Source organism: Pseudomonas extremaustralis, from assembly GCF_900102035.1.
Classification (GTDB): Bacteria; Pseudomonadota; Gammaproteobacteria; order Pseudomonadales; family Pseudomonadaceae; genus Aquipseudomonas; species Aquipseudomonas extremaustralis.
Genome location: NZ_LT629689.1, coordinates 2,212,722 through 2,270,392 on the forward strand (window position 1 = coordinate 2,212,722; position 57,671 = coordinate 2,270,392).

47 protein-coding genes (2 of these 47 cut by a window edge) are annotated in these 57,671 nt (G+C 62.6%); 16 read left to right on the forward strand and 31 right to left on the reverse strand.

Annotation, left to right across the window (positions count from 1 at the left end):
• The 4 genes from BLR63_RS10115 to BLR63_RS10130 all read right to left on the reverse strand — a co-directional run.
• Window positions 1-932 carry the 5' portion of an Nramp family divalent metal transporter gene (locus tag BLR63_RS10115; RefSeq protein WP_010564269.1) on the reverse strand. The gene continues 388 nt to the left of window position 1, outside the view, so 932 of the gene's 1,320 nt are visible here — the first part of the coding sequence; it begins with the start codon at window positions 930-932; the stop codon falls past the left edge of the window.
• Window positions 933-973: 41 nt separating this feature from the next.
• Window positions 974-2,527, reverse strand: a complete 1,554-nt coding sequence (locus BLR63_RS10120) for a DUF726 domain-containing protein (RefSeq protein ID WP_010564268.1) — start codon at window positions 2,525-2,527, stop codon at window positions 974-976.
• 143 nt (window positions 2,528-2,670) lie between these two features.
• Window positions 2,671-2,976, reverse strand: coding sequence for an XRE family transcriptional regulator (locus BLR63_RS10125; RefSeq protein ID WP_010564267.1), 306 nt, complete (start codon window positions 2,974-2,976; stop codon window positions 2,671-2,673).
• Window positions 2,969-3,334 carry a type II toxin-antitoxin system RelE/ParE family toxin gene (locus tag BLR63_RS10130; protein ID WP_010564266.1) on the reverse strand — a complete coding sequence of 122 codons (366 nt, stop codon included), beginning with the start codon at window positions 3,332-3,334 and terminating at the stop codon, window positions 2,969-2,971. The genes BLR63_RS10125 and BLR63_RS10130 overlap by 8 nt, the downstream gene beginning before the upstream one ends.
• A gap of 247 nt (window positions 3,335-3,581) precedes the next feature.
• On the opposite strand from BLR63_RS10130, the gene BLR63_RS10135 reads away from it, so the two are divergent.
• Together BLR63_RS10135 and BLR63_RS10140 are read left to right on the forward strand one after the other, a co-directional pair.
• The gene (locus BLR63_RS10135; protein WP_010564265.1) at window positions 3,582-5,390 is read left to right on the forward strand and encodes a monovalent cation:proton antiporter-2 (CPA2) family protein; all 1,809 of its coding nucleotides are present in this window, start codon (window positions 3,582-3,584) and stop codon (window positions 5,388-5,390) included.
• 72 nt (window positions 5,391-5,462) lie between these two features.
• A complete protein-coding gene (locus tag BLR63_RS10140) occupies window positions 5,463-6,017 on the forward strand; it encodes a DcrB/PsbP domain-containing protein (protein ID WP_010564264.1) in 555 nt (184 codons plus the stop codon).
• Window positions 6,018-6,096: 79 nt separating this feature from the next.
• Here BLR63_RS10140 and BLR63_RS10145 read toward each other — a convergent pair whose 3' ends face one another.
• From BLR63_RS10145 to gspG, 23 genes are all read right to left on the reverse strand, one after another.
• Window positions 6,097-6,816, reverse strand: a complete 720-nt coding sequence (locus BLR63_RS10145) for an alpha/beta hydrolase (protein WP_010564263.1) — start codon at window positions 6,814-6,816, stop codon at window positions 6,097-6,099.
• An 11-nt stretch (window positions 6,817-6,827) separates the two neighbouring features.
• Entirely contained in the window at window positions 6,828-7,583 is a 756-nt protein-coding gene (gene cobF, locus BLR63_RS10150; protein WP_010564262.1) for a precorrin-6A synthase (deacetylating), read from the reverse strand.
• 45 nt (window positions 7,584-7,628) lie between these two features.
• A complete protein-coding gene (locus tag BLR63_RS10155; RefSeq protein ID WP_010564261.1) occupies window positions 7,629-8,183 on the reverse strand; it encodes a histidine phosphatase family protein in 555 nt (184 codons plus the stop codon).
• A gap of 97 nt (window positions 8,184-8,280) precedes the next feature.
• Window positions 8,281-9,258, reverse strand: coding sequence for a LysR family transcriptional regulator (locus tag BLR63_RS10160; protein ID WP_010564260.1), 978 nt, complete (start codon window positions 9,256-9,258; stop codon window positions 8,281-8,283).
• Window positions 9,259-9,309: 51 nt separating this feature from the next.
• Entirely contained in the window at window positions 9,310-10,257 is a 948-nt protein-coding gene (locus BLR63_RS10165) for a peptidylprolyl isomerase (protein WP_042946625.1), read from the reverse strand.
• Entirely contained in the window at window positions 10,254-10,724 is a 471-nt protein-coding gene (locus tag BLR63_RS10170; protein WP_010564258.1) for a YbjN domain-containing protein, read from the reverse strand. The genes BLR63_RS10165 and BLR63_RS10170 overlap by 4 nt, the downstream gene beginning before the upstream one ends.
• Window positions 10,725-10,744: 20 nt before the next feature.
• Entirely contained in the window at window positions 10,745-11,371 is a 627-nt protein-coding gene (locus BLR63_RS10175; RefSeq protein ID WP_010564257.1) for a hypothetical protein, read from the reverse strand.
• An 18-nt stretch (window positions 11,372-11,389) separates the two neighbouring features.
• The gene (locus tag BLR63_RS10180) at window positions 11,390-13,090 is read right to left on the reverse strand and encodes a putative porin (RefSeq protein WP_010564256.1); all 1,701 of its coding nucleotides are present in this window, start codon (window positions 13,088-13,090) and stop codon (window positions 11,390-11,392) included.
• Window positions 13,091-13,134: 44 nt separating this feature from the next.
• On the reverse strand, window positions 13,135-13,839 hold the full coding sequence (locus tag BLR63_RS10185) for an energy transducer TonB family protein (RefSeq protein ID WP_010564255.1): 705 nt from the start codon (window positions 13,837-13,839) through the stop codon (window positions 13,135-13,137).
• Between the two features lie 3 nt (window positions 13,840-13,842).
• Window positions 13,843-14,268, reverse strand: a complete 426-nt coding sequence (locus tag BLR63_RS10190) for an ExbD/TolR family protein (protein ID WP_010564254.1) — start codon at window positions 14,266-14,268, stop codon at window positions 13,843-13,845.
• An 11-nt stretch (window positions 14,269-14,279) separates the two neighbouring features.
• On the reverse strand, window positions 14,280-16,079 hold the full coding sequence (locus BLR63_RS10195; protein ID WP_010564253.1) for a DUF2341 domain-containing protein: 1,800 nt from the start codon (window positions 16,077-16,079) through the stop codon (window positions 14,280-14,282).
• A 24-nt stretch (window positions 16,080-16,103) separates the two neighbouring features.
• On the reverse strand, window positions 16,104-17,690 hold the full coding sequence (locus BLR63_RS10200; RefSeq protein ID WP_010564252.1) for a ShlB/FhaC/HecB family hemolysin secretion/activation protein: 1,587 nt from the start codon (window positions 17,688-17,690) through the stop codon (window positions 16,104-16,106).
• 59 nt (window positions 17,691-17,749) lie between these two features.
• Entirely contained in the window at window positions 17,750-18,343 is a 594-nt protein-coding gene (locus tag BLR63_RS10205) for a transposase (protein WP_010564251.1), read from the reverse strand.
• A 274-nt stretch (window positions 18,344-18,617) separates the two neighbouring features.
• Window positions 18,618-19,262, reverse strand: coding sequence for a filamentous hemagglutinin family protein (locus BLR63_RS32555; RefSeq protein WP_456239019.1), 645 nt, complete (start codon window positions 19,260-19,262; stop codon window positions 18,618-18,620).
• 67 nt (window positions 19,263-19,329) lie between these two features.
• Window positions 19,330-31,152, reverse strand: coding sequence for a two-partner secretion domain-containing protein (locus BLR63_RS10210; RefSeq protein WP_456239020.1), 11,823 nt, complete (start codon window positions 31,150-31,152; stop codon window positions 19,330-19,332).
• 327 nt (window positions 31,153-31,479) lie between these two features.
• Complete coding sequence (locus tag BLR63_RS10215) at window positions 31,480-32,661, reverse strand: substrate-binding domain-containing protein (protein WP_010564249.1); 1,182 nt, start codon at window positions 32,659-32,661, stop codon at window positions 31,480-31,482.
• A gap of 398 nt (window positions 32,662-33,059) precedes the next feature.
• Entirely contained in the window at window positions 33,060-34,271 is a 1,212-nt protein-coding gene (gspF, locus tag BLR63_RS10220) for a type II secretion system inner membrane protein GspF (protein WP_010564248.1), read from the reverse strand.
• Complete coding sequence (gspE, locus tag BLR63_RS10225; protein ID WP_010564247.1) at window positions 34,271-35,689, reverse strand: type II secretion system ATPase GspE; 1,419 nt, start codon at window positions 35,687-35,689, stop codon at window positions 34,271-34,273. Before gspE ends, gspF begins: the two co-directional genes overlap by 1 nt.
• A gap of 139 nt (window positions 35,690-35,828) precedes the next feature.
• The gene (gene gspD, locus BLR63_RS10230; RefSeq protein WP_010564246.1) at window positions 35,829-38,144 is read right to left on the reverse strand and encodes a type II secretion system secretin GspD; all 2,316 of its coding nucleotides are present in this window, start codon (window positions 38,142-38,144) and stop codon (window positions 35,829-35,831) included.
• Window positions 38,141-38,653 carry a type II secretion system protein GspM gene (gene gspM / locus BLR63_RS10235; RefSeq protein ID WP_010564245.1) on the reverse strand — a complete coding sequence of 171 codons (513 nt, stop codon included), beginning with the start codon at window positions 38,651-38,653 and terminating at the stop codon, window positions 38,141-38,143. The genes gspD and gspM overlap by 4 nt, the downstream gene beginning before the upstream one ends.
• Window positions 38,646-39,716: a type II secretion system protein GspL gene (gspL, locus tag BLR63_RS10240; RefSeq protein WP_010564244.1), complete on the reverse strand. Its 1,071-nt coding sequence runs from the start codon at window positions 39,714-39,716 to the stop codon at window positions 38,646-38,648. Before gspL ends, gspM begins: the two co-directional genes overlap by 8 nt.
• Window positions 39,713-40,591, reverse strand: a complete 879-nt coding sequence (gene gspK, locus BLR63_RS10245; RefSeq protein WP_156791901.1) for a type II secretion system minor pseudopilin GspK — start codon at window positions 40,589-40,591, stop codon at window positions 39,713-39,715. Before gspK ends, gspL begins: the two co-directional genes overlap by 4 nt.
• 8 nt (window positions 40,592-40,599) lie before the next feature.
• Window positions 40,600-41,049: a type II secretion system major pseudopilin GspG gene (gene gspG, locus BLR63_RS10250; RefSeq protein ID WP_010564242.1), complete on the reverse strand. Its 450-nt coding sequence runs from the start codon at window positions 41,047-41,049 to the stop codon at window positions 40,600-40,602.
• Window positions 41,050-41,197: 148 nt separating this feature from the next.
• Between gspG and gspI the strand changes: the two genes are divergently transcribed.
• Window positions 41,198-41,563 (forward strand): type II secretion system minor pseudopilin GspI, encoded by a 366-nt coding sequence (gspI, locus tag BLR63_RS10255; protein ID WP_010564241.1) that lies wholly within the window; start codon window positions 41,198-41,200, stop codon window positions 41,561-41,563.
• On the opposite strand, the gene BLR63_RS10260 is transcribed toward gspI, so the two are convergent.
• Window positions 41,550-41,981, reverse strand: coding sequence for a type II secretion system protein N (locus tag BLR63_RS10260; RefSeq protein WP_010564240.1), 432 nt, complete (start codon window positions 41,979-41,981; stop codon window positions 41,550-41,552). The genes gspI and BLR63_RS10260 overlap by 14 nt on opposite strands.
• 93 nt (window positions 41,982-42,074) lie before the next feature.
• Here BLR63_RS10260 and gspH point away from each other — a divergent pair, with 93 nt between their 5' ends.
• From gspH to BLR63_RS10290, 6 genes are all read left to right on the forward strand, one after another.
• The gene (gene gspH / locus BLR63_RS10265; protein WP_010564239.1) at window positions 42,075-42,527 is read left to right on the forward strand and encodes a type II secretion system minor pseudopilin GspH; all 453 of its coding nucleotides are present in this window, start codon (window positions 42,075-42,077) and stop codon (window positions 42,525-42,527) included.
• Window positions 42,524-43,123: a type II secretion system minor pseudopilin GspJ gene (gene gspJ / locus BLR63_RS10270; protein ID WP_010564238.1), complete on the forward strand. Its 600-nt coding sequence runs from the start codon at window positions 42,524-42,526 to the stop codon at window positions 43,121-43,123. Before gspH ends, gspJ begins: the two co-directional genes overlap by 4 nt.
• A gap of 347 nt (window positions 43,124-43,470) precedes the next feature.
• The gene (locus BLR63_RS10275; protein WP_010564237.1) at window positions 43,471-45,501 is read left to right on the forward strand and encodes a type VI secretion system Vgr family protein; all 2,031 of its coding nucleotides are present in this window, start codon (window positions 43,471-43,473) and stop codon (window positions 45,499-45,501) included.
• A 10-nt stretch (window positions 45,502-45,511) separates the two neighbouring features.
• Window positions 45,512-45,982 carry a hypothetical protein gene (locus BLR63_RS10280; RefSeq protein ID WP_083365945.1) on the forward strand — a complete coding sequence of 157 codons (471 nt, stop codon included), beginning with the start codon at window positions 45,512-45,514 and terminating at the stop codon, window positions 45,980-45,982.
• 5 nt (window positions 45,983-45,987) lie between these two features.
• Window positions 45,988-49,020, forward strand: coding sequence for a peptidoglycan DD-metalloendopeptidase family protein (locus BLR63_RS10285; RefSeq protein WP_081480354.1), 3,033 nt, complete (start codon window positions 45,988-45,990; stop codon window positions 49,018-49,020).
• Window positions 49,010-49,513, forward strand: a complete 504-nt coding sequence (locus BLR63_RS10290; RefSeq protein ID WP_010564235.1) for a hypothetical protein — start codon at window positions 49,010-49,012, stop codon at window positions 49,511-49,513. Before BLR63_RS10285 ends, BLR63_RS10290 begins: the two co-directional genes overlap by 11 nt.
• Window positions 49,514-49,719: 206 nt before the next feature.
• On the opposite strand, the gene BLR63_RS10295 is transcribed toward BLR63_RS10290, so the two are convergent.
• The 3 genes from BLR63_RS10295 to BLR63_RS10305 are packed head-to-tail and all read right to left on the reverse strand — an operon-like array spanning window position 49,720 to window position 51,870.
• The gene (locus BLR63_RS10295; RefSeq protein WP_010564234.1) at window positions 49,720-50,646 is read right to left on the reverse strand and encodes a FecR family protein; all 927 of its coding nucleotides are present in this window, start codon (window positions 50,644-50,646) and stop codon (window positions 49,720-49,722) included.
• 37 nt (window positions 50,647-50,683) lie between these two features.
• A complete protein-coding gene (locus tag BLR63_RS10300) occupies window positions 50,684-51,229 on the reverse strand; it encodes an RNA polymerase sigma factor (protein ID WP_010564233.1) in 546 nt (181 codons plus the stop codon).
• Window positions 51,226-51,870: a secretin and TonB N-terminal domain-containing protein gene (locus BLR63_RS10305; protein WP_042946654.1), complete on the reverse strand. Its 645-nt coding sequence runs from the start codon at window positions 51,868-51,870 to the stop codon at window positions 51,226-51,228. Before BLR63_RS10305 ends, BLR63_RS10300 begins: the two co-directional genes overlap by 4 nt.
• A gap of 217 nt (window positions 51,871-52,087) precedes the next feature.
• On the opposite strand from BLR63_RS10305, the gene BLR63_RS10310 reads away from it, so the two are divergent.
• From BLR63_RS10310 to BLR63_RS10340, 7 genes are all read left to right on the forward strand, one after another.
• The gene (locus tag BLR63_RS10310; RefSeq protein WP_010564231.1) at window positions 52,088-52,387 is read left to right on the forward strand and encodes a hypothetical protein; all 300 of its coding nucleotides are present in this window, start codon (window positions 52,088-52,090) and stop codon (window positions 52,385-52,387) included.
• A 159-nt stretch (window positions 52,388-52,546) separates the two neighbouring features.
• The gene (locus tag BLR63_RS10315) at window positions 52,547-53,356 is read left to right on the forward strand and encodes a response regulator transcription factor (RefSeq protein WP_010564230.1); all 810 of its coding nucleotides are present in this window, start codon (window positions 52,547-52,549) and stop codon (window positions 53,354-53,356) included.
• Window positions 53,357-53,456: 100 nt separating this feature from the next.
• Window positions 53,457-54,569 carry an ABC transporter ATP-binding protein gene (locus BLR63_RS10320; protein WP_010564229.1) on the forward strand — a complete coding sequence of 371 codons (1,113 nt, stop codon included), beginning with the start codon at window positions 53,457-53,459 and terminating at the stop codon, window positions 54,567-54,569.
• Between the two features lie 32 nt (window positions 54,570-54,601).
• Window positions 54,602-55,744 (forward strand): ABC transporter substrate-binding protein, encoded by a 1,143-nt coding sequence (locus tag BLR63_RS10325; RefSeq protein ID WP_010564228.1) that lies wholly within the window; start codon window positions 54,602-54,604, stop codon window positions 55,742-55,744.
• Window positions 55,745-55,775: 31 nt separating this feature from the next.
• Window positions 55,776-56,684, forward strand: coding sequence for an ABC transporter permease (locus BLR63_RS10330; protein WP_010564227.1), 909 nt, complete (start codon window positions 55,776-55,778; stop codon window positions 56,682-56,684).
• A 1-nt stretch (window position 56,685) separates the two neighbouring features.
• The gene (locus BLR63_RS10335; RefSeq protein WP_042946652.1) at window positions 56,686-57,507 is read left to right on the forward strand and encodes an ABC transporter permease; all 822 of its coding nucleotides are present in this window, start codon (window positions 56,686-56,688) and stop codon (window positions 57,505-57,507) included.
• Window positions 57,500-57,671: the beginning of an aldehyde dehydrogenase family protein gene (locus BLR63_RS10340; RefSeq protein WP_010564225.1), read on the forward strand. 1,301 nt of this gene lie beyond the right edge of the window; only the first 172 of its 1,473 coding nucleotides appear in the window; it begins with the start codon at window positions 57,500-57,502; the stop codon falls past the right edge of the window. The genes BLR63_RS10335 and BLR63_RS10340 overlap by 8 nt, the downstream gene beginning before the upstream one ends.

The following is a 57,671-nucleotide window of genomic DNA, read 5'->3' on the forward strand; positions in this document are numbered from 1 at the left end:
CTGGCAAACGCGCCGCCCACCAGCGGGTCGAGCAGGTGGTAGGCGTCCTGGATATCGACCACATCGCTGTGGCCGGTGTTGTGGAAGGCGGCGGCGGCAAGTATCAGGATCGCAGCGTTGACCAGCAGCGCCAGGGCCAGGGAGCCGATGGTGTCGATACGGGCCAGCTTGACCGCGTCCTGCTTGCTGGCGAGGTCCTTGCCGATCAGCCGGGTTTGCACGATCGAGCTGTGCAGGTAAAGGTTATGGGGCATCACCGTCGCGCCAAGGATGCCGATGGCCAGGTACAGCGGTGCGGCATCGCTGATGGCCGACAGCGACGGCGTGAAGCCGCTGAATACGTCCGGCCAGTAAGGTTTGATCAGCACCAGTTCGATGAAGAAACACACGCCGATGGTTGCCACCAGCGCCAGCATGATCGCTTCAAGACGCCGGAAACCCCGGTTTTGCAGGGCCAGCACCAACAGGGTATCGAAGGCGGTGATGACAATGCCGGTGGTCAGCGAGACCCCCAGCAGCAAATGAAACGCCAGGGCGCAACCGAGCACTTCGGCCAGGTCAGTGGCAATGATGGAGATTTCCGCCAGTGCCCACTGGGTACGTGCGGAGCGCAGGCTGTAGCGCTCGCGACACAGTTGCGCCAAGTCCTTGCCGGTGGCGATGCCCAGCCGCGAGCACAGGCACTGCACCACCATCCCCGCCAGACTGGCCAGCAACACCACGAACAACAAGCTGTAGCCGTAGCGTGACCCGGCCTCAATGGCCGTGGCCCAGTTGCCGGGGTCCATGTAGCCGATGGAAATCAGCAGGCCGGGGCCGGCGAACATCAGAATGCGTTTGAAGAACGACGCCTTGGGATCAACGACGACGGAACCGGCCACTTCCGGCGGGCAAAATGGAGCGGTAGGAATTTTTGGCAGGCTGAATTTCACGCGGGATACCAGGCAAACACACAAGACAGGCCCGCAGCTTATCAGTCGGACGCGACCGTGCGCATCACCGTGTCCCGAGGCAGGTCAAACGCTTGCGCTACTTGCACCACCAGGTCCATCTCCTGGTTCTGGGCTTCGCGTTCCATGCGCTGGCGAATCAGCCCGACCACCAACACCGCCAGCGTAGTGATCGAGTATGCCGGCCCGGAAAACGCCCGCACCCCGGTCACCAACAGCATTGCGGCGGCCAACGCCTGGCCGACCACCGGAATCGCCGTGGCCGCGCCACGGCGCAGGACAAACCCGGTCAACCCCGCCAGCGCGGTGCCGCTCAGCGCAGCCGTGGCGGATCGGCCGACATCGAAGCGACTGAGCACACGTTGCTCTTTTTGCGCGGCCGCCTTGAGTTCAGCATCGAATACCTGGCGATCGGCGCAACTGAGCTTGTCCTTGTACTGCTCGATGAGTTTTTCCGCGACCTGGGTTTCAAGCTCGGCCAGCGCCACGTCTTCAAGGGGCTGGTCAAACTTGATCCCTAGCCGCTGCGCCACCTCTTCGGCGATCTGGCGATAACTCACGCCGTGCCCACGGGCCAGGTTCATGAAGCTGTCGCCGCCCATGCGCTGCAACTCGATGGCCAGCTTGAGCGGCTCGCGCACCGTGGCGTCAATCGAGGCACTGCGCTTTTGCGCCATCAATTCGGCAAGGAACTTCAACTCCTCGGGTCGCGCCTGCACCAGGGCCGGGAACAGGTCCGCGTCGTCTTCGGCAAAGCGCACCTCGCTGCTGCGCTGGTCGGCGCGGATCATGCCGCGCCGCTCGTGCAACAGGTCGGTGTACTGCACCACCGTCTGCAACTGCGGCCAATAGGCGGCGTGATCGAAGGTGGCCAGGTGCACATTGCTGACCTTGGCCTTGAGCGCCGGCGTCACCGGGATCGCATACCGGCCGATGCAACGCTCGGTGTCCGGCTTCAGGGCCAGGGCCCAGTCCTTGCTCGAGTGGCAGTTGATCACCCGCCCCTTGAGCGGCGCCGACACCTCATCCCACGGGCTCGACGTACAGATCGCGCCGCCCATCAACAGCAGGTTGTCCAACGGCAGCTCGCGAGCGGTCTCGGGGCTGGCCAGCAAGCTCTTGACCAGAATCCGCGCGCCCAGGGAGTGCCCGATCAGGTTGATACGCCGTACCTCAAGGGACTCACCGCGCAGGTAGCCGGCCAGTTCCGGCAGCAGGCTCTTGGCGACCTCGTCCACCCGCGCCTCGACGCTTTTGTAGTGATCGAGGAAATAGGCGATCGCCTTGCCCACCCCCACGGTCGCCGCACCGAGGCCACCACCGCCGAGCATCGACGCGATGACATCCTTGAACGGCGCAAACAGGTTTTCCAGGAAGTGCCCCGCCGGCCAGAACAGCATCAGGTTGGTCGAGCCTTCGATAGCGGCCAACTGTTGCTTGAAGTTGCCCAGTTGCTGCCGGTTAAAGAACGCCGAATAACCGTGCACATAGAGATTGAGCACATCGCCCTGGGGCTCGCCGCACAGTATGAACGTGGGCTTGCGGGTGCGGTGCATTTCATCCCACTGGTGCTGCATGGGGCGGTGACTCCTAGTGACGAGGGACGGCGATAGTAACAAAGGGTGAGCGACAGGAAGGTGAATCCTGACCGGCGTGGCGGGTGCGAAGGTCGCCCAGGCAGAAAAACGCCCGGCAACCAGGCCGAGCGCGGGCAAACCCCTCAAACAGCGAAATTGTCGATCTTGACCTGGCCATCGGGAAACGTCGCGATGATTTCCAGCTCGCCCCCCATTGCACGGATGTAGTCGCGCAACGTGCTGATGTACATGTCGGTGCGCCGCTCCATCTTGGAGACCGCCGCCTGGTTGATATTCAACCGTTTGGCCAGATTCTCCTGGCTCAGTTGCTGCGCCTTGCGCAGCTCATGCAGCGGCATTTCCTTCAGGTGTTGCTGGAGCAACTGCCCGGCTTCGGCGCGCGCCTTTGGTGTCATGCGCGCTTGAAGTTCAGCGAATTTCTTAGCCATGGGTACGGCCCTCTTTACGCAATGTCTGCAAATGTATGTCGTATAGTTTTTCTGCCACTGGCACATATTCCTCATACCATCGGCGCTGTCCGGTTTTATCAGCACCGATCAGCAATAACGCGCATCGTCGTGGATCAAATGCATACAGCACCCGGAAAGGACGCCCCGCGTGCTGTATGCGCAGTTCCCTCAGTTGACCGTGCCGCGCGCCCTTGATGTCACTGGTGTGGGGAAAGCGCAGGCCCGGCCCGAAAAGGCCCAGGAGATCAACACTGGCAGACACCGAAACCTGCTCATTTTCGTCCAATTGCTCCCACCAGGCGCCGAATTCATCCGTGTACTCAATTTCCCAATTCATGCAAATATGCCATCCGTGGAATATAAACTCAAGAGCATAAAACCTAGCTGACGGAGGTCGTGATCTGCCACCTGCCACCGCCGGAAAATTGTTTGCTCATCCTTCCACCAGCACCGCAAAAACCTGTAGCCCGTAACAGGCAATGCCCTTCACGCGTGAACCACGCTGCAAAAACACAATTATCGACCGGTAAAAAGCGCTCTAATACCCGCCTGTTGATTGGCTTTAAAGATTCTGGAGTTCGCAAATGCCCCATGAAGGCAACTTGTTACAAGCAGCCGTGGTGTTCCTGCTCGCCGCGGTGTTGACCGTGCCCCTGGCCAAGCGCCTGCAATTGGGCGCGGTGCTCGGCTATCTGTTCGCCGGCGTGATCATCGGCCCGTCGGTATTGGGCCTGATCGGTAATCCGCAAAGCGTGGCGCAGTTCTCCGAGCTGGGCGTGGTGCTGCTGCTGTTCATCATCGGCCTGGAGCTGTCGCCCAAACGTTTATGGGTGATGCGCAAGGCAGTATTTGGCGTCGGCCTGGCCCAGGTGCTGCTCACCGGGTTGATCATCGGCGTGGTGGCGCTATGGCTGTTTGGCCAGTCGTGGAACAGTGCCATCGTGTTGGGCCTGGGCCTGGCGCTGTCGTCCACCGCGTTTGGCCTGCAAAGCCTGGCCGAGCGCAAGGAGCTGAACCAGCCCCACGGGCGCCTGGCGTTTGCGATCCTGCTGTTCCAGGACATCGCGGCGATCCCGCTGATTGCCATGGTGCCGTTGCTGGCCGGCAGCGATCACCCCACCAATGAAGCCCAGGGCCTGCAGCATGTGTTGCAGATCCTCGGCAGCATCGCCGTGGTGATCATCGGCGGGCGCTACATGTTGCGGCCGGTGTTTCGTGTGGTCGCCAAGACCGGCCTGCGCGAAGTGTCCACCGCCACCGCCTTGCTGGTGGTGATCGGCACCGCCTGGCTGATGGAGCTGGTGGGCGTGTCCATGGCCCTCGGCGCGTTCCTCGCCGGCCTGCTGCTGGCGGACTCGGAGTACCGCCACGAACTGGAATCCCAGATCGAGCCGTTCAAGGGCCTGTTGCTGGGGCTGTTTTTCATCAGCGTGGGCATGGGCGCCAACCTCGGCCTGCTGCTCAGCTCGCCGCTGATCGTGATCGGCCTGACCCTGCTGTTGATCGGCTTGAAGCTGCCGTTGCTGTACGCGGTCGGTCGATGGGTGAGTGACCTCAATCGCGAAAGCGCCCTGCGCCTGGGCGTGGTACTGGCGGCCGGCGGTGAGTTCGCGTTTGTAGTGTTCAAGATCGGCCGCGATCAGGGCCTGTTCGAACCCCATCTCTATGATGTGCTGGTGCTGACCATCACCCTGTCCATGGCCCTCACCCCGCTGCTGCTGTTGGTGTGCCCGAAGCTGTTCAAGCCAAAGGTCAAAACCGTGGAAGTGCCGGAGGAATACCGCACCTTCGAGAGCGATGCACCGCGCGTGGTGATCGCCGGCATGGGCCGTATGGGCCAGATCGTGGCGCGGATCCTGCGCGCGCAAAACATCTCGTTCATCGCCCTGGACACCTCGGTGGAAACCATCGAACTGACCCGTAGCTTCGGCGGCATGCCGGTGTTCTACGGCGACCCGCAACGTCCGGAGATCCTCCACGCGGCCAAGGTCGACCGGGCGGAATTCTTCGTCATCGCCATGGACGACCCGGAGATCAACATCAAGACCGCCGAGTTGGTGCGCAACCTCTACCCGCATATGCAGATCATCGCCCGCGCGCGCAACCGCCAGCACGTACACCGCCTGGTGGACCTGGATGCCTCACCGGTTCGCGAAACCTTCTACTCCAGCCTGGAAATGAGCCGCCGCACCCTGGTGGGCCTGGGGTTGAGCCAGGCCCAGGCCGACGCCCGCATCACCCGCTTCAAGAACCACGACCTACAACTGCTCGCCGCCCAACACGCGGTGTACGACGACGCGGCCAAGGTCATGCAGACCGCCCAGGAAGCCCGTGCGGAATTGGCACGGCTGTTTGAGATGGATCGACTTGAGGAAGAGTCCGACAAGGTGTAATGCCGTGGATGAACGATATTGCGATTTTTCTGACAGAATACGCCGCAATTTCGTTCATCCCTGGAGCGCTTCATGGCCACTTTCACCAAGACCGCAGTCCTGTTGGCCCTTGCGCTCGCCGCCGGCAGCGTGTTCGCCGCCGCCAAGCCGAGCACGCAAACCATCTCCACCTTGGGCGGCAAGTTCACCTTCAGTCTGCCCAAGGCCTACACCGCCGACACCTTGCCAGCAGGCAAGGCTGAAGATGGCACCGCCGACACCCAAGGCACGATGTATGCGAACCAGACCACGAAAAGTGTGGTGATCGTCGCCGAAACCGTGCGTAACGACGGGGTCACGATCAAGGACAACGACGCACAGTTCCTCGATGGCGCCGTGGCCGGTTTCATCAAGGACCAGAGCGCCGCCCTGCCCGACTTCAAAAAACAGGGCGAGAAAAAACTGACGTTCAAGGGACTGGGCCTGCGCCAAGTAGACAGCACCGCCACCCAGGGCGGAGGCAAGACGCTGAACTCCACCTTCCTCGGCGGCTCGGGCAATCACCTGCTGGTGATCCAGGCGATCTCGCGGGCCGATGATGTGAAGGGGCATGCCGAGCTGGTCAAGCAGATTACCGGCGGCCAATAACCCGGTTCATTGATGAGCGGGTGAGTTGGCTGAATTACCGTTATCGGGAGCAAGCCCCCTCCCACATGGGCATGGGGGGTTATCTCAGATGGGTTTGCAGCCAGGTGTTGAGGTCTCGTATTTCCAGTTCGCTGATGGTGTGGGTCATGCCTGGATAGGTATGAAACGTCGGCTTCAATCCCAACCCCACGAGCACCTCGTTCGCCTGCGTCGCCGAGGCATACGGCAGCGCTTGGTCGAGGGTGCCGTGGCCGATAAAAATCGCCAGCTTGTCCAGGCGCGGGTCCGGTTTTAGCTCGGCCTTGAGCACCGGCAACACGCTGCCACTCAACGCGGCAATCCCCCGCACCAATTGCGGCTGACGCAGCGCCACTTCGTAGGACATGATCGCGCCCTGGCTGAACCCCACCAGGAACACCCGGTCGCTACGGGTGTGGTACTTGGCGGTGGCCTGGGTCACGAAGTCTTCGATCAACCTCGCGCTGCTCTGCAAATCGGCGCTCACCCCGTCGTAATCACCGTCGCCGGGGGTCTTGGTAAACCAGCGATAACCCTGGGAGTCCACCGCCATCGGCGCGCGGGCCGACAGGTACGTCCAGTTGGAGGGCAGCGCGTCCTTGATGCCGAACAGGTCTTGCTCATTGCTGCCAAACCCGTGCAGGAAAATCACCAGCGGCTGGTTGCGCGCATCGCCCTGGGTCTGTTCCAGGTACGACAACGGCAAGTCAGTGTGCAAGGTGGCATCGGCCTGGGCCGCGCCGGCCACCAGGGTCAGCATCAGGGCAAACAGTTTGAGCATGGGACGTGACCTCAAGGTTTGCGCAATAAATAGGTGTCCATGATCCAGCCATTCTCCAGGCGCGCGGCCTTGCGCACCCGTTCGATCTGTTCGGCCACCTCGCTGACCTTGCCGCTGATGAGGATTTCATCCGGCGTGCCCAGGTAGGCCCCCCAGTAAATATCCAGATCCCGGTCGGCCACATTGCGGTAGGAATCTTCGGCGTCGAGCATCACCACCAGGGTATCGGCATCACTCGCCTGCCCCGCCGCCAGGCGGCGTCCGGTGGTGATTTCGATGGACTTGCCGATACGGTTCAGCGCCACCTTATGCTGGGCCGCCAGGGCCTGCACGCTGGTGATGCCGGGGATTACCTCGAACTCGAAGACGCAGCGGCCACTGGCCAGGATCGCCTGCAGGATACGAATGGTGCTGTCATACAGCGCAGGGTCGCCCCAGGCCAGGAAAGCGCCCACTTCACCGTCGGCCATTTCCTCGTTGATCATGCGCTCGAAGGTCTGCTGCTTGTCGCGGTTGAGGTCTTGCACCGCAGTGGTGTAGTCGATATCGCCGCGCACGCGCTCAGGGCAATCGGCCTCGACGAAGCGATAACCGGGCTCGGTGATGTAGGTTTCGCAGATCTGGCGGCGCAGGTCGATCAGCTTGTCCTTGCTCTGGCCCTTGTCCATCAGGAAAAACACGTCGGTGCGGTTCAGCGCTTTCACGGCCTGCATCGTGATGTAGTCAGGGTTGCCGGCGCCAATGCCGATGATCAGGATGCGTTTCATGGGGTGCTCTCATTGCGGGGCGTGGATTTTGCCATGTTCGGGCGCTCAGGCGTGAGTTTCCAGGCGCAGGCGCCATACGCGGTTGAAGCGCAGCTCGGTGGCGGACAGGGGCTCGACGTCGATGCGGTAGAACATCGAGAGCGGGAACTGCATGACGTACAGCAACGCAGCGCGAATCACAAAGGGGTGGGTGATGGCCACGATGTGCCCCGGTTGGGTCTCGAGGGTTTTCATCCACTGCGCCACCCGCGCGCACATCTGGTCGACCGACTCGCCGCCGTGGGGCGCACTGGCGCTATCCGTGAGCCAGGTATGCAACTCATCGCTATCGAGGCGACCGATGTCCACGCCTTTCCAATGCCCGAAATCGCCGTCGCGCAGGGCCTCTTCAATTTCCGCTTCCCCCGCGTACAAAGCCGCCGTCTGCCGCGCCCGCGCCTCCGGCGCGCACAACAGACGCGGCTGTTTCGGGTAGCGATCGGCCAGGGATAACGCCGCGTTTTGCCAGTCCATGGCCACCGATTCGTCATCGGGAAAACGCCCCTGTTTTTGCAGGGGCGTAACGGCATGGCAGATAAGGGTCAAACGGGTGGCTTGCATCGTGGGTCGCAGCTACGCAGAGGTCGAGGCCACCAAGACTGGCGCAGTTGGCCTCATGACGCAACGCCCTCGCCCATCCGGCGAGCACGCGGGCGTATCAATCAAACCACTCCCGCCGCTCCTCGAACGTACCGACGATCAGCTCGACAATCATCTGCACCGCGTCGGCATGCTCGACCTGGGCATTGACCGCCAGCCAGACCTGGCGCTGCATGCTGTCGGCCAGCAATCCCGGCAAGGCCACCAAGCCTCGGTCGAAGCTGCTCATGTAGTGCGGCAGCAGGCCGATGCAGGCGCCGCAGCGGATCATCTCCAGCATCAGCGAATAGGCCTGCACCTGCACCACTGCGGCCAGGCGTTGTTCCACGACCCGGTTCCAGGGCTGCAAGGCGTTGACCTGGGCGTCGGGTTGCCATTGCACCAACATGTAGTCATCCAGGTCGTCCACGCTGTCCGGGCGGGTGGTCAGCCGCGAATAGCGCTTGGCGATGTGTGGCAAGTAGCACAGGCGGGCCAGGGGGCGCGGGGCTTCGGTGATAAAGCTCGGTCCGGGCGTGGGGCCTTCGGCGTCCGACAGCCACAGCACCACATCGACGTCCACCGCTTGCAGGGACAGCTGGCCGTCGAGGGAAATGATCTCCAGGCGCACGCTGGCGTTGCGACGCAGCAAGGCGATCAGGTCGCGGCCGAGGATGTCATGCAAGATCGGCTCGGCCACGGCCAGGCGGATCAGCGGTTGTTCCAATACGGGCAGGCGCCGCTCATGGGCCAGGGCGATCAGTTGGGCCTGCAAGTGCTGGCCGTCGCGACTGAGCACCAAGCCGCTGCCCTGGTAACTGAACAGCACATGGCGCACTTGCTGCTCCAACTGCGCCAGGCGCTTGCGCAGCAAGGTCGCCTTGATATTCAGGCTGCGCGCGGCCTGCATGAAACAGCCGCAGCGCGCACTCACGAGGAAATAGTGCGCCACCTCCGGGTCGATCTCATGGGCCAGGGCCGACCATGAACGGCGCGACTCGGAAGGTGCGCGGTAGGCAGCGGGGCCCTGTGGGCCGGACGGTTCCAGTAATGCCATGTGGGACTCCCTGTCTTATCGTTGTGTGCATCCAATGCGGTTCGGCGCGTATCACTCCAGCACTTTGTTCAGCTCCGCGCCGTCGATGCTCAAGGTCGCGGTGTTGAGCATGCCTTCCAGATAGGCCTTGGCGATCTGCTCCTGACGCTGGGCGCGCAGGGCCTGGGTCAAGCGTTCGCGCAGTTCGTCGAGGGTGGCGGTACGCGCCGGTTGCTGGGCGGTGAGCTTGAGCACATGGAAGCCGGCCGCGCTTTGCACCGCGTCCGAGACCGCGCCGACCTTGAGCCGAGAAACCGCGCCGCGCACCTCCGGCACCAGTTGCTGCAACGGCTGCAACCCCGAATCGCCACCTCGGGCGGCGGTGTCCGGGTCCTGGGAAAACTGCGTGGCCAACGCGGCGAAATCCCCCGGCGCGGCCTGGGCCCGACGACTCAGGTCCTGGGCCTGGCGACGCACCGCGTCGAGGTTTTGCGGGTCATTGACCGCGAGGAAAATCTGGCTGACCCGGTACAGCGGCGGCGTCACCCATTGCGCCTTGCCACTGTCGTAGGCCTGTTGCAGTTCGGCGGCGCTGGGGTAATCGGCCGGCACCTGGCTGACCGACAGCATGTAGTCGCGAAACACGATCTGCTCAGCGGCGGCGCGGGTCTGTTGCTCCACTTCCGGGCGTTGCCGCCAGCCCTGGGCGTCGGCCTGTTCGAGCACGGCCTTTTGCGCCAGGCGCGAGCGCAGCCAGGTTTCCAGGGCGCCACGGTTGGCGCGCAGTTGTTCGCGGGATTCGGCCGGCAGGCTGGCCAGCACGCTTTTCAGCTCCGCCAGGTCGATCTGTTGATTGCCCAGGCGCGCCACCGCCGGGCCGGCAGACGCGGGTGCGGGAGGCGGCATCGGTGTCGGTTGCTGGGCCGCGACCGGGTCGCTGCCGGGGCGCAGGCTCAGCGCCACGGCCACGACCAGCACGGCCAGTGCACCCGCGCCGAGCATCAGGGTTGGCTTCTTCACAGGACCGGCGCCTCTTCGTCAACCGCAGCGGCGGCCTGGGCCTGCAATTGCGCGGCCTGCTGGCTGTACTCACGCAGGTAGACGATGAATTCCTGCAGCAAACGGTCCCACAATTCCAGCTGGCTGCGCAGGTGCGAGGCGCCGACACCGGCCACCACCACGTCCATTTCCATCAGCAAGAACTCGCCCTGCTGCGACAACCGGGCAAAGCGGCGCGACGCATTCCACACCTGGGTCAAGCCTTCGGGCAATTGGCCCTGGACCCGCAGCGCACAGCTGTAGGTGAAATCTACATAGCCGTCCTGCTCGGGGGACGGGTTGCCGAAGCGCACGGCAAAGCCAATGCCCTGGCTGGCACTGAGCAATTGCACGATGCCGTTCTGTTCGCTCGGGTTGACCCGGTAGCCGGCGTCTTGCAGCAAGTCGGTGAGGCTCTGGACAGTCACGCGGGTGATCAATTCGTTCATGGTCTGTGCTTCCTTGTCGATCAATGGTTGGCGCCCGCCTGGGGCGCATCGAAACGGGTCTTGTACAAATCGTCGCCAAAGCCTTGGGCCAGTTCCTCGAACTTGACCCGCGCACCGCTGGCGAAGGGCTGGCGAATACTCATCACCTCGGCCACGTCGATTTTTTCGTAGGCCGCGAGCAACTGCTGGGCCACGCCGTACATCTGTTGATTCTTGGCTGAACATTGCTGCACTTGTGTGTCACGTTCGCTCAGTTGCGCCTGCAAACGGGCACGCTCGGCTTCTTTGGCCTTGGCCAGCACCAGCAACTCCTCATAGGCCTTCTTGAACTTGCCGATCTGCTCGTTGCTCGCCGCCACCTGGGCCTGCGCCTGGCTGTGCAGGCTCTGTTGCTGGCCGGCCAGTTGCTCGGCGGTGCCACGGGCTTTTTCCAGCTCGGCGCTCAACTGCTTGATCTGGGCCTGGGCCTGCTTGGCCTGGGTTTCGGCGGCCAGGCGTGCAGCGCTGGCCTGGGCCTGTTCGCTTTGCAGGGCCTGCAATTGCTGGGTGGTGCTGCGCAGTTGCGTGCGCAGGCGTTCCTCCATGCCTTCGGCCGATGCGCCGCTGGCTACCAGCAGCAGTAACAGCCCGCAGATTCGCGTGTTCATGTGGCATCCCCCTGCGCATCAAAAGCGCGTGTTCAGTTCCAGTTGCATCACATCGACTTCGAACGGCTGGCCATACACTTCGGACGCGCTCAACCAACGCGCACTGGCGTAGATGTTCTTGTCGATGCCGTAGTTGCCGCCAATGAAGTAGCCCTTGGCGTTGGTGCCGCCCAAGTGATACGAGGAGTCGTTGAAGCCATCGGGCAAGGCGTCGGGCTGGATGTACTTGTAGCCAGCCAACACGTTCCAGTCGCCGCGCTTGTGCATCTCCAGCGCGCTGCCGAGGGTGAAGGACACCATCATTGCGTTGCCGCCACTTTCAAACTCGCCCTGGCTGTTGATGTTGGTGACGATCTGGCCTTCGCTGCGCCGGAGCATCTCGCCCTTGTCGTAGGCCAGGTTGCGGATGAAGTTGGCGTGGCTGCGCAGCTTGAGGTCGCTTGGCAGTTCGGTGTCCCAGACCAGGTTGAGGTCCAGCACATCGAACTTGGACGCCAGGCCCACGAACTGCGGGTCGGGTGTCTTGGTAGGATCTTTCGGGTCGGTGGTGTTGTTGCGCAGGTTGAACACGGTGTTGCCTTTTTGCATGAAGGCCACGCGCGTGCCGTCGGTGTCGCAGCCGGCCTCGCCCTTCCAGGGCGAGCAAGGGCTGGAACGCTCGCCTTCGATGTCCTTGAACTGGTAGTAGGCGCCGGCGAGTTTGACGCGGTTGCTGCGATTGATAGTCCAGTCAGCCCCCACCTGCCCGCCAAACAGCCATTTGGTTTTGCTGTCTTCCTTGTCGATGCCATTGGTGGTGGCGGTGTCGGAGGTGTACTCGATCGGGAAGGCGCCGAGGGTACCGAACAGGCCCCACTCGTTGTTGAGGCGGTGGTTGAAGACCGCGGCCACGCCGTCGAAGTTGAGTTCTTTGGAATACATCATGTCGGTGGAATAGAACGGGTTGCCCATGCGCCCGCCGGTCAACGTCATGTAGTCGGTGGTTTTCCAGCTCAGGTAACCCTGGTCGAGCCAGATGTCCTTTTTGCCGAAGCCGCCGCCCAGGGTCTGGGTGGTGGACACCGGGTTGTTGTCGGAGCCGGTGGCGATGCGAACGCCAGCGGTCCATTCCGGCGAGATCACCGCTTTCATGCCCAGGCGCGCCCGCAGGCGGAACAGGTTTTCGCGGTCCTCGCGGGTGTTGAGCAAGGGTGGAAACTGGCTGTTGGAGTTTTTGTTGACGTCGTACGGGCCGGTGCTATTGACCTTGGCAAAGTCCGTGATGTTGTTGCTGTTGTTGCCCGAAAAGTAGCGCGACTCGTCACGCAAGCGCAGATCGCCATCGAAGCTGATGCGCGAGATCCAGTCGGGAAAGGTATTGGGCTGCGCCCAGTTTTCCTTCTTCGCGGTGGACATCACCTCGGCTTTCACCTGATCGCGGATCTGATCGCGCACCGCTTGCGGCACGTACTGCACGCGCACGTCGCCCGGCGCTGCGGTCGGGCCAGCGGCGACCGCCGGCGCGGCATTGGCCTGGCGCGCCTGCTGGGCTTCTTTTTCCGCCTGGGCGATCAGCCCATTGGCGGTGTCCTGGGTCAGCACGCCTTGCTGCACCAACAGGCGGATCAGGTTGACGGTGACGTTTTCCGAGGGGGCGACCGGGGCTGCCGTCGCCTGGCCGACCAGGGTCGCGATGACCATGCCGACCGCCAGGGTCAGTCGATTCACGGGGGAAATCATGTGTACGCAACTCCTGTAAAAAAACTGCGAAAAATTAGGTGGGTTCATTCCGGGCGTCGGCCCTTGAGGGACAGGCGTACCGGCAGCGTCACGGAGGCCGGGACGCGTTGCGTGGCGTGGGGCATGCGCAAGGCCGCCAGCACTTGGGCGTCGGTCTCGGCGTCGCCGCTGGACTTGGCCAACTCCACACGCGTGACCTGGCCTTCGGCGTTCAACCACACATCCGCCTGTACCGCGTAGGCCTTCTTGCGCAACTCCGGGTCGTCCCGCAAAAGGCGCTGAAACACGCCGGCCAGGTACTGCTTGTAAGTGCCGGCGCCGAGGCCGCCGCCGCCGGAACCGGCCATGCCGCCGCCCTTGCCCGCGCCGATGTTGAAACCGTCGTTACCGGACTGGGCATCGCCGTCGATCTGCATCGGGTTGGCCAGGTCGTCGGCCGGCGAAGGCGGTGCTTCTTCCGCCGGCTTGACCTCCTCGGGTTCGGGCGTGGGCACCGGCTCCGGGACTTTTTCCTCGACCTGGGGCTCGGGCTCCTTGGGTTTTTCCGGCGGCGGTGGCGGCGGTGGCGGCAACGGGATAATCGTCGGCACTTTCGGCGCTTCGCGGCGTACACCACTCATGTCATTGGCCCATTGCCAGAGCAACCAGGCCGCCACGGCGCCCAGCAGCAGGCCGGCGCCCCACTTCAACGGGCGCAACGGCGGTTTGTTTTTCACGGGCAACGGCGGCATCGGGATCTGTGCGGTCATGGCTCAACCCTGGCTCGGTTTGCCGGTGACCAGCCCGACCTGGGACAGCTCCAGCCGGCGCAACAGGTCGAGGACCTCGATCACCTTCTGGTACTGCACCATGGCGTCGCCGCGCACGATCACCGGAAAGTCCGGGTTCAGCGCTTTCTCGATGCGCAGGCGCTCTTCCAGCTCGCCGAGGGTCACCGGATAAGCGTCGAGGAACACCTGGCCGCCGTCATTCACGGAGATGGCCTTGGTCTTGGCCTGCGACAGCGACACCGAGGCGCTGGCCTTGGGCAAGTGAATCTGAATACCCGACACCTGGGCCGTGGCGGTGAGGATGAACATCACCAGCACCACCATCAGCACGTCCACCAGGGGCGTGATGTTGATGCTGTCGACGGCGGCATCGTCGTCATCGTCGTGGGAGGCATTTACGGAAGCCATGGCGATTCTCCTCAGGCCGGCACAGAAGCGTGATGGTCGCGATGCAGCGCCGTTTCACTGGACCGGCCCTCGCCGTGCATCTCCGCCAGGCGGGTGATGAACTCGTCGACGAATACACGCATGTCGGCGCTGACTTCCTTGTTGCGCGTGATCAGGCGGTTGTAGCCGAACAGCGCGGGGATCGCGACGAACAGGCCCATGGCCGTGGCCAGCAAGGCCGCCGCCATGCCGGGGGCGATGGCGTTGATGTTGACGTCACCGGCCATGGCCGTGCCGAGGAACACCACCATGATCCCCAGCACCGTACCGAGCAGGCCGATGTAGGGGCCGCCGGCGATGGCGTTGGACAGGGTCGAGAGTTTGGAACCGAGCTGCTGGTTCTCGCGGGTGCGCACGCCGTCCATGGAGCAGCGGATCGCTTCGATGGTGGCCGCCGAGACCGACGAGGTGTCGGCGCCCTGGGCACGGCGGGTGCGGATCTCTTTGACCGCCACGCTGTACAGGCGCCACAGCGAAGAATGGGCCAGGCGCTCAGCCAGTTGCGCGTCGTCGGCATACATCTCCAGGCGCGTGCCGATCTGGGCGAAGTGCTCGCGGAAGATCTCATTGGCACTGCTCACGCGGCTGACCTGACGGTTCTTGCGCAGCATGATGAACCACGACTGGAACATCATCGCCACCAGCACCAGAATGATCACCCAGGCGTCCACCGGTACGGCGTTGAGCAGAAAGCCCAGGCTGCCGAAGCCCATGCCCGACTGTTCTTCATCCACCCCATAGGCCACCAGTTTCGATTCGGCGCCCTGGGCACTCGCGTCAGCCAGCAACAGCGCGGCCGGGCGCGCCACTTTGGACAGGCGCAGCTCATCCATGGCCCCCGCGAATGGCTGGTGCGTGCTGCCCGCATCCGGCAAATCGGCACCGATGGCGAGCTGGGTATTGAAGGCCGGCAACGCGACGGCGAGGGTGGAGGTTTCGCGGCCATTCACATACAGCGTGACTTTCTCGCCCTCGGCGGTGAATGCCAGGTGCTGCCATTGGCCGGGGTTCAGCGGCTGGGTCGAGACCGCGCGCTGGCCGTCGATCTCCACGAACGGCATGCCCTGGTTCAAGCCCAGCAGCAGGCTGTGGGGGCCGTCGCGCCGGGCCATGACGATTTGCTCGCCATTGGCCTGATCCAGGCGCAGCCAGGCACTGAAGGTGAACGCGCCGCCGGCGGCGTGTTGCAGCGACGGGCTGGCCGGCAACATCAACGGCTGGCCGCCGAACTGCAAGGCGCGACCGATCACACCGTCGATGCCAGCACCGGTGGCGTTCAACGCGGTGTTGGCGTAGGCCGTGGTGTCGCGGGCCGGTGTGCCATTGGCCCCGTCAAAGTGGTAGAGCGCGGTGTAGTTCGGGTCGAAGGTCAACTGGCCGTTCGCCGTGGCCGCGGCCTTCTGGTTGCCGTAGTACATCCACAGGTCCTGGCGCTGGCCGCCTTCGACCTTGGGCACATCGACCCAGATCAGCGCCATGCCCATCAGCGGGTCGAAGCTTTCGATCTGGTGATTGAGCACGGTCTTGTCATCGGCACTGACGAAGCGCAGGTCGCTGCCGTCATCCTTGACCCCGTCAAAGGTGAAGTTGCCGGTGTGCAGGCGCACCAGCAGCGCGGTGCGGCCCAGGGCCTGGTTGATCGCGGCGCCTTGGGCGGTGGTGTCCACCGAAATCTGTTTGCGGTAATGCCAGTCGTCCTGCCACCAGGCATGGGCGGTGGCCGGGAGCGCGAAGCCCAGGCAGATCAACAGGCTCAGGAATAGGCGTTGCATGGGAAGAATCTCCGGGAAAAAAGGTCAGAAAGTCGCCTGCACACTGAAGTGCAGTCGCGAGTCCTGTTTCTGGGTGTTCGGTCCATCGAGCAGCGGGTAGCCCCAATCCAGGCTGCCGGACAACCATTTGCTCAAACTGGCGCGGGTGCCCAGGCCGACACTGGCCAGGCTGTATTCGTCTTCTTGCTCGGGCAGCGGGTCGTGCAGGCGCATGCGCGCGCCTTCGGCGAACGCATAGAAGCGCCATTCCTGCACATAACTGCCGAGGAACTTGGCCAGGGACGGCGTGCGCAACTCCTGGGACAGCAGGTAACCCTCGTCCCCGGTGCGCTCGGCCGCCAGATAGCCGCGCACCGAGGTGGCGCCGCCGGCCGAATACTGCTCGTTGGACACCAAGGGGCCCGAGGCCAGCTGGAAGCCGGCCTTGGACGCCGATTGCCAATCGTTGGCGAAGGTGTAGGTGTAATTCAGGTCGCCCTTGAGTACGGCGAAACTGGCACTGGCCTTGTAGCGCTTGTAGTCGAATTCTTCGGCATCGCTGCCATAGCCAAGGAAGGCGCGTGTGCCGATGACCAGGTTCAAGCCCAGGCCCAGCTGGGATTTTTCGCTGTAGCGATAGCCGTTGTAGCCCAGGGTGAACGGCGCGTACTTGAGCGGCACCTGGTCGTTGCTGGAACCGAACTTCATCTGCTCGTCGAAGTCCTTGAAGTCGACCCCGAACGAGAACGAATTGGCCCAGTTGCCCGTCACCGGCAAGTTGTAGATCGCGGACACCCCGTAGGAGTGGCCCTTGCCCAATACGTTGCTGCCGCCGATGGTGGCGATGTTGCTGTCGGACTGGTAACCGGAGAACTGCAAGGTCCAGCGATCGTTCAGCGGGGCGCTGTAGGAACCTGACCAGACCTTGGCATTGTCGGTGTCTTCGGGCGCGGTGAAGTAGGTCAAGGAAATGCTGTGGCCCAGTTGCCACAGGTTGTCGTAGCCCAGGGTGGCGACCGAACGCAGTTCCTTGGTGTCGGCGCTGTAGTCGTTGTTCAGACCGAGGCTGGCATGCCAGGGGTTCTGGTCCTCGACCTGCAAATCCACATCCATGGTGCCGGGCCGCTGGCCCTCGCGCACCAGTGGGGTGACCTGCCGACCGGCACTGCGGTTGAGCCCGGTCAGTTGGGTTTGCACCGCGGCGAAATCCGGTACCGCGCCCTCCTCCAGGCCTGGCACCTGCTCGCGGATTTCCACCGGCGAGTAATGCTTGGCGCCGACCACGCGTACACGGCCGACCTTGGTTTCACTGACGTGCAGATAGACGATACCGTCATCGACCTTCTGCTCCGGCAGCTCCACGAACACCGACTGGTAGCCGCGCGCCTGGTAGATCTTCTGCAATGCGTCGCGGGCGCCTTCGATATCGCCCAGGGTCTTTTGCGGGCCGAGAAACGGGTACACCGCTTCTTCGATCGTCGCCGCATCGAGCACGGTATTGCCGCGCACGAAATACTCATTGACGTCCACCCGGCGCGCCGGGGCATCGCCCTCCTCGGCCAGCGCCGGCTGCACCAAAGTGCCCAGCGCCAGGCAACACAGCGCCAGCGTTGACTTGAACAGATGCTCCACACAGCCCCCTAAGTTTCTGAAATATTGCGCCGTCGCCGCATGCACGGCGTTTGGCCTGCTCAATTGCGAGTGGTCGGCACTTGGCTGTGCCGGGCCAGCCAGGTGTGCAGCAACGCGAAGTTCAGGGAGAACTCCGGCATGTGCAGCAAGGCGCCGCAAAACACTTCGCCGATGATGGTCTGGATCAACTGCACCGCCCGTGGGTTGTCCAACAGAGTGGCGATGTCGTGCTGCAGGGCCTGGATGCCCCACACCTTCTGGTGCAGGTCGAGGCCGACGAACCAGCGGAACAGCAGGTTGTAACTGAGCTGTTCGTGCAATTGCTGTTCGCTGGGTACGGCGTACAGCAGTTGCAACAACAGGATCTGCATCACTGTGCGCGGTGCGATCAGCATCCCCGGCGCCGGCTGCAACAGGTCGGGGTGCCGGTCGAACACCGCGTCGATCTGCGGGCGCAACAGCACCAGCGAATGACCCGCCGGGATGTAGCTGGAAACTTCCTTCAAGGCGCCCTGCCAATCGTCCTGGGAGACGATCCACACCCAGGGCGCGCCGTAGCGGTACACCGAAACCGGCTTCTTGCGCGCGGCTTCGACGATCTTCGACAGGCGCTGATCGAGCTCCTGCATGCCGACTTTCGAGTAACGTTCCATAGTTCCCATGTGCCCCACTCCTGGCGTCCTGCTGACGGCTCGGGAGACAACTTGTGATTGTCTCCAGCGCGTTACATAGGCAAGACAGGCGTGGGCGGGAGCTACCGAACTTTTGTCATGAAAGCTTCATTTGGGATTGAGTGAGGGGCAATTCTTGGGTGGCAGATCCGCTCTTGTGTAGGAGCCGGCTCCTCCACAAGAGCGGATTCAGCGAAAAAAAAAGGGCGATCATTGATCGCCCCAAACGGTACATCCAGAGGTCCCTGCCAAACCCTTACAACGTGATCTGCTTGCGCTCCTCATCCGTCAACCGCGCCCGCGCCTGTTCACTCAAAGGCCCCGCGCCCAGTACCTGCACCGGGCTGTTGGGGTTGTAGCCGGAGGTCTTCTGTTGCTCCTGCGGCTCGCGCTGCACCGGCTCGGAGCCGAAGCTCAGCACTTCCACGGTGACGATCGACGCCCGCCCCTGTCGGGACGCCGCCTGTTGGCTGCGCGCCGCGTCTTCCGCCGCCTGGGACGCCGCCGCCCCCGCCGCGCTGGCTGAACTCATGGCGCTCGTGTTGACGGCCGCCGTCACCGGCACCCCGGACGACTTGCCCTGGCTCTGGATGTTCGCCGCGTTCACCACCCGCAAGGCGGCGATGTTGACGTTACCCGAGACCCGAATCCCCGCCTCCCCCGCATCGATGGTGCCCAACGGCGCGATCAGGTCGATATCCCCCGCCGGCACTTCCGGGATCGGGTTGAGTGTGGCAATCCCCGCGCCGGTACTCGGCACCGACGGCGACAGGCTGACGTTGCCCCAGTTGTCATAGATGCGCTTGGGCGGCGTGTACACCACGGTGGTCTTGGAACCGCGACCGGCGTTGATATCGCCCTCGCTGGTCCAGGCCATGATCGAGCCGCCGAAGGTGGTCATGATGCGGCTCTGACCGAGCAGGATGCTGCCCAGGGAATACAGCTGGATATCCCCGAACCCTGGGTGATCACACCCGCGGTCGACGGCGGCGCCGCGCCTTCGATGCCGAAGGTCTGGCTGCCGCCGGGGGTGAGCATCTGGATCGAGCCGCCGGCATTGGTGTGTATGCCCGAACCGTTGAACAGTGTGATGTCGCCCTGGTAGGTGATCGGGTTGCCGGCCACGTCCTTGTCCGGGAACAGCGCCGCAATCGCCGCGCGACCACGCAGGTAACTGCCCTGGCGCACACCGCCATCCTGGTTGTACTCGCGGCCGGCGGCCTTGAGTTCGGCGAAGTACACATCGCGGGCGAAGATCCGTCGTTGCTCGGCGGGCAGTGCCGCGTAGTAGGCACGCGCCTGGTCGGTATCGCCGACAAAACCGAAGCGCTCGGCGAGCCAGGCGACCAGTTCGCGTTCGTAAGTCTTGGCGACCTTGCCCCCTGTAAGGACTCGCCTGCCTGGGCCTGGTTGACAGGGTTCAGGTAGCGCTCGACGAAGCGCTGGTAATCCGGCCCATTGGCGCCGACACCGGCCTGCATCACGATGCTCGCGCCGGGGCGGTTATCGCCTGGCAACACCCCACCGAGGCTGGTGACGCTGTACTCGCCCGCCGGCCCCGTCATCAGGATATTGCGGCCCGCCGACACGTCCAGCAGGCCAGGCCCGGCCACCTCGAAGTTGCTGTAGAGGATGTCGCGACCGGCCGACACGATGGAGATGTCGTTGGGGTTTTTGTGAAGGAACAGGTTATTGCTCGAAGGCGCAGTCCTGTCCGCACCAAAACTACGTCCACTGCTGACGATATCCCGCCCGGCCATCATCCAGACCGCGCCATTGCCTTCATACCAGGTCTCACCTTCGTGCGATGATCCTGGGTCACTACTGAATGTGATTATCCGACCACTGCTCACCCCGACCAGGTCCCCGTCTATCGCATAAAAACGCGCCGGTTCAGCACTGCCAGCCGATGACGCGGCTGCCGTTCCGGAACCGAACGCCAACAGCGACTGGCTGACCAGGCTACCACTGGGCGACAGGTTGCTGACCACCACAGCATTGCCAATACGGGCCTGGTACGCAGGGTTCCAGGGGGTTGCCATCGCACTCATTGCCGCCCCGGACTGGCTCACGGCCATGCCACCGGCGTAGATCGAGCCTTGGGCGAGGAACTGCAACTGGCCGGCCGGTCCGGGAGCCAACATCAAGGGGTATGTGTAATTTAAGTCAAAGTTCTCCTGCGCCCGAGCCGCTTTACCGTAATACAGGCTGCCACCCGCCGCCGTCGCCCTGACGATTGACGGGTAGGCCACGGCCAGGTCAGCCGGCATGCTGGTTAGGTTGATGGGGGTCAGGTTACCGCCCAAGGAAAACAGATCAATGGCCGTGTCCTTGGTCCACAGGGTAAACCAGCTGGTGCCGGTGCCGAGGGTGGTGCCTTGGACAAAAGGCGAAGAATGGCTAGCCTGCACCCGGCCCGGATCTTCGACATTGGTCACCACCTGATCGCCCAGGGTCTGCACGTTGAACGTCGCGTCACCCGGCACCAGGGTCAACCCACCGCGCGCCGTGCCACGGGTCGACACCAGCGGGTCGAAGGCGCGAGTCTCGCCCGGGCTCTGTACTTCAGACGTTGCCCCGTACAGCAAATCGACGCTGCCCACGCTGGCGCTGCGCAACTGCACATCACCGCGAAGATTGACCAGCATGCCGTCACGATGGTCCGCATTAGCAACGACAACACTGGCTGGGTTCATGTTGCCAGCGATGCGCACCCGCAGATCGCCCCCACCGGTCAATTGCAGGCTGCCATCGCTGGCGACCCTGCCCGTGCTGCCCACTGCCAGGACCAGGCCTTGGCTATGGGGGTTTACGGCACCGTTGCTGAAGCCATAACCCAGCGTGTTCAAGACCCCTGCGTCGCCACCGACATTGACATCCAGATCGCCCCCGCCCAAGGTGCCGAAGCCGGTGAAACCCAGCATCTTGTCCGCGCCTGTGGTTGCGGTGTAACTGCCGAAATTGATCCACCAGGCGGTCGGTTGAGCCTGCCCACCCGTCGCCACATCGCCGCTGCCCTGGCGCCATAGCCAGTTGCCGACGCTCGCCGAATCGAACCCGATATCCTTGGGGTTGGGTCGCCCGATGTTGCTCTGGGCGAAACTGGTGAGATCACCGGTCAAGTCACCCCCGGCATTAATCGTCAGATTGCCCCCGGCCTCTGGGTACCAGGCTCGGTAGAGGCTGGTGGACGAGCCATTGACGAACTGTTCGAACAGGCTGCCAGGATCGCCCAGTACGGTTTTAACCTCCTGGGTCGCGGCTCCCTGCTTCGCCTTGGGCTGGTTGTAGGGGTCGCCCTCAAAAGTAGCGGTAGACGACGTACCGGCGGTGTACACCCCATACAACGAGTCCATGCTCAGGTTGCCCGCGCTCAGCAACTCCAGATCGCCGGTACCGGTGCGGATCACACTGAAGCGTGTGCTTGCCGGTACGGCGGCGTATTCCAGTGGGTATTTAAGCTGGCAAAGCGTGGGCGAGGAGGCGCACACCACGGACACAGCCGGGTAACCGATCAATTTGAAAAGCTCGTCAGTCAAGTCGTCACCTACTGCCACGGTGATGCCCTTCCTCGCGAACTGAGCGACCACAGCCTTAGTGGCCGTATAAGCCCCCGTGGTCTTGCAGAATTGTGGGGATGCACCGCAGAAATCATCGATCGAGCCCTTATGCAGGCCGTCGAGCACATGCTGATCGATCGGATCACCGGCCTTGACGGTCACCCCGGCGCCCGCCATGTACGTGACCCCAGCAGCCGTCCAGGTTTCCACGCCACGGGGCGGTAATGCCTTGGCGAACATGCCGTAGTGAGTGTCCGCCAGATGCAGGTCGCCGCTGCGCGGGTGGGCCTGCAGGATGCGACTGTCGGCAGCCTCGGTATCGGCGCCCGCCACCAGGCGCAGCGACCACGACTGGGTGCCTTCGGGCAGCATCGGCGAGATCGCCCAAAGCTGCCCGGCCGCACCGGCACGCAACGCGACCGACTTGACCCCAGCAGGCAACTTGACATCCGTGCCGGCAGGGATCAACGCCCCTTTGGGCAAGTCCTTCAGGCCATTGAGCAGCACAATGTTAGTGGTCAGGCCTGCCTGGTCCACGGTTGGCAGCGGTACGCCCTTTGGCCAGGTCATGCCTTGCAGCAGGGTACCCTCGGTCAACAGCGTACCGGCGCCCAGTTGCGTGCCCGCCACCAAGGTTTGCGCCTCGCTGAGCAAGGTGCCGGCGGCCAACAACAGAGTGCCGCTGGCATCGCGCACATCGGCCGCGACGACGCTGCCGGCAGGCAATACCAGGTCCTGGCCCAACGTCGCGGCCACAGGCAAACGCGTATTGGCGGCGACAGTCAGGCCCTTGATCGGCAGGTCATAGTTAAGGGTCGCGCCGGCCGGGAAGGCGGTGCCGTCGGCCAGGGTTACGCCGTTGCCAGGCACCACCACCGTACCGCCACGGTAGTCGATACCGGGCAACAGCACCCAGCCCTTGTCATCGGCAGACGGCGGCGGCGCTGCGAAGCCGTCGTTGATGCTGCCGTAGATGTTCAAGTCACCGCCGGCGCGCAGGGTCAGGCTGCCGGATTCGCCGGAACCCTGAACGTTGTTCTCCTGGCGGCTGTGGGGGTTGAGGCTGGCGTAGCGGAAACCGGACAGATCCAGGTCGCCCTGCACGACCAGGTCGCCGTCCGCCGTCTTGCTGACGATTTCCACGCCGGGACGCAGGTGGAAAGCATCGGCGTAGGTGGCGTTGTTCAGCCCCGCGAGTTTGTTCTGCCGCAAGTTGGTGTTCTGCAGCGCGGCCGTGATAAATGCCACGCTCAAGTCATGCTTGTCTTTCAGGTAGCTCTGAGTGATTTCCTGATACGGCTTGCCACTGGCGGTAGGGTCGGTTTTTTCCAGGGCATCGTCGTAGGTGGCCATGCCATTGAGGGCGATCGAGCGCGCGCCCTGGATGTTCAAGCGCCCACTGGCGTCGATGGCAATGTCATTGCTGCTGCCGTCGGGATTGAACAGGCGCGGCGCATTCAGCTCCAGGGTGCCGCGATTGCGCCCGTCGTTGCCGGCAGCACCATCGGTGCCGTGGCGCAGGTCGATGCGCACGCCATCGGCGAGGGTCAACTGGCCGTCGCCGGAGCCCAGCACCACCATGGCGCGGTTGGGCGAGTCGATGATCTTGCCGTAGCTGTCCACCCGCAGTTTGCTGCCATGGGCGTCGAGCACCGCCGTGCCATCGAGGGTCAGGCCATGCTTGCCGGCCAGATTGATGCTGCCGACCTGCTCACCGCTGGCATCCACCAGGCCGTTCACGCGCAGGCTGCCGTTATCCATGGACACGCTGAGGGTGCCGGCCTTGAGCCCGTTGCCGATGGTCAGGTCGCCCTGCTTGAGCTGGAAGCTGCGGGCACCGAAGACCGCGCCCTGGTTGAGGCGCTGGTTGAGGTCGGCGAACTGCTGATCAAGGGAGCCGCTGCCACCCAGGTGCTGGGCCTGGAGTTCCACAGTCGCGGCCTGGTAGGGCACCGACGTGCCGCTGGCCGCGTAATAACCGCTGGTGCCGCCGAGGATCTTGCCTTGCAGGTCGACGATCCCGGCCGCCGCATCCGTGGCCACCGCCCGCAATTTACCCGCCTGGTTGTGCTGGGCCGACAGGTCGATGGTCGAGCCCGCCGCCTGACGGATATTGCCGCTGCGGCTGTCCAACAACACGTCGCCGCCCCAGCCGTATTGGGTCACATCGTTGAAGGCAATGGCGCGGCCGGCCACGTCGATCAACGCGTCATCGGTCAAGACCACATCGCCCCGAGCGCTGAGGCTGACCTTGCCACTGGGCAACACCACCGCACCGGCCACGCGAATGCTGTCGCCTTGCAGGGACAACTCGGCACCCTGGCCACTGGCGGTGCCACGGGGGCCTGCCAACGCGCCGATATCAATCGCACCGCCGGCTTTGATCTTGTTCACCGAGCCGGCCTCACCGGTCATCAGCGGTGTGCGGATCGTCAGGTTGCCGCCGCTGTACTGGAAGCCGTTGACCGGGTCATACGCGCCCTGGCTTTGGTAGACCGACAGGCTGCCCTTGTGGTTGGCGGTGATGCGCTCGCTGGCATTGAGGTTGACATTGGCGAACCCCAGTGCCAGGCGGTCGAAACTGTTCACATTGCTCGGCTGGGCGAACTCGCCATAGCCGAATTCGATACGCTCGGCGTTGATGTCCAGGCGCCCGCTGCCGGTGCCCGCGCCGCCCGTCACCACCGCGCCAGGGGCGTTGGTGGCGCCCAGCCAGATCAGGTTGGCGGTATGGATCGTCGCCACATCGTTGGCCGCTCCGGCGCCATACACCGCCGGGGTCGACAGCATCAGGTTGTTCAGCAGTGATTTGCCGGTCACGGGGTCATAGGTATCCAGGGACGTGGTGCCGTAGAAATTGAAACTGTCACGGGCCGACAGTTGCAGGGTTTCCAGGGCCGGCGCGCCGAGTTGCGTGTCACCGCGCAGCAGGCGGCCGAGCAGCTCCTGGTTCAACGTGAGGCCAGCCGGCAGACGGTTTCCGGCGGTGGCAGCGGCCAGGGCTTCGGCGCTGCCCAGATTGATGACGCTGACCCCCAGGTTGAGGTGACGCGTGCCATAGCGCACTTGGTCGCCCAGTTGGAAGGTACTGTTGGTCAGCGCCACGATGCTGCCATCGGAGTACAGCCCGGTCCGGCCACTGCATGTGCCGCCGTCGCAGGCGCCGATGTTAATCCCGCCGCTGACCCCATCTGGCGACGGCGCACTGACTACATTGAGCAGCCCGTTGGACACCGCCAGCATGTTGGCAACCCGATAGATAAACCCGTCACGTGCGTCGTAACTGGCCTTGCCGCGCCCCAGGGTGTTGATCGAAGCACCCTGCTCCACCACGATCGCGCCGGTGCCGCTCACCAGAAAAACTTCAGGGGCCGCCAGTGTTGCCCCTTCGCGCAACGTCACCGTGCTGTTGGCACTATTCGCGCCGGATGCCAGGTTGATAAAGTTCCCGGACTGGCCGTACTCCACCACTGTCATGCCGCCCACCACCAGCCGCGATGCGCCCAAGGCATTGAGGGTGTCGGCCTTGAGAGTGATGCCGGCGAAGTCCGCAGTGGCGGACTTGCCCGCGCCGACCACTTCGATACCCTGCCAGGTCGGGTCCAGCACTGACACCGTACCGCCGTAGCCGCCTGACGCAGCATCGAAACGGCCGATCCCCTCGAACGAGAAGGCATCCGCACCCGCACCGGGGCGCAGCGACAGTTTCAAGGTTTTGGCATCGGCTTCCAGCATCGGCCGGGGCACGCCGATTCGGGCCGCATCGGCCTTGGCGAACTGGGCGTAGCTGGTTTCGTTGTATTGGGAATAACGGCGCAGGGTATCGGCCGAGGTCAGGATCAATTGGCTGGCGACGCTGTTGCTGATCCCCGTGTGGGCAATCGACAGCTGCCCGGAGGTGGACCACGAGCCATTGCGCATCAGCGTGGTCGTGCCATCGCCGCCAAGCCCGGCCAGCCCATTGATCTCGACGCGAAAGGCCCCCGGCATCAGGGCATAGGTCGACGGCATCAGGGTGTAGGTGCCCGCCGGTAACCCCGGCACACCGGCGCCGATGGTGATCTGCTGGCCGATCAACGGCGCCACGGCACCGCCCTCTGCCGCCACCGGCGCCGCACCTGGCTGTACCCCAGGCACAATCGCGTAGATCGGGTTGGTGGACAGGCCCGGCAGGACAAACCCGCCGTTGGCGCCGAACTGCACCAGCGGGTTGTAGCGCGCATCGGTGGAACCGCCGCGCCCGGAAATGAAGCCGGCGCCCAGCAGTTCGCCACCGCCGGAGAGGTCCAGCGTGGCATCCGGCTGCACGGCGACGGTCGTACCGCCCAAAATGACGCCAATGCTCAAGTCGCTGTTCGCGTTGGCCATCCCACCCTGGCCGATAAACGTCACTTTTTGACCGTTGTAGCGGTACTCCTGGCCGTCCAGCGTGCCGCCATAGGGCAGCACCAGCCCCTTGCCACTGACCGAGGTGATACTGCCCGGCAACAGTTGCACCAGGTTACTGCCCATGCTGCCGATATCGATCAGCCCCAGCGGCGCCCGCACCACACCGCCCTGGCGAACCGTGGCGGCGCCCAGTTGCAGGCGGCCGAACGCCGAATAGGGAATGGCAGCGTCGGCCGTGCCGGTACGGCCAATGGTCAGCGTACGCAACGGGTCGAACAGGATATCGTTGCTAATTTCCCCCCCAAGGCCCAGGTAACCCGCGATCACCCGCGCGCCGACCTGGGTGCCGGGGTACAACTGCGCCGCGCGCAAGGTCATGTCGCCCTGGGTCAGCAATTGGGTGCTGATACCCGTGGCGACTCCGTTCTCATTGGCCCCTGCGAGAAACCGCAGGTCGCCATCGCTGGTCAGGTTGACCTGGTCAAACCCACGCCGTTCGACATCCAGCAGGCTGCCATCCGCCTGGCTCAGGCTACCCTTGACGCCAAACAACACACTGTCGCGCACATCGATGAGGTTGCCGCTGGCGTTGAACTGTGCCTGGGTCTGCAACTGGGACGGCGTGGGGAGCCCAATCACCGGACGCACATTAGGATCCAGGCTTGGCGTATTAACGCCACCCAGCAATAGATACGGCGCTGACAGGTTGACCCGGGAAGTGCCGGCGGCGTTTTCACTGAGGGCAAAGGCCGAACTGAACAGCCGCAGACTTTGGCCCATAGCCAGTGAAACGTCCCCGTCAAAACTCATGACCCCGTTGCTCATCAGCGCCAGGTTGTCAAAACCACCCGCGCTGACTTGATCCACACCCAACCGCCCGTGGCCGTATTCCAGGCTGTCAGCCGCCTCCTGCGCAGTAGCCGCCAAGTCGTGGCGCTGATGCACCTGGCTGATCAGCAATTCGCGGCCCTTGAGCACCCGGTCAACGGCGATAAAGCGGTCATAGTCAGGGCTCTGCAATGCGACAGCCAGACTACCGCCCGCAGCGCCTGCGCCCCCTGCCCGGGCCACAAAGCTACCGTCCAGATACAGGCCGTTATTGGACGCCAGGCTGATACTGCCGCCGTTGCTGGCCTGACGCACCATGCCCTGCCCCGGAATATTCAGCAGGGCCTGGGTGCCGGAGGCGTCCAGCCGCGCCCCTTCACGCACCACCACAAACAAATCACTGGCCGTGGCAACCCCGGTCTGCAGATCGAGCGTGCCGCCGATATTGATGCTGCCGCCATCGCGGACCAGGCCATAAGTGCGGCCAAGGACGTCAACCGCCGTGGCAGCCCGTGCCGCGACATCGATCAGCGCATGTTCGCCGACCCAGATCGAGCGACCATGCCCGATGGGATTCACGTCTTTTGAAGAACCCGCCGTCACCCCACCCAGGGCGACGCTGCCACCCCAGGCGTTCAGCGTGCCGTCCATGTTCAATTGGCCAACGCTGCGCAGGTTGATGGCCTGGCCTGGGTCGACGTTGATCACCGCGCCTCGGCCCACGGTCAGGGCGGTGGTTGCCAACTGTTCGGCGGTGGCATTGATGTCGCCGGCGTTCAGGCTCAAGCCGGCGCCACGGCGCTGGGTCAGCAGGCTCTTGGTCGGATCCTCCAGATAGAGCATGGGCGTCCAGCGTTCCAGCGCACTGGCCGGGTCGCTGCCGGTGGCGATCGACGACGCCGGCGCGCCCAACCGATACACCGGGACCGTGACATCGACTTGCGTACCGTCGGTAACGATCAACCCCTCGTTGCCGGTGATGTCGTAGGCCGAAAAGCCTTTATTGAAGAAGCCGCCGGTCAGTTTCAGGGTGTCGTCATCCGCCGCGACGGGGCTGTCGCCGATCTGCACTTTGCGCGCCTGCAACGCCAGGGTACCGCCACCGTTGACGCCATAACCGCGAACCTCGCCGTCCAGCCCAAGGGCGCCGAATGCGCCCAAGGTCACGTCGCCGCCCTTGCCGCCCGCAAGCCGGCCATCCAGGCCGAGCGTGCCGCCGGAAGAGGCGTCCACCACACTACCGGCCATCAGGTTGATGTTGCCGGTGCTGCGCAGCGACACCTTGCCGCCATTCACGTAGGCCAGGCCGGTGGTGTTGGCGGCGTCCAGTAGCAGGTTATTCCAGCGCCCGCTGGTGTCGAGCTTGACCCCGGTGGCGACCGTTACGTTGCCGAAGCCCGGCAGGTACGTATCCGCCATTGCGCCGTCTTTCTGCGGATCGACCTGATTGAGAATGCTGCCTGCACGAATACTGCCGCCATGGGCCGTCAGGTTGGCATTGACCGCCACGCCGGGCCCGAACAGCGTGATATCACCGCCGTCGGCCACATTGAGCGCACCGTTGACGCTGACCTGCTGGTTGGCGGCGACCTTGATTGCGCCCAAGCCGAAACCGTTGAGCTGATCGCTGTCGAGCACGATCTGGCCTTGGCGATCCGCTGGCAGCGCGGTCGTCAGGTCCAGGCCCTCGGCGATTTTCTGCGTGTTGCTGTCGATCAACACCTGGTCGGCATTGCCGCTCAGGGCATAACGCAGGGTGCCGGTCGTCTTGTTGTAGACCGGCGTGTACCCACCAATGATCAACTGCGCGCGTTGGGCCATGGCCTTCTGCGATTGCTGGTAACCGTCAAGGTCAATGTTCGGCGCCTGGATCTGGCGGGTGCCCTGGAACACGTCGCTGACCACCTGGCCTTCGAGCACCGCGCTGGTGGTGCCAACCACCAGCTTGCCGGCATCGCGGCCCACGGTGTAACCGCTCTCGTAACGGCGCTGCTTGGCGATCATCGGGTTGTAGTAGTAATCGGTCTGGCCCCAGCGCTTGCTGGTGTCTTCATAACCTTTGTAGAAACCGGAATAGAGAATGTCCCCCGGCGCGTTGGACAGCTCATACAAGCGCCCGTCCGGGCCCTTGAGCCAGGTCTGCTGGATATAACCGCCCTGCACGTCGACGGTGCCGCCCGACAGGTTGATCTGCGCGCCCTTCTGCATCACCACATCATTGCCGGTAAAGGTCACGGTGCCGCCCTGGGCCATCCACTCGCCTACCGAGTGCCCTTGGGTGCCGAGGTAGCCGCCGACTTCCAACAGGCCGCCGCCGGTGTACCAGCGATCCGTGGCATAGCCGTTGGTGCCGGCGGGCACGAACACCAGCTCGCGCAAGTCGACCCACACATCGTTGTTGATCAGTTTGCCGTCATCGCGGTTGACCGGTGCATCGCGCTGCTCGTTGCCCTGCACGTTGATCTTGATGTTGTTGGCTTCCATCGCCACCTTGACGCCGACCGCGCCGGACACGTCGATCATCGCCCCATCGCGTACCAGGCTGCGCCCGGCCGCGCTGACCGCGACCTGGCCACCGGTGGCCAGGGTGATCGAGCCTTTCTGGAAATCCACGCTGCCGCCGCTGACGATCTCGATGCGCGACTGATCGGTGCGGTCGGCCACCGCGCTGAGGTGGTTGAACTGTTCGGTAATCAGGTTGGCCGGCTGGCCGTTGAGCGGGGTCAGGCCGTTGCTTTTCTGGGTATTGAGTGCGGTGCTGCCGCTGGCGTCCAGCAGGATCGCCGTGGTGCTGCCCTCACCCAGCGTGACGCTGCCGGTGCTGTCGCTGGCCGAGTTGAGCAAGTGGATCGTGCCGCGGGTGTCCACCGAGGTACTGGTCAGGGCCACGCCGTTTTGCTGGACCTGGTGACCGGTCAGGGTGATGTCGCCGGTGGAGGCCATGATCAGGCCGCTGTTGGTGACTTTACCCGCGGTGCTGTCGGCGTTGAGGGCTGTGGCGACTTCATTGCCACGGGTGGTGGAGCGTTCGTTGCCCGCTGTGCCCACGCCTTTACGGATGTAGAAACTGTCGCCGGCCGCCAGGGTCGTCTGGCCCTTGGCGGTGACGATGGTGCCGGCGTTTTCAACCTCTGTGCCGAGCAGCAAGGCATAGCCGCCGGCATCGGTGGAGGTGGCGGCGTTGTGGGTCTGGATCAGGGCACCGCGCTGCACTTCGACCTTGCCTGCCGCGTCGGTGAAGGTCGGTTGAGTGCCGGTGGTATCGACGTAGAGGCCGCGCTGGGTGAACTGCTCATCGGTGATGTTCGCCGCCGCCGCCACCAGGTTGCGCACGTTGACCTGGCTGGTGCCACTGAAGACCACGCCGTTGCGGTTCAGGATCATCACCGTGCCAGCGCCGTTGATCTGGCCCTGGATCTGGCTGGGCCGCGCATCGGGGTCGTTGACGCGGTTGAGCACCGCCCAACTGGCCTGCTGCTGGAAATCCACCGTGGTGTTGCGCCCGACGTTGAAGGTCTCCCAGTTGAGGATCGCCTTGTCGGCGGTCTGCTCGATGCTCACCGTGGTCTTGCCGCCGGCCTGGGTCTGGGTCGGCGCCTTGGCGTTGGTCCAGCCTTGGGTGAGGCTGTTGTCGACTTGCAGGCCGCCCTTGCCCAAACCATCGGGAATCGTCGACACCTGGCCGAACGCCGCCTGGCGCCCCGCCGCTTGTGCCGCCTGTTGCGCCGCAATCGCCGCGACGCTGGTGTTCAGCGTGCTGATGGAACGCGCCAACTGCTGGTTGACCCGCGCCTGCTCGTTGAGCGACGGAATGCCCGGCACCTGCCCGGCACTGATTCGCGCCGCCGTCGCCGCCTGGCTTGCGCCCTTTTCGGCAAACCAGCTGGAACTGAACGCCGTGGCCGCGTGGGCATTGCCCGCCATCATCAACAGGGCAATGGCCTGGGCCAGTGGCTTCAGGCGCAGGATCGTCTCTTGGGCTTTCAGGTTAACCGGCGATTTGCAGCGGACCATCGGGAATCTTCCTTCTTTGTTATCACGCAGGGAGCAAGACACGCTCACGTATGAGGGTTAGGCGGTTGGCGAGGGACGGGACTGAACTTCTGTCATGCAAAGTTCACATACGACTGCTAACAGCCCGATCAGAACGACGCACCGTTTCTGTAGGAGCGAGCTTGCTCGCGAAAAACCTGAGGACGCCGCCGGCATTCAGAAAGCCCGCGTCATCGTTGACGACCTTCGCGAGCAAGCTCGCTCCTACCGAAGAAATCGCAATGTAAAAAAATCAGCAACGGCACAGGCCGTTGCTGATCGGGTGTTGCGGGTCGTTGGACGCTTGGGTTACAGCGGACGACCGATGCCGTTGCAGACGCTGGTGTTGCCGATGCCCTGACCACTGGAAACAGTCGCGAAGGTGTCGGTGATCGCTTGTTTCCAGTTGGATGGCAGCGGTACGAAGCGGTTGTCGTTGATGGCGGCGTCGTTGTTATTGAATGCACCGAAGTGCTGCAGGAAGAAGTCCTGCACTTGGGTGGTCTGGGTTGGGTCGGCATAGCACTGGCTGAAGATCAGGTTAGTGAAGCCCAGGATCGGGTAGCCGGTCGTTGGGTAGGCGAAGGTAGCTGGACCACTTGCGGTGGCGGCAAATACCGGCACCCAGTTGTCCTGGTTAGTGGCGTCGATGAACGAGCCATCGGCGCGGGCTTCGGTTGGCGCAGGGATCTGACCGATAGCGGCCGACACGTTGGCAGGCGCAGGCGAAACACCGGCAACCTTGGCGACTTTGGTGGCGTCATCCAGACCGGCCAAAGTAGTCGCGGCGTAGTCCGGGCTCATGTAGGTGATACCACCGTCCGTAGCGTTCAGCGTAGTCATCACGCCTTGGCTGCCGGTCGCGGCAACGGCACCGGCCGGCACGCCGTTGCCGTAGCTCGACGAGAAGGTGGTGGTGATGGCGAACGCTTTGGCTTCGCTGCACTTGGCGTTCAGGAAGCGGGTGAAGAGTTCGGTAGTACCGCTGGATTCACTGCGGTAAACGACTTTGATCGCGCCCGTGCGGCCGGAACCCGTGATCTGGTTCCAGTTGGTCAGGCGACCGGAGAACACGCCGCACAGTTGGTTAACGCTCAGGTTAACCGCTGCAGTACCGGCCTTGTTGAACGGAATGGCAACCGAAGTCGCCACCGATGGCACCTGGATCAGCTTGCCCCAGGTCGGTTGTTTGTTGGTGGCGTAGGTCGACAGTTCAGTCGCGCTCAGCTTGGAATCGCTACCGGCCCAGTGCACGTTCTTGTTGCTCACACCGGCCACGAACTTGGTGTAGTCGTTGGTCAGGAAGGCGGCCTTGCCATTACCGCTGCCCACGCCGATGTATTGGGCGAAACCGGCCGTCAGCACGCCCGGAGTCTGGTACAGCTGCTGAGGCAGGGTGGCACCACCGCCGTTGATGTCAGCCATTGCAGCCTGTGCCGAGCACAGTGCAGCGAGGGTCATGGATACCGCGAGAACGTTGCGCTTAAACATGAAGAATCTCCTTTCGTCGTGTTTGTACGTTTGAGGTAGAGGGCTCTTGCATGACGCCATGGCTTCGGTCCCAGGCCGTGTTCCGGGGGTGGCAGGGGTGAGGCCATGGGTAGGTAATTTCGCAGCATCCGATGACAGCAAAAGGAAAAAACCTCGGGAGGAAGGGCTTGATTTTTAAAAAGATTCTCGGGTGTTTCGGTCATGATTCTGAGCGGTTTGGCGATCCCATGTGGGGGGGGGTCGCTGTGGGAGGGGGCTGCTGTGGGAGGGGGCTGCTGTGGGAGGGGGCTTGCTCCCGATAGCGGTGGATCAGATGGAGCTGCTTTGACTGTCATACCGCTATCGGGAGCAAGCCCCCTCCCACAGTAAGCCCCACACATTGGTTTTTTTGGGTGTGCTCACGTGACCAGTTGGTTGATCTCGATGATCGGCAACAGCACCGCCATCACGATCACCAGCACCACCGCGCCCATCACCACGATCATCAGCGGCTCCAGCAACGCGGTCATGCCCATCGCGCGGCGTTCGATGTCTCGCGACAGGGTCTGCGCGGCGCGTTCGAGCATCGGCGGCAGCGAGCCGGTTTTTTCGCCGCTGGCAATCAGGTGGATCAACACCGGCGGGAACACTTTCTCCACCGCCAGCGCCGGAGCGAGGTTGACGCCTTCGCGCACCTTGGCGGTGGCATCGTTGACGCACTGGCTCAGGCGCTCGTTGGACAGGGTCTGGCGCGCGGCTTCGAGGGCGCGCAACAACGGCACGCCGGCACCGCCGAGGATCGCCAGGGTCGAGGCAAAGCGCGCGGTGTTCAGGCCCAGCACGAAGCGCCCGATCAGTGGTAATCGCAGCACGCGACTGTGCCAGTTCAAGCGCGCCACCGGGTCGCGCAGGTACAGGCGCCAGCCACAGAAGCCGCCGACGACCCCGGCAAAACACAGCCAGCCCCAGGCGCGGATAAAGTCGCTGGCGTTGAGCATCGCCAGGGTCAGCCCCGGCAGGTCCTGGCGCGCCTGGGAAAACGCGCTGACCACCTGGGGCACCACGTAGCTGAGCAGGAAAATCACGATGCCGATGGACACCAGCCCCACCACGCCGGGATAGATAAAGGCCGTGAGGATCTTGCCGCGCAGGTTGTTGCGCTCCTCGATGTAATCAGCCAGGCGCTCCATCACCTGGGCCAGGTCGCCGGACTCCTCCCCCGCCGCGATCAGCGCGCGGTAGATCGACGGAAAGTCCCGTGGTCGTGCGGCCAACGCATCCGCCAGGCGCATGCCGCCGCGCACATCGGCACGCACGGCGGCCAGGGTCTGGGCGATGTGTTTTTTCTCGGCCTGTTCCACCGTGGCGCTCAGCGCCGCTTCCAATGGCAGGCTGGCGCCGAGCAGGCTCGCCAGTTGCCGCGTGGCCCAGGCCAGGTCGTTGTCCGACAGCTTGGCGCTGAACAGACTGGCGTCGCCGACGCTGTGCTGACTGCCTTCGACCTGCACCAGCAGCGCGGTCAGGCCACGGCTGCGCAACGCGGCGAATGCCCCGCTCTGGCTGTCGGCCTCCACATGCCCGGCCTCGACCTTGCCAGTGGCGTCGGCGGCTTCATAGCGATAGCGATTCATCAGGCGTCCCGTGTCACACGCAGGATTTCTTCGGCCGCGGTGGTGCCGCTGCGCACCCAGCGTTCGCCGTCTTCGCGCAGGCTGAACATCCCGGCGCGACGCGCGGCGACGCGCAGATCCTGTTCGTTGGCACCCTGATGGATCAGGCTGCGCACGTCGTCGTCGACGCAGAACAATTCATGGATACCGGTACGCCCGCTGTAGCCGATCTGGTTGCACTGCGCGCAGCCCACCGGGCGCCAGGTGCCGGGCGCGGCCGGGTCTTCCCTCTTGCAATGGGGGCACAGGCGACGCACCAGGCGCTGGGCCAATACGCCCAATAACGACGAGGCCAGCAGGAACGGTTCGACACCCATGTCGACCAGGCGGTTGACCGCCGACACCGCGTCGTTGGTGTGCAGGGTCGCGAGCACCAGGTGCCCGGTGAGCGAGGCTTGCACGGCGATTTGCGCAGTCTCCAGGTCGCGGATTTCACCGATCATGATGATGTCCGGGTCCTGGCGCAGAATCGCGCGCAGGGCCAGGCCGAAGGTCATGTCGATCTTGGCGTTGACCTGGATCTGGCTGATGCCCGGCAGGTCATACTCCACCGGGTCTTCGACGGTGAGGATATTGCTGGTGCTCGCGTCCAGCCGCGCCAGGGCGGCGTAGAGGCTGGTGGTCTTGCCGCTGCCGGTGGGCCCGGTGACCAGCACGATGCCGTGGGGCTGGCGGATCAGGGTGTCGAGGCGCGCCAGCAGTTGCGGTTCCATGCCCAGGGTTTCCAGTTGCAGGCGCCCGGCCTGCTTGTCGAGCAGGCGCATCACCACGCGCTCGCCATGCCCGGTGGGCACCGTGGACACGCGAATATCGATGGGCCGTCCGGCCACGCGCAATGCGATGCGACCGTCCTGGGGCAAGCGTTTTTCGGCGATGTCGAGCTGGGCCATGATCTTGATCCGCGACACCAGCGCGCCATGCAACGCCTTGCGCGGCGACACCACGTCACGCAGGGTGCCGTCGACGCGGTAGCGCACCACGGAATGGGTCTCGTAGGGTTCGATATGGATATCACTGGCCTCATCGCGGGCGGCCTGGGTGAGCAAGGCGTTGATCATGCGAATCACCGGGGCGCCGTCCTGGGTGTCGAGCAGGTCGGTGATTTCGGGCATGTCTTGCATCAAGCGGTCGAGGTCCACCTCGTTTTCAGCGGCGCCCACCACGGCGGCGGCGCTGCCGGTGTCGGCGTAGGCACTGGCGAGCAGGCCGTCGAGTTCGTCGTCGCGCACCTGCTCGAGCCGGGCCTGGCCGAACTGGCGCTGCACTTCGCCGATGGACCAGCCGGGGGTGGAGGGGCAGACGGTGAGCAACATCCCCTCCCCGCCGGGGCGCAGGAGGATGCGCTGGGATTTGGCCCAGGCGTAGGGGAGCAGGCTCATACCCCTCTCCCACAGGAAGACACAGTCCAACTGTGGGAGGGGGCTTGCTCCCGATGGCGGTGGGTCAGTTGGCTCATATGAAACTGACCCACTGCCATCGGGAGCAAGCCCCCTCCCATATTTGGATCTTTGTTTGAAGTCATGGTCGTGTACCTACCGGCACCGCCCTGATCACCGCCCTGGGCCCATCCCCCGGAATCGCCTTCTCCACCGACGGCAACTGCGGCGCCTGCACATCCGGCATCGCCCAACTGTGCTCCGGCTGCAAGCCACCCTGGGCGCGGCGCATGAACTCATAGCGGTTCAGGGTAATACTGCGCCCCGCGCCACTGTCGCGAATGATGTAGGGCCGCAGGAACACCATCAGGTTGGTCTTGCTCACACTGCGCTTTTCATTGCGAAACAACGCGCCCAACCCTGGAATATCCGCCAGCCAGGGCACGGCGTCATTGCTCTGGCTGTAGCCGTCCTGCAGCAGCCCGCCGAGCACCATGATCTGCCCGTCGTCCAACAGAATGCTGGTGTCGATCGCGCGCTTGTTGGTCACCGTGCCGGCGTCCACCGAGGTCCGCGTGTCCACGCTGCTGACTTCCTGGTAGATATCCAGCTTCACCGTGCCACCTTCGGAGATCTGCGGCCGGACATTGAGCTTGAGCCCCACCTCTTCGCGCTGCACGGTCTGGAACGGGTTGTTGCTGGTGCCCCCGCCGCCGGTCACGTAGCTGCCGGTGACGAACGGGATGGTCTGCCCGACGAAAATGCTCGCCGCTTCGTTGTCCAGGGTCAGCAGGTTGGGCGTGGACAGCACGTTGGTGCCGCCCTTGCTCTTGAGCGCCCGGGCCAGCACCTTGAGGTCGAGCACCTTGCCGATCCCCGGGATGTCCACGGTGCCGTTGACCACACCGATATTCAAGCCCTTGGGCAGCACGTCGAGGCCGGTCTTGCCGGTGCTCGCCAGGCCGCTGCCACCGAGGTTGACCCCGCCAAACCCGCCCTTGCCCGCCAGGTTGCCGGCCTGCCATTGCACGCCGAACTCGGTGGCATCGTCCTCGCCCACTTCAACGATCAGGCTTTCGATCACCACTTGGGCACGGCGCTGGTCGAGCATGTCGATCACTTCGCGCAGGTTGCGGTACAAGGGGTCCGGCGCCGAGATCAGCAAGGTGTTGGTGGTGGCGTCCGCCTGGAGGGTCACGCCGCCGGCGCTGAAGGCGGTGTCCGGCTCGCTGGCGGTGCCGCCGCTGCTGGTGCCGCTACTGGCACCGCTGGTTTGCCCATAGCCCGACTGCGCGCCGCTGCCGGTGGATGTGCCGGCGCTGTTCTGGGCACTGCCGGTGCCCTGGCCGGTCTTGCTGTTGCCACCCATGGCACTGAGCTTGCCACGGGCCTCGTCGCTCACCCCGGCATCGCTCTCGCCGGTGAGCAGCCCGCGCAGCGACTGGGCGAGCTTGGTCGCCTGGGCGTTGCGCAGGTACACCACATGCATGTTGCTGGGGTTGCTCTGGGCATTGTCGAGTTTGTAGATCAGGTTGCGCGCCAGCTCGGTACGTTCGGGGCTGCCGGAACGGATGATGATCGAGTTGGAGCGTGGGTCGCCGATCACGTTGATCTTCTGGGTCTGGTCGGCGCCCTGGGTTTCGAGCAACTCGCTGACCATCGCGGCGATGTCCACGGCGATGCCGTTCTGCACACTGACCACATCGGTGTCGATGGCGCTGGGGGTGTCGATGCCATTGATGATCTGGGCCACGCGCGCGAGGTTTTCCGCATAGTCGGTGATGACGATGCTGTTGTTGCCGGGGTAGGCGTTGATCGGGTTGTTCGGCGATACGATGGGCCGCAGCACCGGGATCAGGTTCACCGCATTCTCATACTGCAGGCGGAAGGTGCGGGTTTGCATGCCGCTGCTGCCGGCGCTGTACATCGGCCCGCCGAGCAACTTGGCATCGGCCTCCGGCACCACCTGGGCCACGCCGCCCACATCCACCACGCTGAAGCCCTGCATGCGCAACGCCGCCAGCAACATGTCGTAGGCCTGGTGCGCGGGCACCTGGCCTTCGCTGACCAGGGTGAGATTGCCCTTCACCCGTGGGTCCACCAGAAACTGCTGGCCGGTGGCGCGGGACAACGCACGCACCACCGCCTGGATGTCCGCGTCGACAAAGTTGAGCTGCACCGGCTGGTCGCCCAGGGGGTTGCCGGCCTTGATGGGCGCCGGGGCGTGGCCACGGGCGCTGCTGGTCACCGGGTGCGGCTGGCGCGCCTTCGGGATGTCTTCGCGCTGGCGATCCAGCGGGCTTTCACCGCTACGGCGGGTCTCGGCCAACGGCTGGCCGAGTTCGCTGTCCACCAGCAACGGCGTGTTTGGCCCGGAGGCGCTGCACGCGCTCAACGCCAGCAGCAACAACGGCGCGACTTTGCGAAAAGGCGCGTGATGGGGGACTGACCACTTCATGAAGCTTCCTTAGCGCCAAGCGCCTGATCCATGCGAACGGTCCCGGACACAGTGCCGGCCGAATGGTTGACGGCGTCCGGGGCGCGCTGCAAACGCGCCTCGGACACCTCCAAAGCAAATGAACGGGGATTGCCCAGCAGCCAGCCCACCACCGCGTCGGCCGGCGCGTTATCGAAGGTCAGGAGCCAGGCGCCGGCATCCAGCGCCTGCACTTGGTAATGCCCTTGCAAGCCGGCGTCATCCAGGGTCTGGCGCAGCCCGGCTTCGTCGGCGGCCCGAGGCGCGCCGACATCCTGCAGCAGCGCCTGCAAGGCCGTGGCCTGAGCGCGCAACTTGGGGGTTTCGGCCTGCCAGTAGGTGATCTTTTTCAATGCCGGCTGCACCAGCACCAGCCAGGTCAACAGGCTCGCCAGGACCAGCCCGGCACCGATCAGCAGATGTTTTTCGCGTGGGGCCAGCCCCCGCCAGAATGCCTGGGCGCGGTTGCGTAACCGCTGAGCGCTATTCATCGCTGGCCTGCGCTTTCTCGGCAACCTGGGCCGGGCCGATATGCCAGGTATGCCCGTCATGTTCGGCGGCAACACCGGCCTGGGCCAGCGCCGCCTGCCAGTCGCCCCCGGCCGCCGGCTGACGAGTGTCGGCGAGCAGTGTCAATTGCAAGCGGCCTTGCTCGAAGGTCAGGCTGTCGACGCTGCCCACTATGAACGGCAAGTGACTGCCCGCCAGTTGCAGCAGACTGCCGAAGCGTTGGCCGGTACCGGCAGCCGCGCCGCTCTGACGTGCGGCCAGTTGTTGGCGGGCTTGCTGCAAGGGGTTGAGCACCACCGGCACTTCAGGAAATGCCTGGCGCACCTGCTGGCTCATCAATGCCTTGAGCCGTTGGCCTTCGTCCGCCTGACGGGCGGCGTACAGGTTCAGGCCGGTCGTCCAGATGGCCGCTGCCAGCGCGACACAGGCCAGCGCCCTGCCCCATCCGCCGCTGGGCGCTTGGCCGAGGCGCGCATGCAAGCCCCAGCCGGGCACCGGGCCGCTCCAACGTCGCGTCATCTCCACCAGCGGTACGTCCAGCGCCTGTAGCCCCAACGGGTGCACGGCCCCTTGTTGCAGGCTGTCGCGTGTCAGCAGATAGCCGTCGTGCAACGCCGCCGCACCCACCGGCAAGGCATAGGGCGCCGGGTACAGGCCACGCAGTTTGAGCGGCACCTGCGCGAAGACCTGGGCCAGCCGCTCCAGTCCGGCCTTGGGCACCCAGCCCACCTGCACGCGCCCATCGCTTTCGCGCGGGCCGTGGGCCACATGCATCTGTTCCACGGGACCGAGGATCAGTGCCTGCGCCGCACAGGCCAAGGCAGCGGCGGTTTTCGCGCCGGGCAGTGGCGGCAGCTCGAGGCTGGTCAACAGGCTGTCGCGCGGGTGCAGAAAAGCATCGAGCGCCTGACGGTGCTTACCCAACTGCGCCAGGCTGGCGAACCCCTCATCCACCACGACGCCACGCTCCAGCCAGGCAAAGGTCACGCGGCTGTCGACGCTCAGTTGATCCAGGGGCGGCAAACCGATGCGCAAGCGTTTCATACGCCCACCCGCGACCAGATCACCTCTGGCTGGCGGGCTTCAGCACGATGCAACAGCGCGTCGATCGTCACCCGCCGCTGTTCGCGCCGCGCCTGGCCCCGCAGGCGAAACCACTCACTGGTGATGCCCACCTGCACCGTATCCACCGCGACCTGGGGCAGTTGCAGGCGGTTGACGAAATCCCCACGGTTGATAAACCAGCGCCCGCTGTCGCGCTCGGCCACCAGCCCGTGGGCCTGGGCCAGATTGAGCTGGGGCACCACTGCGCTGAGCACTTCGGCGCTGGCGGTGTTGCCGTTGACCCAGGTCTGGCCGGGCAACACGCTGATGTAGCGCTGCATGCGCTGCAACATCAGCGGGTCAAGGCCTTCGAGGCCACTCAAGTCGTCGAGGCTGCGCAACATCGGGTAGCGGGCAGGCAAGCCGTTCTGCGGGTAAGACGCGATCACCCTCTGGCTGATGCGCCGGCTCACGGCCGGGTCCACGTCGATCAGCCGGCACAGGCGCTCGAAGCTCTGCAATTGTTCGGTATCCGGCTGCTGGCGATTGACCAGGTTGCGCAGGTTGAACTTGCCCTGCTCGTCTTCCAGCCGCCCCTCGAACACGCCGGTCTGGGCGCGGGCCCAGGGCTGGTCGAGGCGTGTCAACACGTCCTTCTGGCGCGCGTCCCAGAGCAACTGCTGGCTGCGTTCAAGGCCACCCTGCAACAGCCACTGGCCTTGGATGCGCAGTTGCTCCGCCTCCAGGCTGCGGGTGAACACGCTCTGGCGCGTGAGCATGGCCCCCGCCATCACCGCCACCACCGCCGCGATCAGCAAGGCGCTGATAATCGCCATGCCGCGTTGCTTCGCCGCTGTGGGCGAATACCGTTTCATGGCGCGCCTTATAACTGCCAGGAGCCGATATCGGCATTTACACCGTCGCCGTCCGGCTGGCCGTCGGCACCGAGGGAGAACACATCGACCTCACCGTTGGCGCCCGGGTTGAGGTAGTGATAAGGGTTGCCCCAGGGGTCGTTGGGCAGGCGATCGAGGTAGGCGCGCCAGTTGCTGTTCTTCGCATCGGCCGGGCGCTCCACCAGCACCTTGAGGCCCTGGTTCATGCTCGGGTAAGTGCCGTGGTCCAGGCGATACAGCTTCAAGGCCTGCATCAACCCGGCGATGTCCTGTTTCGCCGCCGTGGCCCGCGCCTGGTCCGGCCGATCGAGGACCTTGGGCACCACCATCGCTGCGAGGATCCCGAGGATGACCACCACCACCATGATCTCGATCAGGGTGAAGCCACGTTGGCCGCGAGGGCCTGGCAATGGGGATGTTAGGCACGCGATATCCATCTCGACATTCCTCGGCTTGAGTGCATTTCGGGGCGCAGTGTTGCAAGAACACATGTCAGTCGTATTGAAAATGCTCGGGAGGTTCGGTCGCCAATCGGTCAACTGCCGGCGCTAGTCTGCGGGCCTGTTTCCCGGCTTTGAGTGCGCCATGTATCGCCGTCGCAAGGAGCAAGGCTTTACCCTGATCGAGGTGCTGGTGGCGCTGGCGATCATCGCCGTGGCCATGGCGGCGGCCGTGCGCGTGGCCGGGTTGATGACCCAGAGCAACAGCTTGCTGCGGGACAAATCCATGGCGTTGCTGGCGGCGCAGAGTCGCTTGGCGGAACTGCGCCTGGAGGGGCATTTACGCAGCGGCAAGAGGACCTTCGAATGCGATCAAGGCCGGTTGAAACTGCGCTGCGAGCAAACCCTCAGCGCGGATGGGCCGCTGTTCCAGGTCGATGTGCAAGTGCTCGACGCCAGCCGCGAAGCGCCGCCGCTGGCAAGGTTGTCGACACAGGTCAGGGCCGAGTGAGGCGTGGCAGTGCCGGCCCTTGCGGCAATGTGTCGAGCTTCACGCGCTGCTTTTCGCCGCCGCGCTCGATCTCCACGCCGTCGCCTTCAATGGCCGTCAAGCGCACGCCGGGGCTGAGGCGCTCCCCCAACAGAAAACCGCGCGGCGGGCCGTCGTTGAGGCTGAGGATCGCCACCGCCCCGCGCGCCCCGGCCAGCACGCCCGAGACCTTGACCTGCAGCGCCGTCGGCACGTTGGAAAACCATTGCAGCGCCGGGTTTTCGGTGCCCGCCGCGAGGGCCTGGGGTGCGACCGGCGGGGTGTGGGATTCGGCGGAGGTGAGCAGCAGCGGCGTCCAGATCACCGCACCCGCCACCGCCGCCAGCAACGCCATGAGTTGTACGCCATGGGCCGGTGAAAAACGCGAGGTAAAGAACATGGGCAGGACCTCCTGTTTGTCCATCGCCACAGCGTACCGATCAATTCGCACGTTTTTATTTCACAAGCTCCCCGGTTCTCAAGAGGCCACACCATGAAACAGCAAGGCTTCACCCTGATCGAGCTGATGGTGGTGCTGGTGATCATCGGCATCGCCAGCGCCGCCATCAGCCTGACGATCAAACCCGACCCGCTGCACCTGCTGCGCAAGGACGCCGAGCGCCTCGGCCAACTGCTGCAAATCGCCCAGGCCGAAGCCCGCGCCGATGGGCGCCCGATCACCTGGCGCGCCGACGCCAAAGGCTTTCGCTTCAACCGCCGCAGCGACGACGGCAGCGGCGTCGACACCTTCGCCCGCGACGCCCAACTACGCCCGCGCCAATGGGAAAGCACGCCGATGCAGGTCAACATCGAACCGCGCCAAACCCTTGTCCTCGACGCCGAATGGATCAACCCACCGCTGCGAGTGGTGCTCTCCGACGGCCAACACAGCCTCAGCCTGCAACGCGACGCCACGGGCTTGATGCGCGTGGTGGCCCAGCCATGACCCCCTCCCAGCAAGGCTTCACCCTGATCGAAGTGATGGTGGCGATCCTGCTGATGGCCGTGGTCAGCCTGATCGCCTGGCGCGGACTCGACAGCGTGACCCGCGCCGATCAACACCTGCAGGCCAGCACCGAACAGACCGAAACACTGCTGCGCGCGCTGAACCAGATGCAGCGCGATATCAACCTGAGGGCCAGCGTCGAACTGAACTCGCGAGACGATGCCAGCAAAGAAACAGGGCTGGCAGCCGTGACTGTGCGCAGTTCCGACAGCAAAGGCTTTCGGTTGGACGTGATCCGTAGCGCCCCCGTCGCGGGAGATGGCCTGCAACGGGTGCGCTGGTGGCTCAAGGGCGACAACCTGTATCGCGCCGCCGCCCCCGCGCGCGACCGCTACCCGCTGCCGGCGGCGAAGGATGGGGTGGTGGTGTTGAGCGGAGTCAGTGATTTGCAGGTGCGGGTCTGGGAAGCGGACAAGGGATGGCGGCAGTTGAGCGGAAACCGTCGCGAAGATCCATTGGGGCTGGAAGTCAGCCTGGTGAGAGACACCCCTCAGGGAGTTGAACGGTATCGCCAAGTGGTAGGGCCGCTCAGGTAGTTTTTTACGCGGTCGCCCGATGCACAAGCAGGTTCTTCATCACCTCTCCACATGGCAAAAAGTTGCACAGTGAAAAGCTGAAAACCCACCCATAAATCCCCTACAGCCCTTGATTCACAAGGGCTGCAGCCAAGTGCGCAAGAAGTTGCACAGCACTGTGCAACTTCTTGCGCACTTTTCCCCCTTTTTTCGTCCAAAAAAGCTGCCTTCCCTTCTGGCTTGCATCTAAGTGCTTGTTTCGTATTGAAATTAATTATCTGGCATGCCGTTTGAATAGAAGCGCTCCCCCAACGGGGTATTTTCGTCCCTTGGGCACCTTCATTTTTCAGTGACAGAAGGAAAAAGCGATGCTCGCACCGGCCAACCAGACCCACTTCAGTCTCACCCTCGAAAACTTCACCGGCGACCTGCAAGTCCTCTCGTTCACCGGCACCGAAGGCATCAGCCAACCCTATCGCTTCGACGTCGAACTGGTCAGCGAAAAAGCCGACATCGACCTGGAAAAACTCCTGCACAAGCGGGCGTTCCTGGCCTTCGACCCACAAGGCCACGGCATACACGGCCAGGTCTACCGTGTCGCCCAAGGCGATGCCGGCAAGCGCCTGAGTCGCTACAGCCTCTCCTTGGTGCCACAGCTTCAATACCTGCATCACCGCACCAACCAACGTATTTATCAGCAGATGTCGGCGCCGCAGATCATCGCCTTGATCCTCGAAGAGCACGGCATCCAAGGCGACGCCTACCGCTTCCACCTCAGCCAACCGTGCCCGGATCGAGACTACTGCGTGCAGTACGACGAATCCGATCTGCATTTCATCCAGCGCCTGTGTGAAGAAGAAGGCGTGCACTACCACTTCCAGCACAGCACTCGCGGCCACGTCTTGGTGTTCGGCGACGACCAGACCGTCTTTCCCAGACTCGGCCAACCCACCGCCTACATCCAAGGCAGCGGCCTGGTGGCCGACGAACCGGTGATCAAAGGCTTCAGCGTGCGCCTGGCCACCCGCACCGGTCGCGTGACCCGTCGCGACTACGACTTTGAAAAGCCCAAACTGCAACTCGAAGCCGACTACAAACCCCACGGCGATGACCCCGGCCCGGACCTTGAAGACTACGACTACCCCGGCCGCTTTCTCACACGCGACCGTGGCAACGTCCTCAGCCAACGCGCCGTCGAGCGCCACCGTGCCGACTATCAACAGGCAGAAGGCTGGGGCGACCAGACCACACTGACCAGTGGCCACTTCCTGCAACTCTCCGATCACCCACGTAAAGCCTGGAACGACCTGTGGCTGCTGACCGAGGTTTTTCATGAAGGCAAACAGCCCCAAGTCCTAGAAGAATCCATCACCAGCGACACCACCGAGGACGATTTCCACCAGGGCTACCGCAACCGTTTTCTCGCCACGCCGTGGGACGCGTTCTACCGCCCACCGCTGAACCATCCCAAACCACGCATCCTCGGCAGCCAAAGCGCCGTGGTCACCGGCCCCGAAGGCGAAGAGATCCACTGCGACGAACACGGCCGCGTCAAAGTGCAATTCCACTGGGACCGTGAAGGACGGGGCGACGACAAAAGCAGTTGCTGGCTGCGTGTTTCCAGCAGTTGGGCCGGCGCCCGCTACGGCGGCATCGCCATCCCCCGCGTCGGCATGGAAGTGCTGGTGACCTTCCTCGAAGGCGACCCCGACCAACCGCTGATCAGCGGCTGCCTGTACCACAAGGAACACCCAGTTCCTTACCCACTGCCAGCGAACAAAACCCGCACCGTGTTCAAAACCCTCAGCTCGCCCGGCGGCAGTGGCTTCAATGAACTACGCATCGAAGACAAAAAAGGCCAGGAACAAATCTTCCTGCACGCCCAGCGCGACTGGGACGAAAACATCGAACACGACCAGAAAATCCGCGTCGGCAACGAACGCCACGACACCGTCGAGCAGAACACCTACACCGAACTCAAGGCCGAAGAACACCGCATCACCCACGCCGACCGCAAGGTGGAAGTGCGCATGGACGACCACCTGACCATCGCAAAAAACCAACACGTGAAAGTGGGCATGGCGCAGTTGGTGAGCGCGGGAAACGAAATTCACCTGAAGGCCGGCGAGAAGATCATCATCGACGCCGAGATGGAACTCACGGTGAAAGCCGGGGGCAGTTTTATCAAGGTGGATATGGGTGGGATCGCAGTGATGGGGCCGGAGGTGAAGGTGAATGCGGGCGGTTCGCCGGGGAATGGGATGGGGATCGGGATCAAGTCGCCATGGTTGCCGGGGGCGGCGGATAAGGACCAGGCCGGGAGATTGATGGATCGGGCGTTGGTGAATGGGGGGACTGAGAGGGTTAAGCCGAACGCGTTTTATGTGTTTTCTGAATAAAGGAAATCTGATGTTGAATCTTAAATTTTTGATTTCTGCTCAAGCGATGAAAACAGTTATTGGGCTAGCTGTTTTTGTAACGATGGGAGCGAGTGCGCAGACGACGTTGGAAGAGCAGCTTCGCGGAATAGAAGATTGCAGTATAAGAAATGTTTTTCTCGACCCTATAAGTCATAGACCTAGCGGCAAGTATTTCTCAGAGCGAAAGCTGGAACCCTGTCGTATAGATGAGGCGGCGTACTACTGTGTGACTGATACTTTTTACCGCCTGCATGTAAATCAGATAGCCATCCCTTATATCGGCCCATTTAGTGTTCATGCCATTTATATAAAAGAAAGTCCAGATATCGTTGAGTCAGTATTAATGGATCAATTTAAAAAAATCAAACTCAATCAAAATAATGATACATCCCCAACATTGATTGCCAACCCGAAACAACCCGGAAGTTCGATTTTTTATTGTAATGAGTACAGCGAGTAATAAATATGAAACTATATAATCCCGGTTCACCTTTCCATTACACGAGTAGCTGGAACCCTACTCGTACTCATCCAGTAACAGGCGTAGTTCGCGCACACCGTGGAGAGGACTGGAGCGCTCCGAGTGGCACATCAATCCCAGCGGCTGGTGCGGGCAAGGTTGTCTATAAAGGCGACATGTCGGGCTATGGAAATGTAGTGGTATTGGAACACGCTAATGGCACAGAGATTGTGCATACACTCTATGCGCATATGAGTACCCCATCCCCCTTGGCAATGGGAGCCGCCGTGGCAAAAGGCGCTACGGTAGGCTTATGTGGGAATACAGGTATTGGAACAGGTGCTCACCTGCACTTTGAGGTCCTACGTAATGGCACGCAAGGCGAACCAAATCTGGCCAAGGGGCATGCCACGGTAAATCCGCGCGAGTTTGACATCTCCAATTTGGAGCATCCGGACGGTGCGCAAGCAACGACTGCAACTACCAAGTCGGTAGAAGCCGTTAATAATGATGAACCATGGCAATTTCCGTTTCGTCAGGCTGACGGCAAGCAATTCCCTAACATAAAAGAACTTTACAACGTTATGGACGCTGAGACGTCTGGACACTATCTCCTAGGCGGGAGCAATTTTTGGCATGGAGGGCTGCACATCAGTGACAAGAGCGCCCCGCAATGTATTCGAAATGAACCCATCCGTTGCATTGGCGATGGTGTAGTTGTAGCGTACAGATTAAATAAGCAGCATTTGGTTTCGAAATACATAGGGTCAGATATATGCGCAACTTTGAAATATTCCACATCTTTTTGTTTGGTCCGCCATAAGTATGAGTCTCCGCCTAGCAAAGAGCCGCAAGGAAGCAAACGTAATAAGTTGGCATTTTTTAGTCTCTACATGCATATCTTGCCTTATGATGATTACAACAAGGAGAACAGTGAGCATATACGAAAACTGAAAGTCATGAATGGAGGGTGGCCTGCGCGCAACTACCATATAGACGACATTAAAAGTCGTATTATAGGGAATATACCTACCGGGATTGAAATTGAAATATTGCGAGAGCAACCCACTGAGAATGGGAAATATCTGTTCGCACAAGGAAGAATTTCAAAGGGGAGCTTTTCCGGGGCCAAAGAAAAAGATGTGATTTGGTTCGCTATCCAAGAACAGGGTGCCCCAATAAAAAACAGTCTAGGCAAAGAGCGGCTGGCTGAAATTATACCTCCAGAACGTTCAATTCCCCGTTATTGGAACGGGGTTGTTGAAGCAAGTGTGAGCACGCTACACGGTCTAAAAGTCAGAGGTGCGCCAAATGGCGATAGCGCCGGATCTCAAATTTCACCAGAGCAAGTTTTATGCACCGGCAGTGTTATTCGTTTTTATAGCGATAAGATTCGATGGCTGACGCTAGAGGATGGAAAAAAATATCCAATGGCTGAATGCACTCTAGTGCCTTCCGAGCACTCCGGATTAAAAGGCGCAGGCATACTGCCTGAAAAATTTTGGTGTTGTGTAGATGATGTCGGCCCCAGAAGGATGGTGACGAGGAAGAATATCACTCCCGCGGAGTTTGAACGCGTTGTTATTACCAATGCGCCGATAAGAGCAGGTGAGCCTATAGGCTATATGGGGTTGTATGAAGTGCCGGCAAATGAAAAAGGCGGCATTCAAACTAAGCATCAAGTTCACGTGGAAATATTTAGTTCTGATAGCGGCATTGAAGATTTTTTGAAGAATTCTGCGGGGGTGATAGACGGAAGAAAATTCCTAGCCCTCAAACGAGGACAGAGACTCGCTGTTAAATCAGGCACTGATAATGCTCCTATATTTACCGAGCAAGGGCCTACGCTGAATGCCGACTCTTATTCGGTTATGGATGGCTCGAATGTTATTAAAGACGCAGAGGGTGATGAGTGGTTCAAGGTTTTAATTTTAGATTCTAAAACGCATCAAGAAGGTTACGTCAACCGGAAAAATGTTGAAATCATATGCCAGCATGATTGGAACAAACTTGGCTACAACATAGTAAGAGAGTCGAATCCCGACACAGAGGGTTTTCTAGACCAGAAAAACATGCCTGCTTTTTTTCAAGATATCTTTTCAAAAATTGGTATCAAGAGCACTGAAGATGGCATAGCAGCCTCTGCACAATTGCAAGCCGCACTGCGTGCCCCTCACAGACGTAGCACCTGGTCAAAACTTATCGCTTACCATCCGACAGAATGGCAAGCGAAGTCTTCAGAGCCAAAATGGAATGGATTAAAGGCCATGCTTAAGGACTCGCCCGAATTACTTAAACATGAACTGGAAAGAATCGACAAATTGGTTTTTTGGGACGAAATGGCAGGAGCGATGCAGCTTGCACTGCCAAAATCAGTTTATCACTTTCATCCTTTGGCATTTATCAATAACATTATGAAGTTTTCAAACGATGATAGAAGTTGGGCCCGTAGTGCATTTGCTAATTTACTGGGTCGGGTCGAGTCCAACAACGACTACACTGCCTACAACACCACAACCCCAACACTCAGGTCATTTTACAATACAAAACTTACAACAATGACCATAGCTGAAGTTCAGAAGAAGCAACAAGCTAATAAGATGTTTGCAACAGGTCGCTATCAGTTGATAACATCAACTTTAGCTGATGCGGTAACCAAACTGGGGCTGGACACCTCCCAAAAATATGACGAGGCAATGCAGGATAAAATTTTTTGCGAGTATTTAATTAAGATAAAGAGAAAAGCAATAATTGACTTTCTTGAAGCAGACGGCGATATCGAGGAAGCCATTTATGCCTGGGCAAAAGAGTTTGCTTCAGCAGGCGTTAGAAAAGGAAAAAAAATCAGCTCAATAATTTTGAAAGATGCAGCAGGCAAGCCAGTTCTTCATCCGGCGACACGTAAAAAACAATTTGTTGAGCGGTACGCAGAATCTGAAGGAGTATCGTTCTACCAGGGAGACGGATTGAATACTGCTCACATCACACCAGAGGAAATGGTTCGTGCACTTAAGGAATCTAAAGAAAATGGCAAATAAAATGGTGTACGGCGCTTTTCTATTACTTGTTCTTTTTAGTTGCAAAGTATTTGCCGGCGCTCCACAATTTTCAGACTACAAAGTTGAATATATATATGAGGGCAGAAATAGTCATTTGGCAATAACCGATAGTGCCGGCCCGCGCTGGGATGACTTAAGGATTTCTGCCGCAGAAAAACCAGTAAATTTTGCAGGTCACTATATTTTGTTTACCGGCGATTGCGCTGGCGCTTCAGTTTGCGGGGAGGTTATTGATGCAGAGACAGGTAAAATCATACGAAGCCTGCCGAACGTTTATCAAGCATATGACGAGGATACCGAGGAGGCATTTGACATAGAATATAAGGTGGATAGCAGATTAGTAGTAATAATGGGGATAGCCCAAAATAACGAGCCAGGCATTAATAATGAGAGTTTTCAGCGGATGTATCGCACTAGATATTACGAGTTTAATGATGGGGATTTTCATTTAATATTTACTGATGACAATTAAAATGTCGCACACAATGGCGCAAGCACAACCATCAAGCAACTAGAGATAAGTGAGTTTTGACGCGCAGACCAAAACCCCGATCATCATTCTTGATCCCAAGCCCAGATCTGATGATCAAATCAGCGGCTTCGGTTTTTAATACACGACGCCCGTCAAACGCGCTGATCAAGCACATCAAAGGTACCGAGCGGTAAAACAAGCGCTGCCTAACTCAACAACACAACCCCCCCCGGCAACTCCGTACACTTAGCCCCATACGCATCCCGGATCAACAACGCCACCCCTGCCAGTTGCTGCAGGCTGAACCGCGCCTGCACGCGGCGCTGGCCCAGTTGTTTGTTCAGCAATACCAGCATCCCCGGCCGGTAGCGGTTGATCTCGTCCACCACGGTGGCCAGGGTGGCGTTGTTGAATACCAGTATCTGTTCGCGCCAGGCCACGACTGCCTGGGTGTCCACCACCACCGGTTCGCCCACGCCGGCGGCGCCATAGGTCAGTTGCCGGCCGCTCTCCAGGCGCACGCTGCGGCCGGCGACGTCCACCGACAGCCAGCCGTCGATGCAGGTGACACACACGGTCTGGTCGGTATTGCGCAGGTTGAACCGCGCCTGGGCGGCGCTTACCGCGCCTTCGCCGGCCTGGACCCTGAGCGGCTGTGCGACATGGGCGAGCACTTCGACTTCGCCTTCGAGCAGTTCAATGCCCTGCCCCACTCGGCTGACGCGTGTCTGTGTGTTGAGTTCCAGGCTGATGCCTTCGCTGAGCAGCACTTGCCGCTGCTCGCCGACCTCGGTGCGATAGTCCGCCGTAAGGCCGGCAAAGCCGCCGGGGGAGCCAACGTGCACCATCACCACGGCCGCCGAGGCGGCGAGTGCGCCACCGAGGAACGCACGCCGGCCGAACCGGCGGGGCTGCGAGACCTGTTCGGCGGCCGGTGCCAGTTGTTGCCACAAGCGCTTGGCCTGTTCGAACGCCTGGGCATGTTCGGGGCTCTGGGCGCACCACGCCTTGAGGGCCTTGGCGTCGGCCACGGTGGCGCGTCCCGAGGTCAGCAGGAGCAGCCAGTCGCGGGCTTCATCGTGCAGGGGGTTGGCGGCGGATTGCCGGGTGGCACAGAGGCTAAAAATATTCAAGCGCGCACATACTCACGGTTTTATCAGGGACTCAACTCTAAGACGGTTTTCCCGCCCCGGGACCGAACCGCTGGATCACTTTTCTTTCCAGGCGCTTGGCGCAGTAGCCCAGGGCAGCCTTGATTTCCTTCTCGACCATGCGCGTGGAAATGCCGAAGCGCCTGGAGATTTCCAGGTGCGGCGCTTCTTCCAGGCGGGCGGCGATAAGGATCTGGCGGCGGCGCGCCGGCAGCTCGTAGAGGGCTTTGACCAGGGATTGGATTTCTTTCTGACCGCCCACCACCCGCGAGGGGTCCTGGGCTTCGTCGGTGCTTTGCAGCAGTTCTTCCACCTCGCTGCCCGTGAGCAGGCGTGCATCGGCCTGGCGGCGGTCGGCGGCGATGTTCAAGGCCATGCGGTACAGGTAGGCATTGGGTTGCGCCAGGTTGGGCGGCACGTCCATGCGGTCGACACGCAGATAGGTTTCGTGCAGGACGTCATTGGCCAGGTCCTCCGAACCCAGACGCTTGCGCAAGCGCACCTTGAAGTCTTCGTAGGAGGCCAGGAACAAGCTGACCATCGTACTGTGCCCGGTGTCTTTCATCCGTCCGAGCCTCCTTTTCCGGCTGTGCAGTCCATGCGTGTTCCTGTGGTGTCGGGCATCAAAAGTAAAGTCAGCGGTTGGCGCAGCGAACTCGGCGCCGGGCGTTCGACCCGCGCAGTGCCCAGGCTGCGCACCAGTGCTTCATCGCGTTGTTCATCGCCGGTGGAACTGACCAGCCGGCTGTGTTCGATCCCCCCTTGCGGGTTGACCCAGACCTGCACCAGCGCCCTGAAACTGCCGGGGCGTGTCAGTGACGAGCGGCACAGGCTGACTTCGATCGCCCGCTGCAAGGCGGCGGCGTAACTGCTGTTGATCCGTGCTGCGCGACGTGCCGCCTCACCACGGGCCACGGGCGGCGAGCTGACGTCGGGCAACTGCAAGGTGAATGCATCGCTGCGTGCATAGCGCGCCATCAGGCCACTCCCTGTCAGCAATATCGCCAAAGCCTCCTGCGCCGTGAAACGACCGCGCACACTGATAGAGCGCCGGCCCCGCGTCAGTTCGCGGTCGACCAGCACCGCCATCCCGGTGGCGCGGCTGTACGCTTGCAGTGCATGTTCCAGGTCCTGCGCCGGCAGGTCCAACGACAGGCGCGGTGACTCCGCCTGCGCCGCGCGACCACCGGCCAACAGCAACAGCAGGACCAGGGCGCATACGCCGCGCCTCCAGGCCCTCTGCCCACCCTCAGCTCTGCATTGCTGCACGACCGACGCGCCCTAGAAAACCGTCATCCTGAGGCCAGTTTATGAACCTGATGTTACGGTGATAGCAAAAAAAACATCACGGTGACGGGAGGCCCGCTGCACTAAACTTGCACACCATAACGGCCCACTCCACCGGGCCCGCCAGGAGGCCCCGATGAAACGTTTGCTGACCCTCGCCAGCCTGATGCTGTGCAGCGCCCTGCCCTTGCTCGCCCATGCCGACAGTTGCACCGAAGTCGCGGTGGATGGCTACAAGGCCCCCGACTATGGCTGTTTGAGCCAGCAGATGGGCAGTGAGACGAATGCCACCAAGGCCGCGCAAAAGAACCGCGAAGCGCAGAACGTCACCGTGGAAAAACAGCTGCCGAACAAGGTTGGGCTGGCCACCCCGGCGGCGACCAGTGTGCGCATGGGCAATACCTTCGGCACATCGGTGAAGCCGCAGCGGCCTTGAAGGCTACGGAAACAAAAATGTAGCACTCGGTAACATTGCCGCCCCCTCGCGGGGCATGTCGGTGCCCTGCCGTCGAGCGCCGTCCCCGCGCCTGTGGGTCCGCGAGGCCATGGCGCAGTTCGTGCATCCTTCGCCATTCCCTTGCCATCCGAATCCACCATGCGCCCCAAGGAACTGAAGCTCTGGACCACCGGCGTCGCCCACCTGTTGGCGCTGGTCCCCGGCCATGCGCGGCTGTCAGGCCTCAGCCAGTGGCTGCGCCAGGTATGCCCGGTGGATCACTTCGTGCTGTTCGTCTATGAAGGCAACCACCGTCCGCTGGCGCTGTTCGATACCTTCGGCGCCGACAAGCGCGGTGTGTACGTGGATGACTACCAGTGCGGGCCCTACCTGCTCGACCCGTTCTACCTGGCCTGCACCCGTGGCCAGGCGCCTGGATTGTGGCGCCTGCGCCAGTTCGCGCCGGACCACTTCTACCTCGGCGAGTACTACCTCACCTACTACCAGCAAACCGGCCTGGCCGAAGAAATCGCGTTTTTCGTCGACCTCGGCGCGGGGGCCACAGCAGTGCTGTCGTTGATGCGCTCGACCGCCAGTTGTGCGTTCAGCCGTGACGAGATGCAGTTGATCGAATGCGCCCAGGCGGTGGTGGAACAGGTGATCGGCGAGGCCTGGCAACTGCGCCAGGCCCAGCAACCGCGTCCGGCCCAGGACCTGGACTTCAAGATCCGCGAAGCCTTCGACCAGTTCGGTGCGCACATTCTCACCGGGCGCGAACAGGAGATCGTGCAACTGCTGCTGCGCGGCCACTCCAGCGCGTCGGTGGCCGAGCAACTGAACATCAGCCCTGGCACGGTGAAGATCCACCGCAAGAACATCTACGCCAAGCTCGGCATCGGCAGCCAATCGGAATTGCTCGGCCTGTTTATCCGCGACCTCACCGGCCAGGAGTCGGTCGCTGTCGCCTGATAGCTGAAAACGACTCTATCCCCCAAGGGATATATACAGCGCAAAACCCCCATTGCTAGTTTGGCCCTCGACGCAAACCGCACCTCGAGGAAGCCAGACCGTGAACGACACTTCGCCCAGCGACATCGAATTTTGCAACGTGGTCAAACGCTACGGCGCGGTGCAGGCCGTCAATGGCCTGAACTTCTCGGTGCGCCGGGGTTCGTTCCATTCCTTTCTCGGCGGCTCGGGCTGCGGCAAGACCACCACCCTGCGCATGATCGCCGGCTTCGAACAACCCACCCGCGGCGAGGTGCGCCTGGCCGGGCAGAACGTGGCCGGGGTGCCGGCGTTCGAGCGCCCGGTGAACATGGTGTTCCAGCATTACGCACTGTTCCCGCACCTGACGGTCGCGCAAAACATCGCCTACGGCCTGCGCTACCGCACCCCGCGTCCGGACAAGAAAACCCAACTGCGCATGGCCGACGAGGCCCTGGAGATGGTGCGCCTGAGCGGCTTCGGCCAGCGCAAGCCAAGCGAACTGTCCGGCGGCCAGCAACAGCGCGTGGCCCTCGCCCGCGCCCTGGTGAACAAGCCCACCGTGCTGTTGCTGGACGAACCCCTGGCCGCCCTGGATCGCAAGCTGCGCAAGGAGATGCAATCGGAACTGCTGCGCCTGCAACGCGAAGTGGGGATCACCTTTGTGCTGGTGACTCACGATCAGGAAGAGGCGTTGTCGATGAGCGACAGCATCAGCGTGATGCACAACGGCTCGATCATTCAGACCGCCACCCCTGAGCAGCTCTACGAAACCCCGGCCAGCCGTTACGTCGCCGACTTCATTGGCGAGTCCAACCTGTTCAACGGCACGGTGCGCCGCCTGCACGGCAACGCGGTGGTGCTACGCACTGCCCAGGGCCTGGAACTGACCAGCCCGCTGACGCCCACCGGGCAGGCGCTCGGCGCGGATGCCGAGGGCTGCATCGCGGTGCGCCCGGAGCTGATCAGCATTGCCGGCGCAGGCGCCCCGCTCGCCCGTGAAGTGTCGCTGCCCGGCTGCGTGGAAGACCGCATCTACCTGGGCAACTGTACCGAATACCGTGTGCGCACCCAGGCCTTCGGCGTGGTCTGCGTGCGCGTGCCACGCCAGCAGGAAGACGTGCAGGCGTTCGAACACGGCGCGGCGGTCAGCGTCGGCTGGGATCATGCCAATGGCCTGGCCATGGCGTTGTAAATCACTTTTCTCAAACGATTGTGGAGCGTGTCATGGACCAGAAAACCTTTCTCAAAACCCTGCGCAGCTGGCAGAACGGTTCCATCAGCCGCCGTGAGTTCCTCGGCCGCACCGGCCTGGGGCTGGCCGCAGCGGTGGTCGCCACCAACATGCCGGGGCTGCTGACCTCCAGCGCCGAGGCCGCCGAACAGGGCAAGTTCGGCGATCGCCTGTCGCTGGCCACCTGGCCCAACTACCACAGCCAGGAAAACCTCGACACCTTCGCCAAGACCACCGGCGCCCGCGTCGCCATGAGCGTGTTCGGCTCCAACGAAGAAATGCTCGCCAAGCTGCAGGCCGGCGGCAGCGGCTGGGATGTGCTGGTGCCGACCAACTACACCATCAGCACCTATGTGGGCCTGGGGCTGATCGAGCCGCTGGACCTGTCGCGCATCCCCAACTTCGACGCCGCGGCGTTCCAGCAGAAATTCATCGCCCAGGGCACCGTCGACGGCAAGGTCTACGCAGTGCCGAAAAACTGGGGCACCACCGGCATGTGCTACGACACCGAGAAACTGAAAAACGGCCCCGCCAGCTGGAAAGCCTTCTGGGCCGCCGCCCAAGGTCCGGCCAGCGGGCGCACCATGGTCCACGATTACCAGTTGACGGCCATCGGCAACGCCCTGAAAAGCTTCGGCTACAGCTTCAACTCCCTGGACCCCAAGGAGCTGGCCGACGCCGAAAAGCTGCTGATCGAGGTCAAGCCGCACCTGTTCGCGATCAACTCGGACATCCAGCCGTCGATGCGCAGCGGCGATGCCTGGCTGGCCATGTCCTGGACCGGCGACGCGTCGCAGCTGCACCGCGATATGCCGCAGATGCATTTCACCCTGGGCCAAGAAGGCGGCGAGTTGTGGAGTGACTTTTTCGCCATCCCCAAAAGCTCGGAGCACAAAGACGCCGCCTACGCCTTCATCAACTACCTGCTGGATCCGCAGCACAACAAGCTGGAAGTGCTGAGCCACGGCTACCCCAGCGGCGACAAGCGCGTCGACGCGCTGCTGCCGCCAGCGATGCTGGAGGACCCGATCATGTACCCGGCCGCCGAAGCCCTCAGCCCCCTTGAATTCGGCGCCGCCGCCACGCTCACCAGCCCGGCCCGCGCCGAGTTGATGGCGCGGTTCAAGTCCGCCTGATCGTTCAGCCATGGCCACTGAGGAGCCCACCATGCATGCCGCCACGCACCCGTCCACGGTGACCGCCCTGCCCGTTTCCGAACGCCAGCGGCGCAGCCTTGGCCGGCGTATCACCCTGCTGATGCTATTGCCGTCGACCCTGTGGTTCCTGCTGCTGTTGTTGATGCCGCTGGTGATCATCCTGGTGTTCAGCTTCGGCGAACGCAGCGCTGTAGGCGGCTACGCCGGGGGCTTCACCCTGGGCAATTACCTGAACCTCGGTTCGCGGGCGGCGGCGTTCGGCAATACCCTGATGCTGGCGCCGCTGGGCACACTGGTGTGCTTGGTGGCCGCTTACCCGCTGGCGTATTTCCTCGCGGTGAAGGTCAGCCGCAACCGCTCGTTGCTGCTGACACTGGTGATCGTGCCGTTCTGGACCAGCTTCCTGATCCGCACCTACGCGTGGATCTTCATCCTCAGTGGCAAGGGCATTCCGGCGTTGCTGGCCAGCCTGGGCCTGGAGGATGTGCGCTTGATCAACACGCCGTGGGCGGTGCTGATCGGCATTGTCTACGGCTACCTGCCGCTGATGGTGTTTCCGATCTATGTGAGCCTGGAGAAACTCGACAAACGCCTGCTCGAAGCCTCCGCCGACCTCGGCGCCAGCGCCTTCGAGAGTTTTCGGCGCATCACCCTGCCGCTGTCGGCGCCGGGGATCATTACCGGGGTGATGCTGGTGTTCATCCTGCTGATGGGCGAGTTCCTGATCCCGGCGATCCTCGGCGGCGGCAAGGTGTTTTTTGTCGGCAACGCCTTGGTGGACCTGTTCCTGCAATCGCGCAACTGGCCGTTCGGCAGTGCGCTGGCGATGACCCTGGTGGCGATGATGCTGGTGATCATCGGCGTGTATTTGAAGCTGGTGGCGCGCTATGGCGGCCGCCCTGCCGACGGAGGCCTGTGATATGTGGCTGCGCAGTTACTCGACCTCGCTGTACCTGTTTCTCTATGCGCCGATTGCGCTGATCGTGCTGTTCAGTTTCAACGCCGGACGCAGTGGCCTGGCGTTCGAATGCTGTTCGGTGCAGTGGTTCGGCCGCGCGTTCGGCAACCCGTTCATCATGGAAGCCCTGGGGCACAGCGCCTTTATCGCGCTGTGTTCGGCGCTGATTGCCACGTTGTTCGGCACCCTGGCGGTGTTCGGCCTGCAACGGGCCGGGGCGCGGGTACGCATGCTGTTCGACGCGCTGACCTACTGCGCGATCATCGTGCCCGGAATCGTCATCGGCATCTCCACGCTGATCGCCTTCATCAGCCTGTTCGACCTGATCAACCCATTGCTCGCCAGTTGGATGCCGGGGGTGCCGCGCCTGAACATGGGCTTCTTTACGGTGATCGCGGCGCACTCGCTGTTCACCATGGCCCTGGTGATGGTCATCGTGCGCAGCCGTGTCGACACCCTGGACAAAGCGCTGCTGGAAGCCTCGGCCGACCTGTATGCGCCGCCGATGCAGACGTTCTGGCGCGTGACCCTGCCGCAGATCAGCCCGGCGATCATGGCCGGCTTCCTGCTGGCGTTCACTTTCAGCTTTGACGATTTCATCATTGCGTTCTTTGTCGCCGGCCCGGAGACCACCTTGCCGATCTACATCTTTTCGTCGATTCGCCGTGGGGTCACACCCGAGATCAATGCCGTGTCGACGGTGATCATCTGCGTGTCACTGATCCTGCTGTTCACTTCCCGCCACCTGCAAAACCGCCGCGCCCAGGAGCCTGCCCATGCGTGACCACCTGTATATCAACGGCCAGTGGGTCAGCCCGGACCTGGGCGGCTACCTCGACGTGATCGACCCGGCCACCGAGCAGGTATTCGAGCGCGTCGCCGCCGGCACCGAAGAAGACATCGACCACGCCGTGCGCGCAGCCCGTCGCGCGTTCGACAACGGCTGGA

Excerpts from the sequence above, each read along its gene's own strand:
- gspD (WP_010564246.1), bottom strand. The coding sequence starts at position 38,144 with ATGAAGTGGTCAGTCCCCCATCACGCGCCTTTTCGCAAAGTCGCGCCG.
- gspF (WP_010564248.1), bottom strand. The coding sequence starts at position 34,271 with ATGAATCGCTATCGCTATGAAGCCGCCGACGCCACTGGCAAGGTCGAG.
- gspL (WP_010564244.1), bottom strand. The coding sequence starts at position 39,716 with ATGAAACGCTTGCGCATCGGTTTGCCGCCCCTGGATCAACTGAGCGTC.
- BLR63_RS10190 (WP_010564254.1), bottom strand. The coding sequence starts at position 14,268 with ATGGCTTCCGTAAATGCCTCCCACGACGATGACGACGATGCCGCCGTC.
- gspH (WP_010564239.1), top strand. The coding sequence starts at position 42,075 with ATGAAACAGCAAGGCTTCACCCTGATCGAGCTGATGGTGGTGCTGGTG.
- BLR63_RS10120 (WP_010564268.1), bottom strand. The coding sequence starts at position 2,527 with ATGCAGCACCAGTGGGATGAAATGCACCGCACCCGCAAGCCCACGTTC.
- BLR63_RS10140 (WP_010564264.1), top strand. The coding sequence starts at position 5,463 with ATGGCCACTTTCACCAAGACCGCAGTCCTGTTGGCCCTTGCGCTCGCC.
- BLR63_RS10290 (WP_010564235.1), top strand. The coding sequence starts at position 49,010 with ATGGCAAATAAAATGGTGTACGGCGCTTTTCTATTACTTGTTCTTTTT.
- BLR63_RS10195 (WP_010564253.1), bottom strand. The coding sequence starts at position 16,079 with ATGCAACGCCTATTCCTGAGCCTGTTGATCTGCCTGGGCTTCGCGCTC.
- BLR63_RS10185 (WP_010564255.1), bottom strand. The coding sequence starts at position 13,839 with ATGACCGCACAGATCCCGATGCCGCCGTTGCCCGTGAAAAACAAACCG.
- BLR63_RS10145 (WP_010564263.1), bottom strand. The coding sequence starts at position 6,816 with ATGCTCAAACTGTTTGCCCTGATGCTGACCCTGGTGGCCGGCGCGGCC.
- BLR63_RS10325 (WP_010564228.1), top strand. The coding sequence starts at position 54,602 with ATGGACCAGAAAACCTTTCTCAAAACCCTGCGCAGCTGGCAGAACGGT.
- BLR63_RS10335 (WP_042946652.1), top strand. The coding sequence starts at position 56,686 with ATGTGGCTGCGCAGTTACTCGACCTCGCTGTACCTGTTTCTCTATGCG.
- BLR63_RS10210 (WP_456239020.1), bottom strand. The coding sequence starts at position 31,152 with ATGGTCCGCTGCAAATCGCCGGTTAACCTGAAAGCCCAAGAGACGATC.
- gspG (WP_010564242.1), bottom strand. The coding sequence starts at position 41,049 with ATGGATATCGCGTGCCTAACATCCCCATTGCCAGGCCCTCGCGGCCAA.
- BLR63_RS10125 (WP_010564267.1), bottom strand. The coding sequence starts at position 2,976 with ATGGCTAAGAAATTCGCTGAACTTCAAGCGCGCATGACACCAAAGGCG.
- BLR63_RS32555 (WP_456239019.1), bottom strand. The coding sequence starts at position 19,262 with ATGACCACCTTCGGCGGCTCGATCATGGCCTGGACCAGCGAGGGCGAT.
- BLR63_RS10285 (WP_081480354.1), top strand. The coding sequence starts at position 45,988 with ATGAAACTATATAATCCCGGTTCACCTTTCCATTACACGAGTAGCTGG.
- BLR63_RS10260 (WP_010564240.1), bottom strand. The coding sequence starts at position 41,981 with ATGTTCTTTACCTCGCGTTTTTCACCGGCCCATGGCGTACAACTCATG.
- gspK (WP_156791901.1), bottom strand. The coding sequence starts at position 40,591 with ATGAAACGGTATTCGCCCACAGCGGCGAAGCAACGCGGCATGGCGATT.
- BLR63_RS10160 (WP_010564260.1), bottom strand. The coding sequence starts at position 9,258 with ATGGCATTACTGGAACCGTCCGGCCCACAGGGCCCCGCTGCCTACCGC.
- BLR63_RS10155 (WP_010564261.1), bottom strand. The coding sequence starts at position 8,183 with ATGCAAGCCACCCGTTTGACCCTTATCTGCCATGCCGTTACGCCCCTG.
- gspM (WP_010564245.1), bottom strand. The coding sequence starts at position 38,653 with ATGAATAGCGCTCAGCGGTTACGCAACCGCGCCCAGGCATTCTGGCGG.
- BLR63_RS10135 (WP_010564265.1), top strand. The coding sequence starts at position 3,582 with ATGCCCCATGAAGGCAACTTGTTACAAGCAGCCGTGGTGTTCCTGCTC.
- BLR63_RS10205 (WP_010564251.1), bottom strand. The coding sequence starts at position 18,343 with ATGGAACGTTACTCGAAAGTCGGCATGCAGGAGCTCGATCAGCGCCTG.
- BLR63_RS10130 (WP_010564266.1), bottom strand. The coding sequence starts at position 3,334 with ATGAATTGGGAAATTGAGTACACGGATGAATTCGGCGCCTGGTGGGAG.
- BLR63_RS10280 (WP_083365945.1), top strand. The coding sequence starts at position 45,512 with ATGTTGAATCTTAAATTTTTGATTTCTGCTCAAGCGATGAAAACAGTT.
- gspJ (WP_010564238.1), top strand. The coding sequence starts at position 42,524 with ATGACCCCCTCCCAGCAAGGCTTCACCCTGATCGAAGTGATGGTGGCG.
- BLR63_RS10275 (WP_010564237.1), top strand. The coding sequence starts at position 43,471 with ATGCTCGCACCGGCCAACCAGACCCACTTCAGTCTCACCCTCGAAAAC.
- BLR63_RS10310 (WP_010564231.1), top strand. The coding sequence starts at position 52,088 with ATGAAACGTTTGCTGACCCTCGCCAGCCTGATGCTGTGCAGCGCCCTG.
- BLR63_RS10175 (WP_010564257.1), bottom strand. The coding sequence starts at position 11,371 with ATGAACACGCGAATCTGCGGGCTGTTACTGCTGCTGGTAGCCAGCGGC.
- BLR63_RS10180 (WP_010564256.1), bottom strand. The coding sequence starts at position 13,090 with ATGATTTCCCCCGTGAATCGACTGACCCTGGCGGTCGGCATGGTCATC.
- gspE (WP_010564247.1), bottom strand. The coding sequence starts at position 35,689 with ATGAGCCTGCTCCCCTACGCCTGGGCCAAATCCCAGCGCATCCTCCTG.
- BLR63_RS10215 (WP_010564249.1), bottom strand. The coding sequence starts at position 32,661 with ATGTTTAAGCGCAACGTTCTCGCGGTATCCATGACCCTCGCTGCACTG.
- BLR63_RS10330 (WP_010564227.1), top strand. The coding sequence starts at position 55,776 with ATGCATGCCGCCACGCACCCGTCCACGGTGACCGCCCTGCCCGTTTCC.
- cobF (WP_010564262.1), bottom strand. The coding sequence starts at position 7,583 with ATGAAACGCATCCTGATCATCGGCATTGGCGCCGGCAACCCTGACTAC.
- BLR63_RS10315 (WP_010564230.1), top strand. The coding sequence starts at position 52,547 with ATGCGCCCCAAGGAACTGAAGCTCTGGACCACCGGCGTCGCCCACCTG.
- BLR63_RS10170 (WP_010564258.1), bottom strand. The coding sequence starts at position 10,724 with ATGAACGAATTGATCACCCGCGTGACTGTCCAGAGCCTCACCGACTTG.
- gspI (WP_010564241.1), top strand. The coding sequence starts at position 41,198 with ATGTATCGCCGTCGCAAGGAGCAAGGCTTTACCCTGATCGAGGTGCTG.
- BLR63_RS10300 (WP_010564233.1), bottom strand. The coding sequence starts at position 51,229 with ATGAAAGACACCGGGCACAGTACGATGGTCAGCTTGTTCCTGGCCTCC.